Source organism: Enterococcus alishanensis (assembly GCF_019218635.1).
Taxonomy (GTDB): Bacteria; Bacillota; Bacilli; order Lactobacillales; family Enterococcaceae; genus Enterococcus_A; species Enterococcus_A alishanensis.
Window position 1 is genome coordinate 575,953 of the sequence record NZ_JAHUZB010000003.1, and the last position, 57,671, is coordinate 633,623.

A 57,671-nucleotide genomic window follows, 5' to 3' on the forward strand; every position below is an offset into this window, starting at 1 on the left:
TTCTGTATACATGATTGCTAATCGATTGATTAGGGGGACTTTAAAATAGCGAACCAAGGCAATCAAAAAACCGATAATAATAGATAGAACAATTCCCGCCAAACCCAACCCAAGCGTGATTTTCATAGCTGTCACATATTGGGGGATATTTTCTTTAATAATTGCAAAATCCATTTGTTCCTCCTTCCAATAAAAAAATCTCTTTGCCATCATTGACAAAGAGACGAATTTTCGCTAAACCACTCTTGTATAATATATACCTCGACCACTCCAAACGAAGTGCGGTCAGTTAACGGTGACTACCGTCTAAAAAGCGTCAACTATTTAGAAAACTCCGAGCTCATCTTCACTCAAAAAATCTCTATCCTCTTTCTCACCTGCCGAGGTCTCTGTTATGGGCTTTTTTAAGTTACTCTTCTCTTCAACATTTTTAATTATTTACTAATCATATTATAATCCTAAGAAAACTTTTGTCAAACTTAAAAATAACTCATCTATAAGTAAAATTAGCTTTTTTTAGCTGTTTTATCGAATTATAAAAAACACCTATGTCTATCTATAAGATAAATCAATAGATAGAATTTCTTTTATTTCTGAAATGAATTCAATCGCTGCAGAACTTTTCTTACGTTGCGAATTAGTCACTGCAATCAATTGATGAGTTAAACTATCGCCAAAAGGTTTTAAAATAATTTCTTTTTTGATGAAACCTGCTACTATTCCTAAACCAGACGCATATGCATCAGACTCTGCTAAAAGATTCATCAACGTTCCACGATCATTTGTATATAGACTAATCTGATTCTTATTGATTTCTAGCGGATCTTCATCAAAATGACTAAATCCTTGTTCTTCTTGAATAAAACGCACTTGTGGAAACTCTTTTAAATCATTAGACTGAATGGTTTTCTTAGTACTCAATGGATGGTCCCGGCGTAAAAAAATCTGGGTTTTAAATTCACCAAGGACTTCGTAAGAAAGCTTTTCTTGTTTAAAATATCTAGTTAAGGTTTGCTGGTTTTTCTGATCTAAGTAGATAATCCCTACCTCACTTTCAAAATCCCGTAAGCTTTCTAAAATTCTCTTAGTGGTCGTCTCGATTAATTGAAAACTTTGAATCTCTTGTTGAAACTTGTTGGTTACTTTCAAAAATGGTTGAGATAAAAAATCGTAATGCTGACTGGCCACAATAAAACTTTTCTGTTTCTCTCCTTGGTAATGATTTTCTAGCATTGAAACTTGCGCTAAAATACGATGGGCATAAACTAAAAAATCACTGCCTTCTTCAGTCAGCAATACCCCAGACTTAGAGCGAGTAAACAATGAAATCCCTAATTCACCTTCTAAATCTTTGACTGCACTGGATAAACTTGGTTGGGTCACAAATAAATCTTTGGCGGCTTGGCTAAAGCTACCAGCTTTAGCAATTTGAATCACGTATCGACAATGTTGTAAATTCATTTTATTTACTCCTATTCAAATACTTTTAAGGCTTCGATTAAATCAGCTATCAAATCATCACTATCTTCAATTCCTACTGATAAGCGCAATAAATCTGCAGTTAACCCGTAGGATTCTCGCAATTCTTGCGGAATGTCGGCGTGAGTTTGAGTGGTTGGATAAGTAATCAAGCTTTCTACACCGCCAAGACTTTCCGCGTAAGTAATTACTGCTAATTTTTGTAGAAATTGACTGATTTTATTCTCATCTGCCACTTTAAAACTGATCATCGCACCTTTATCAGGATAAATCAGCGCTTTTAAATGTTTGACTTTAGCTAGTGCTTGGGCAACTTTTTTTGCATTTTTTTCTTGTTCTTCAAAACGTAATTTAAAAGTTTTTAAACTGCGAATAAACAGCCAGGCATCGAAACTTGATAAAGTGGGGCCTGTCGTATTGGATAGCCAGGTCAATTTTTCTGCTAATTCACTAGATTTACTGATGATTACCCCCGCCAAAATATCATTGTGTCCAGTTAAAAATTTGGTTCCCGAGTGAAGAACGATATCAGCACCTAAATCCAATGGACGTTGCCCTAATGGTGTTAAAAATGTATTGTCCACAATCAATGGCGCATCATTTTCGTGAGCTAGAGCAGCAACTTTGGCAATCGATACTTCTTGCATTAATGGATTCGTCGGTGTTTCCAAAAAAACAGCCGTAATAGCCGGTGAAATTTGTTTTTCAAAACTTTCTAAATCATCAAAATAATGGAAAGAAGCAACTTTCCGCTCAGCCAGATCATCAAAATAACGGTAGCTACCACCATATAGATCCCGGGAAACTAAAAATTGACTACCATTTGGAAATAAATTAAATATTAATTGAACTGCCGCCATACCAGAGCTGGTGACAACTGCACCGGCACCGTTTTCTAATTCGGCTAGACCACTTTCTAAAATATCACGGGTAGGATTTTTCGTACGAGTATAATCAAATCCTGTACTTTCTCCAAGTTTTGGATGAGCAAAAGTAGTTGATAAATAGATGGGTGCACTAATAGCACCTGTTTGTTGATCTGATTTGTTGCCGATTTGGGCTAATTGAGTGGCTAATTTAAATTTTGTCATGATTGTCTACTCCTTTTTTTAGCTGATCTACCACGATTAATCTGTCGACAGCAATTTTGATATTTTTAGGTGAAGTAGCTAAATTAATTCGGATACAGCTTTTACAATCTTCAGAAAACCACTCTCCGTAATCAATCGCCAATTGTGCTTTATCTTGAATATAATATTTGACTTTTTCTTTAGGAATCCACTGACTTAAATCTAACCACAAAAGATAGGTTCCTTGTAACTCACCCACAAAAATTTCAGGAATTTCAGTTTGTAAACGGTCTTTAACATAATGATAATTTTCTTCAATCACACCTAAAAATGCTTGCAGCCACTCGTCTCCAGTTTGATAAGCGGTTTTGGCTGCCAATTGTCCTAACGAACTGTTTTCCGTTTGTTTATTTCTACTGGACCACTCTGCGAAAATTTCTCGATTATTTTTACTGGGAATCCAGATGTGGGCATTTAATAAAGTCGCCATGTTAAAAGTTTTCGATGGTGCATTGCAAACAATTAACGATTTTAAGTTGCTAGCTGCCGTAATAGCCGAGGTAAACTGTTGATTGGATAAAATTAAATCTGAATGAATCTCATCAGCAATGACTAACACTTGATATTTCTCGCAAATTGCCAAAACTTTTTCTAGTTCCTCTCTTTGCCAAACCCGTCCAACGGGATTATGAGGAGAACAGAGAATAAATAATTTTACTTTGTTGTCCCGAATTTTTGTTTCAAAATCAGCGAAATCAATTTGGTAAATCCCATCATTTAAAATCAAGGGATTTGTTACCAAGCTTCTTTTTTTGTCGCTAATCGCATGATAAAACGGATAATAGACTGGTGGCTGAACCAAAACAGCATCTCCCTCTTCAGTAAAGCAATCAATTAAATCATATAGCGCTTGAACAACACCCGTTGAAAAATGTAACCACTCAGCTTGAAATTGGGTTCCCGCGTGACGTTTTTGCCAACCATCATAAGCTTTAAAATAATCTACTGGTACGGTTGAATAACCAAAAATACCATGGGCAATACGCTCACTTAAAACATTTTTTACCGTTTCCGGTACTGAAAATTCAGTGTCTGCTACCCATAAAGGTAATAAACCAGCATCTCCGTAACGTTCTTGTAAAGCATCAACCTTCAACGAATTGGTATTATTTCGTTCTGTATAATAAGTCTCAATAAATTCTGCTGTGTTCATTTTTACTGCCACCTTTCAAATTTTAAATAAAAAAAACGCCCCTTTGTCATCATAGACAAAGGGACGAAATAATCCGTGTTACCACCCAAATTTGTATTATAAAAATACCTCAGCCGTTCCAAATGAAACGCGGTGAAATATCGGTCACAACCGTCTAACAAGCGTGAACTTGCTAAAAACTCAGAGCTCATCTTCACCGACTACTCACAATACCCTTTCTCACCAACCGGGCTCTCTTTGCTTGCCTTTCATCTGCTACTCTTCTCTTCAACGTTTATTATTTAATGAAATTATAATCTTATTCCCATCTTTGTCAAGAGAAATTATTGGAAGGATTCTTGCATTCTTTTAATAAATCCATCAACTACCGCCGAATTCACACGATGTTTTTTCCAAACAAAGACGCTATAGGTAGAGATTGGAGGATCCAATGGTATAAATTTTGTAGTTCCTGTACGATGATGTAATTCTACGCCACTAATCCCAAAAGCTGCACCAATATGATTTTCAACTAAAGAAAAAACATTAAAACTCAAATTAAAATTCCCGCGAATGTTCAGTTCATCAATCGTTGTCCCCGCCCAATCTGCTAATAATTTTTGCGGCTCCGGCCTTTGTGGCATAATTAAAGGCAAACCAATAATATCTTTAGGTTTTAAAACTTTATTTTGACTGATAAAGGCGGTCTGATCTACCCAAATACCCCAAACTTCTTTTCGCGGTAACGGCAAGCGGTGATATTTTTCTGTCGGTACTGGTTCAATTAAAATGGCGACATCTAACAAACCTGCATCTAATTTATCACTGATTTCATCACTGGTATTACTGAAAATATTAAAAGTGACTTGCGGATAATCAGATAAAAATTCCTCTAGTATCATTGCCAAAGTATCTGAATTATCTCCTTCGATACACCCAATACTAATATGTCCACTAAATAATTCTTGTCGTTGATGTAAAAATTCTTGTTCTGTTCGTTCAGTTAACTCGATGATTTCCTCTGCCCGCTGTTTTAAATAGCGACCTGCATCAGTTAATATTAAACGTTTATTTTCGCGGATAAATAAAGGCGTCGCTAATTCTTCTTCCATTTCTTTTAGCTGACGACTTAAAGTTGGTTGTGTAATATGTAAGGCTTGCGCCGCTTTGGTGATATTGCCATATTCGGCAATTGTCCAAAAATAACGATAACTTCTTAATTCCATTTTTTTCTCCCAAACAGTTTCTTTTTATTATAAAGAAAAAATCACTAGAAAGACAAGCTTTCTAGTGATTAATTGTTAAACTGTTTTTTTATTGCGACGATACAAACCATAGCCTGATACAAAAATCAGAACAATACCAATTCCAGCATAGGCTGCGACTTCTTCGTTGGTTTTTGGCAAAATACTATATGGTTTTTGTTGATTATTTTTTGGAGTTGTATCTAATAAAAGCAGATCGTTTTTCTTCTCTTCTTCTGGTTGCAACATTTTCCGATAATTCGCTTCAGAAATCGAGATAATGCGACTGTTCGCAAACTCTTTATCGTACGCTTCTAAATCTAATTCAGGTGTTTTCAAATAATTAGTTAAAATAGTAGTTAAAGTTGGGCCAACTTCTTTTTCACCATTTAAAGTTGTAAAGTCGGAAGTCAACGAATCATTGAAAGCCATTCTATATTCTTTATCTGCTTTTAATGCTTCGAATTTTTTACTATCTTGATTATACACCTCAATTGCTAACACACGATCCCCAACAATATTTTTTCCAGTTGTGTTATCTGGATTTGATGCCAATACTGTCGCCGTTTTATTTGTGTCATAATACATCCGAATCGAGTTAGAAATCTGTAGGAAATGATGATTAACACTTAGTTTTGGTTGTCCATAATCATCTAAAATAACTGATCCTGAAACATCCTTTTGCACATCTGCTGCTAGCGCTAACTCAAACATTTCTTGAACTTGTGCACCTCTTACTTTAATTTGTGAAATATTTTTTTCTTCCGGTAAAACGGCTTTGACATTATTGGCAGTTACCTGACCTTTTTCAATGCTTGCTTGAATATTGTCACTACTAATCACCGCAAAATCAGAAACTCCGCCAGTAAAGCCGGTCTGCCCATAACTAAGCATCGCATCACCGATTAGATTTCCTAGATTAGTTTCTCTGGTGCTAATATTTTCTCTTACACCATTGAACAAATAAGGATTACTTTTTAAGATAATTTCATCTACCACTGGTGTCACACCAGCATCAATCACATCTTGCTTAGTAATAGCTTTAACATTTGGTGTGCGGCCATCTTCTGAATTTTGGACGGTAATTTTACCACTATTGACTAATTCAATCGCTGCATTGCGCCAATCTGAATCAAAATTATAACCAATTACTTCCCAGTTTTTTTCAATTTCGGTTTCAGGTGAAATAACTTTTTTATTTTTGATATATTCGGTAATTAATCCTCGCAAAGTTTCGGGATCAGTCGATACTAATGGGGCTTCAGTTACGATTCCCGCAGCTAGTAAGCCTTCATAGCGATAATTATTCATGGCAATCGAATAATTCGCTGCAGGATCGATTGCTTTTCCTGCTATTGTTGGATTAATAATTCGGTTGCCTGTTCCTTTGGAAATATCTATTTTATAGTCAATTCCTGAAAAAATGTCATAATTATAGACGCGAATATCTTTATTAAAACTAATGGTTAAGTCATCTTCCTCAGGCGTATTGTAATAAGCAGCTTGATTTTCCATGTATTTCAATAAATTTGCACCAGTAATATTCACACTAACTAATGTATTAGGATATTTATAAATATCAAAAACATTGGAATAAGTCAAATCTCCTGCCGGCAAGGCACTATCACTTTTAAATAAAGCAGAAGCCGCCAATTGAGCGCCCGTCGCTTCTCTTTGTACATTATTAATCAAAGAAATCATGGCTGTTGGTTGTAGTTGTGCTTCAGGAATCCCCTTAATTGTTTGTGGCGGTAAGAAATCTCCTGAAGCTTTCCCAATCACAGCAGAGATATAAGCTTCTGTAGTCTCGTGATATTCTTTGGTTGCATCTTTTAATTTTTCGTCAGCAGGTTCTGTGGTTGTATCAACAATTTTTGCTTCACTATTTGAAACTTGCCAGTCATCTTGATTCTTTTCTACATTCAAATCAATTTGAATCATTTCTGTCCCAGTATCTTTCGGTCCTGCTACTGGCACTTCACCATTTGGTCCAGCAACTTTTAATGCATAAGAACTATGGTCATGGCCTAAGATATAAGCATCGATACCAGAAACATTTTTTATTACTTCATCTGCAGCCGCCGCCGGATCGGTATCTTGCCGACCAGCATGGATTGAAGCTACCACAATATCAGCACCTTGCTCTTCTAGTTCTTTAACTGATTTTTCAGCTTCGCTTTTTAAAGGTTTAAAATCTAAACTTTCAACTTTTGCGCCATCCCATTTCGGAATATGAGGAGTCACTAAACCTAAAATTCCCACTTTTAAATCTATTTGATTATCGCCATCAAAATCTATTTCTTTTATCGTTGTACCATTTACAAAGCGCGTGTTCGTCCCTTTTTGATAAATATTTCCTGCTAGAATAGGAAATTCTGCTTCTTTTTGAATTTTATCGATTAAACTTAAACCGAAATTAAACTCGTGATTTCCTAAAGTCATAGAATCATAACCGATATAATTCATGGCTTTAATCATCGGATTTGGTTCTGAAAATTTGTCTTTGTTGTAAATATCATCGGTCATAATCGTGCCCTGTGTCATATCCCCATTATCGATTAATACCACACCATTTGCATTTTCTTTACGAATTTTATTTACTGTGCTACTTACTTGAGATAAACCTACAGGTACTTCTTTATTGTCTTCGTAAGACCAATCCCATAATTGTCCATGAACGTCTGACGTACCTAAAATCGTCAACTTTCCATTACTTACTGCCGCTTCAGCTACCTGAGCCTCTTGACCTTGGTAAATAATTCCACCCACAAATAATAATATTCCTGTTGTAAGCGTCATTCCTAATTTAAAATTATTTTTCATTTTCTTCAAAAAAAATCCTCCTGACAATATTTTTTGTCTAAAATAAGAATACCAATTTCCTCCCTATTTTGAAAGGGTTTTCCAAATTATTATAACTTAAAATTTAGTTATTTTAATTTTTATATTTATGTCGACGAATCCATAATATATATACTAATTAAATAAATAAAAAGAGATTTATTCCAAAAAATATTGATCTAACTGTCTTTTTATAACTGAGTTGTGACAAGTATAAAATATCTCATTTCTACTAGAAAAAAATATCATATGTTTTTTATTGAGCGTTTGGAGACAAAAAAACACTTGAGAGCCAAGCTCTCAAGTGCACCAAAATTATTTAGCAAACTGGCTATTATATAGATCAGCATAGAAGCCGCCTTCAGCCATTAATTTTTCATGGTTCCCTTGTTCAATGATATCGCCATGATTCATAACTAAAATTTTATCCGCATTGCGAATTGTAGATAGTCGGTGAGCAATCACAAAAGAAGTTTTACCTTCCATTAATTTATCCATCGCTTTTTGAATGAGTTCTTCTGTTCGAGTATCAACTGAACTTGTTGCTTCATCCAAAATCAACATTGGTGCTTGCTTAATTAAAGCACGAGCAATTGTCATTAATTGCTTTTGTCCAACAGATAACTCAATGCTATCATCTAAAACAGTGTCGTATCCTTTTGGCAAAGTATTAATAAAATGATCAATCCCAACTGCTTTACATGCATCGATGACAGCTTCATCTGTCACGCCTTCTTGGTTGAAAATCAAATTTTCTTTTATTGTTCCTTCAAACAACCAAGTATCTTGTAAAACCATACAAAATTGGTCGTGGACTTCTTCACGTGTCATATCGCCAGTACTTTTTCCATCAATCAATATCTTTCCACGATTGACTTCATAGAATTTCATTAATAGATTTACAATTGTCGTTTTACCGGCGCCGGTTGGACCAACAATCGCAATTTTTTCACCAGCTTTGGCATCGACTGAAAAATCATGGATAATCGTTTGGTCTTGATTGTAACCGAATGATACATGATCAAAATGGACATTGCCAATCGTATCTTGTAATTGAACTTTTTTATAAGATTCATCAGCCATTTCTTCTTCATCTAAGAATTCAAACACGCGACTTAAAGCTGCGCTAGCTGATTGTAAAGTAGAAAATACTTGGGCTAATTGTGCCAATGGATTGGTAAAAATTCGCACATAAATCATAAAGGCTACAACCACACCAAAAGTAATTGTACCATTTAGAGCTAAGACTGAACCAACTACACAGACCATTACATAACCAAAGTTTCCGATAAAGCTCATCATTGGTTGCATAATACCTGATAAAAACTGGGCCCGCCATACACTACTATATAAATCTTGGTTTAATTTGCCAAATTCCTCATTAACCTCATTTTTGGCATTATAAGTCGTAATGACACTGTGACCTGAATAAACTTCTTCTGCAAAACTTGAGACTGCACCAAGTTTTCGTTGTTGGCCACTGAAATGCTTTTGTGATTTTGATAAAATTAAAACCACTGCCGCAAATCCTAAAAAGACAGAAATAATTGCAGTCAAACTTAACATCCAGTCATTATGGAACATCATAATGACTGAACCGATTAATAAAGTGACTGAAGGTGCCAATGAACCTAAACTTTGATTCAAACTTTGCCCAACTGTATCTAAGTCATTGGTTACCCGTGACAAAGTATCCCCTTGTTTATGAGAATCAAAATATTGTAAAGGTAAACGATCAATCTTTTCGGATACTTGCGTCCGTAATTTTTTAGAGAATTTTTGGGTAATCGTTGTCGTAATAAAACCTTGAACATAACTCATCACTGCGCCGATTCCATACAATGTTGCTAAGAAAATACAGATGCGAACGATTTTATCAGTATCAATATCTCCAGTTAACCCCGCAGTTATCGTGTTGGTAATTTCACTTAATTGATCAGGTCCTAAAATTGTCGTAATACTGCCAACTGTGGCAAAAATTACTGCAATGATAAAAGGAATTGTATACTGGCCGGCATATTTTTTAATATTTGCCCAGTTTAAATGGCTATTATTTTTTTTATTCATGGGCCAATTCCTCCTTAGATAGTTGTGAATAAGCAATTTCTTGATAGACTTGATTTTTCGCTAATAAATCTTTGTGAGTACCAGAGCCAACAACGTGACCTTCTTCTAAAACAATAATCAAATCGGCATCCATAATCGTACTGATTCTTTGTGCCACAATTAATTTTGTAGTCTCGGGCAATTCTTCTTTTAAAATACTCCGAAGTTTTTGGTCAGTTTGGTAATCCAAAGCAGAAAATGAATCATCGAAAATTAAAATCTCTGGCTCACGGGCAATTACTCGGGCAATCGCCAACCGTTGTTTTTGTCCACCTGAAAAATTGGTTCCGCCTTGGGCTACATTTGCATCTAAGCCCTCAGGTTCTTCATCAACAAAAGATTTCGCTTGAGCAATTTCTAAGGCACGATTGATTTTTTCATCATCTAATGGATAAGCTTTACTGGTTCCCATTTCCATATTTGACCGAATCGTTCCAGAAAACAGCACTGGTTTTTGTGGAATGTAACCGATAATATCGTTTAATTCATCCTGCGGATATTCTTTTACATCGTGATTATCGATTTTTAAACTACCTTTTGAAATTTCAAACAATCGTGGAATTAATTTCAAAATCGTACTTTTACCACTACCAGTTGAACCGATAAAGGCAACTGTTTGACCAGCTATGGCGCTAAAATTCACATCATGTAAAACTGGATTTTTGGCATCTGGGTACGCAAAAGTGACATTACGAAAATCAATCTTCCCTTTTACATCAGTTGTTTCAACTTCTTTATCAGTAAATTGAATCGATGGTTGTAAGTCTAACACTTCATTAATCCGTTGAGCAGAAACTAAAGCTCTTGGTAAAATGAAGAAAATCATCGTCATCAAAATAAAGCCCATCACTACTTGCATAGCATAAGAAGTAAAGACCACCATGTTAGAAAACACAGTCAATTTATCCATACCTACGGCATCTTGAATCAAGAATGTCCCAATCCAATATACGCCTAAAGTCAATCCGCTAGAAACCAGTGTCATGACCGGACTGAACATAGACATCATCCGACCGGCAAATAAGTTCACCGCCGTCAATTCATTATTGGCACCTTCAAATTTTGCATCTTGATATTTTTCGGCATTGTAAGCCCGAACTACCCGAATACCAATTAAGTTTTCTCGGGTAATACCGTTTAAATTATCGGTAATACTTTGCACCATCGCAAATTTAGGACGAACAAAGACCATAATCAATGTCAACATTACCAATAGGAAGAAAACGGCCACTCCAGTAACTGCTGTCCACTGCCAATTTTGTCCAGCAATTTTAGTAATTGCCCAAACTGCTGTAACTGGACCTTTGATAACGACTTGCAGACCCATCGCAATCAACATTTGAATTTGTGTTAAGTCATTCGTAGTTCTCGTGACTAAACTAGGCACAGAAAAATGTTGAATCTCGCTAGTTGAATAGTCGGTGACTTGTTGGAAAACTTCTCCTCGAATGCGCATCGTTAAACCCGCTGCAATCCGTGCCGCAAAATAACCAACAATAATTGATGCCGCGAAACTTGCTAATGACAATCCAATCATTTTAAATCCTGGTGTCAAAATATCTCCAGTCTTAGTCCCCGGCTCCTGTAGTAAGCGGGTAATATCTGACATGTAATCGGGAATTTTTAATTCTAATCCGACTTGCAGCAAAATAAATAAAAAGCTGATGATGACTAACAGCCGTTCCATTTTGCTTGTTTTATTAAATAATCTGAACATACACAATCTCCTTAAATCTTTAGTTATTTTCTAAATTCTTTTTGATTCTTCTAGTGATTTTTAAATAAGTTTGAACTTCTTCTTCAGTCAAACCATTTTTCAATCGTCCCTCAACCGTTTGGACTAAATCATCAATTTGGTTCATATTTTTTTCAGCTTTTTTAGTTAAGACAATCTGATTTAAGCGCTTATCTTCTATGGAAGGAATTCTTTTCACAAAACCATTCTTTTCCATTCGATCAATTAAACGACTGGCAGTTGGTTTTCTAATAGATAATTCTTCTTCGATATCTTTCTGATAGATCGCACGATGATCATTTTTTTTAATAAATCCCAGTGCCCAAGCTTGCGGACCCTTTAGTTTATCTACATTCCGCGCCGCAGCTTCCTGATCAATCACTCGACTCAATAGAATCATTAACTCCCGTAATTCAAAGCCAACTTCACTATGTTTGCCTATCATATGTCACCTCCAAAAATATTAGTTACCCCGCTAACTATATTAAGGAAATTTTCATGAAAGTCAAGAAAAAGTATTCAACTTCTTTATTTTTTTAGGCATAAAGAAATCCATACTAGTTATACTTATAAGCATAAAAAAACTACCACTTTTTCCTTAGAAAAAATGATAGCTTTCAAATACCTTGAAAGAAATTTCTTGCTTAAGCATTTCGCGATGGGCATTTTTAGCTGCTTCCAACGATATGCCAAAATCTTCAGTGGCAATTTGCATTTGAGTCTCTATTGATGAGAATTCCTCTAGTTGAGAGTCTGGATTGTTAAAAGGATTATATTGGATGGAATTGCTTTTTTGATAAAAATTTTTCAGCCAAATAGTTGCTTCTTGATTGGTCATAACTGTCATTCCTTTAATGATTTTCATCATAATAACATGGCTGACAAATAAGCAAAATTAGTTTGCTTAAGAGTTTTGTTCTATTAATAGAAAATAAATCTTCTGTTACAAAATCCAGACCTGTATACTAATGATAAATATCTCGGGAGGTACATTATGGAAAAATTTAAATTAGCTCGTTGGAAAAAAATGAAGGTGAACTTTTCTTTCATCAATCAAATGATATAGTTTTATACCAAAACATGAGTAATAATTTTCCTAAAAATCTAGCCGACTGTGAAAAAATGGTGGATTTTTTTGCAGAGAGTAACGATCAAAAAGAATATGTCAGAAGTATTCACATAAATCAGTAAATTGCTGGGTGTATCGGTGCTTTTTTTGATTCTGATATTTATCTAAATAATGCTGAAATTGCTTATTGGCTTGGAAAAGATTATCGTAATCAAGGCATTATGTCTAAAGTTATTATTGATTTTATTGATGAATTATTTTTAAAAACTACTGTTCATCGCATTTACGCTCGTCCCTTTGCTTATAACCAAGCTTCTTCAAAAGTTCTAGAAAATGCGGGAAAGTATCTTCAAAGACGGAAAATATTTTGACAACTTCCTTTATTCAAAAATTCGCTAAAAAAATAGACAGGGCACTATGCCTGTCTATCTTTCAACATTTCATACTTCAATAGATTTTTGATAATCACTGTGCAACAAACAATGGTCACCATTTTTTGCAGACGTTTCTCTGAAAATTCTAAGCTGTATTTAAAATCTTTATTTCGGACTTCAACTTTCATGGCTGCACCTCTTTTTTAGATAATTATACCATATTTTAGTGGGCCATCATTTCTTGCGCAATTGTGATACCAGACATTTTTTCTGGATAATAAGTCGGCCAGTGATCCATTTCAGCTAATAATGCTTCTTGACTATCAGCGCCAAAATAAATATGAAAGTGACCAGAATCACTTGAAGTAATACTATGATCACTAAATTGTACATAACGATAAGGTGAATTTTTATCGACTGCTTCAAATAAATAACGAACGCCACGATTACCAGCTTCATAATCTAATATTTGGTAACCTTTAGTTTGATATTTACTTTCTTCAGATGTACCATCTGCTTTAGTAAATTTCATAGTATCTTTAGTGATTTCAATTTTTTCAACATCGGTTTGATAGCCGGTAGTATAGTATTCTTTATACTCTTCAGCCGTTTTATCTTGTTTTAATTTGGCTTTGTAATCAAATATTTGATCTAACGTACCATCTTCTAAGTAAGGATAAACAGACTGCCATTTTCCTGACCAATTACTCAGTGGACGATTTTCTACATCTTCATCAGCAAAATAGCCATTATAAACAGATTTTTCAACTTGCTTTTCTGGTGCTTTAGAAGTGGTTTCTTGATTAATTGTTTTTGCTAAATTGTCTAGATTTTCAGTCATGATGGAAACATAGTCTTCACCAGCTTCAGTTTGTTCCTTTGTCAAACCTTCCAACGGATTCAAGATCAATAATTCTAGCCCAGTTTCATCGGCTAAAGTACGGGCGACATTATCTGAGGCATTTTTTTCAAAATAAATATATTTCAAATCGTTATCTTCTACGTAACTTTTTAGCTCGGCTAAACGACTTGTTGTTGGTTCTTGAGTCGATGAAATACCTGAAATAGAAACTTGGTTTAACCCATAGTCTAATGCTAAATAACTAAAAGCAGTATGTTGAGTGACAAAGTTTTTTTGCGTAGCAGTGGATAATTTTTCCGTATAAGCTTGATCTAAATCGGTAAGCTTGGCTAAATATTTTTCTGCGTTTTCATTAAATTGATTGGCTTGTTCAGGATACGCCTCACTTAATTGATCTCGAATAATTGCGACTTGTTTGGCTGCATATTTTGGTGAAAGCCAAACGTGAGGATCCAATTCGTGGCTATGACCGGCTTCGCTATGATCATGATCGTGACCCTCTTCTTCACTGCCAGGTAATAAAACCATATCTTTTGTGGCTTTAATGATTTTAACATCGCCTTCTTTTAAAGTTGTTTCAACATCCGGCACCCAAGTTTCCATATTTTCATTATTGTAAACAAAGACATCGGATTCTTGTAATTGCGCCATCTTTTTAGCTGAAGGCTCGTAATCATGAGCATCCGTGCCTGCAGGTACCAATAATTCTACTTCGCCAACATCTCCCACAATATTTTTAGTGAAATCATACATCGGATAAAAAGAAGTCATAACCTGCAACTTTTCAGTTTCCGTTTGATTACTGCCACAAGCAGTTAATAATATCCCCGTCAATAAAATAATTCCTGACAAAACTAATTTTTTCATTCTTATTCCCCATTACGCTTTATTTGAACAAAATGTAATGCTTACGATTTGTTCTCGAGGATTTTACTGAAAAAACTTTTGCTTGTCAATCTATTTTCGCAAATATCTTTAAAAATATTTGCATATATGAATGAACATTCATTTTAAGTCGCTCTAGAAATAATTTTTTGTTGCTCCAATTGGATTTTTAAACGATCTAATGAAACATCTTGAAATTGATTTTCTTTCATTCGTTTTCGATAATGACTAGCGGTTTCGCCGGTACTTTTTTTAAAGGCCCGAGAAAAAACTACTAAACTGTTAAATCCTACCGCTTCTGAAATTGTCTCAATCGAATCTTCTCCAAAGGATAATAAAAAAGCGGCTTGATTTATCCTGACACCTGTCAAATAATCTTTAATCGTCGTAGTTAAGTGATTACTAAAAACTCTAGATAAATGGCTGCGATTGACTGACAACGCCTCGGCAATTTCAGTCACCGTAATATCTTTTTGATAATTTTTTTGGATGTACTCCATTGCTTCTATAGTCAATGGCGAGTAAATTTTTTCCTCAGCGAAATAGATATGCCCTTGGTCCTGTAATAGTTCTGCTAAAAATTGATTGGTAATCGCATTTAACTGTAATTCACTTGATAAATCATTTTGTTGAAAACTGAGACAATTTAAAATGTATTGAACAAATTGTTGCATTTTACTGGTCTTCATCGTATAAGCATTCTTTTTTAGTAATGTTTCTTGAATAATTTTTTCCGCACTTTCCCCACTAAAAGCTATCCACGCATATAACCAAGGATTTTTACCATCGGCGCGATAAAAAGTTAATTCATTTGGACGAACCAAAAATAAATCGCCTTTTTCCAGTTGAAATTGCTGATCTTTGACTTGATAGATACCCTTTCCTTCCAAAACAACATGTAAAACGAAATTTTCGCGGATTGCTGGACCAAAAGAATGGAAAGGCATCGTTTGAGAAACACCACAAAAATCAAAGACCAAATCCCCGTTTATTTGCTTTTTATCTTTTCGTAAAAATATTGCTCGTTCCATATCGTCACCTCAATTTCAGCTTAGCAAAATTTTTGACTTTTGCAACAAAAAGTTAAATGATAGTCACACAAGTATCTACAATAGAAAACGATTTCTTGTTAGTTTATAATTAATCCGAAATGACTTTTGGGAGGAAAATAAAGCATGCAGATAAAAGAAACAGATTTTGGGCAAGATTACCATTTAATTACAATTGAAAACAAAAATGGGGTGGAATTATCCGTTTCTGATTTAGGGGCACGAATTGTTTCATTAAAAGCCTTAAATCGAGAATTGGTTTGGGGATTTGATTCGGCGCAAGAATATTTAGACAACGATTTGACTATCGGGGCGACAATTGGTCGGACAGCCGGAAGAATTGCCAATGGCCGTTTTAATATTGCCGAAAAAACTTATCAAGTCAGCCAAAACAGTGGTCCTCATAACTTGCACGGTGGAATGCCAGGATTTGAAAGTGCTAAATGGGAGTATACTATTTTAAATGGTGAGAATGAAGCATCGGTTTTATTTCGTTTAACTAGCCCAGATGGTACTCACGGTTTTCCGGGAAATTTAGAAGTGGAAGTTCGTCATACTTTGACTAGGGACAATCTTTGGCGAGTAACAACTCGTGGTGTGACAGATGAAGCGACTCTGTTTAATCCTACCAACCACGTTTACTTTAATTTATCTGGTGATTTAAGTGAGACTATCGATCAACACAGTCTCTATTTAAATAGCAATAGTTTCGCACCGATCATTAATAGCGGGATTACTGACGGAACAAAAGCCGACGTAAGAGGGACTCCGTTTGATTTTCAACAAGAAAAGAAAATCATCGACTTCTTTAACAGCCGTCAACCACAATCGGAAATCGTTGATGGCATTGATCATCCCTTCTTTTTCAAGCAAACGGGTTTACGTTTTATGCAAGCAAAATTAACTAGTCCAGATGAAAAGTTGGCCATCGAATTATTTACCGATCGTCCAACAGTTGTTCTATTTAGCGGTAATTTTGGTAAGGACTACTATTTAATGAGAGGAAAAAAAGTTGGCCGCCATCAAGGCTTGACTTTTGAAACCCAATTTGCTCCTGGAGCTGAACGTTTTTCAAGCTTTGGAAACATTGTTCTACCGGCAGATTTTCCTAAAGAAACCATTACTGAATACAAAATAAACTTTAAGGAGTAAGCATATGAAAATCAACACAGAATTAACAACTAAATTTAATGAAATATTTGGCGCAAAAAAAACTAATCAATATTTTTCTCCGGGTCGGATTAATTTAATCGGGGAACATACTGACTACAACGGTGGGCATGTCTTCCCTGCGTCCATCACGATTGGCACGACTGGAGTAGCAGCTAAAAGAACAGATGATCAAGTCAAAGTTTATTCGATAAACTTTCCTGACGCTGGTGTCATTTCTTTTTCAATCGATAATTTGAGCTTTGATAAAAAAGATAGTTGGGCAAATTATGTTAAAGGCATCGTATTGAAATTAATAGAGGCTGGTCACAAGATTGATACTGGCTTTGAATTATTAGTTTCTGGCACGATTCCAAACGGTGCTGGACTTTCTTCAAGTGCCTCATTGGAATTATTAGCAGCGGTAGCTTTAGAGGATTTATTTCACTTAGATACTACCCGTTTGGAATTAGTAAAATTAGGACAAAAAGTTGAAAATGAATTTATCGGTGTAAACTCTGGGATCATGGATCAATTTGCGATTGGTTTTGGTGAAATTGATGAAGCGATTCTGTTAGACACCAATACTTTAGCCTATGAAATGGTGCCAGTAAAATTAGATGATTATGCGATTGTCATTATGAATACCAATAAACGCCGAGAATTAGCTGATTCAAAATATAATGAGCGCCGCAGTGAATGTGAAGAAGCCCTACGCCGCTTACAAACAAAATTAGATATTCAGGCTCTAGGTGATTTGGACGAAACAACTTTTGAAGCCAACACGGATTTAATTGCTGATGAAACATTAATTAAACGAGCGCGCCACGCAGTAACAGAAAATCAAAGAACTTTAATCGCCAAAGATGAATTGGTTCAAGGTAATTTGAGTGCTTTTGGAAAATTATTGAACGCCTCACATCAATCTTTGAAAGAAGATTATGAAGTTACTGGCATTGAACTAGATACGCTAGCAGAAACAGCCCAAAAACAAGATGGTGTCTTAGGAGCTCGAATGACTGGTGCTGGTTTTGGCGGATGCGCCATCGCGCTCGTAAAAGAAAGTGAAATTCCAGCTTTCGAAGAAAATGTCGGGTCAAAATATCTGGATGTTATCGGTTATGAGGCAGATTTTTATGTTGCGCATATCGGAAATGGAACTACCAAAATCAATCAGCTAGCTTTATAAACTTTTTTGAACCAATCGCAAGGCTTGCGGTTGGTTCTTTTTGATTGCTTGTGCTAGTCTTAATTTGAAACTTGTTGGTAAATAATGGAGGGATAAAAATGAAGATTTTAATTATTTATAATCAAAGCTCCGGCAAAGACACCGGCAAACATTTAGCGGAAGATCTAAAAACAAGCTTAGAAAAAAATAACTCAGAAAACACCATCGACCTAGCAGAAACCGGGCCGAAAATTGATCCTAAAACTTTAACGAATAAAGCTGTATCTGAAAACTTCGATACAATTGTTATGACGGGCGGCGATGGAACCTTGCGACATATTGTCCAAGCCTTTGACCAATACATGGACAAATTTCAATTTGCGATTCTACCGGGAGGAACGGTAAATAATTTTGCGACTGCTTTAGATATTCCAAAAGATCCTGAAGAAGTGGCAGAAATCATTTTAGCTGGCCATCAAAAGAAAGTCGATTATGCCTTAGTCAATCAAAAAGAAGTCTTGCTTTCTAGTTTGACTGTCGGAATTTTAGCCGACACTGCAGCAAACATTTCCCAACAGGAAAAGCAAAAATATGGTAAATGGCCTTTTGTCAGAAATTTTGTCAAAATGCTAGCGAAAAAGAAGAAATATTTATTGAGTTTTTCTACTGGAAAGAAAGAATGGCAAGAAAGTTGCCAACTTCTAGCCATTACTATGTCGAATTCGGTTGGCGGCTTTCCTGATTTTGACCGAGAAGCTACAGCTGATGATGGTTTGATGCATATTACAATTTTACCTCGCATGCATTTTTTGATGTATTTAATGAATCTCCATAATGTTTTGCGGGGACAGATTGGTAAAATTCCAACTGTTCAATATTTCCATGAATCAGAACTAAAAATTCATGGGAAAAGTGATATCAAAGTTCGGATAGATGGTGATGATGCCGGTACTTTACCGATTGAAATTGACGTCCAAAAACATAAATTAACCATTCTAGTTCCTTAAACTCGAGCATGTCTCGAGTTTTTTTCATTAGACTTATTTTGAAATCGCTTTAATTTTTATGAGTGTTTAATTATTCTTCCCCCTTCACACTTTATTCAATTTTTCTTCACCTTCAAAGTGTTGAGGTTGCAAAGTTCTTTTATTATAATTCGATAATAATATACGATAAAAAAATCTTATTTTCTCAGAATTAAATTGTCGTTTTAGTGTAATCAACTAGTAAATTTTGGTAAAATAAAGAGTACTGAAATTTTTTAGCGGATTTGAAAGGAAGTCTTTAGTGAAAAAGAAATATTTATATGAAGTGGATTTCATGCGAAATTTCTTCATTAGTGGGGTTTTATTAAATCATATTACCGGTATTGTAAAAGGTTTATTTGATTCTGGGGCGATTATGTATACAGTTTTAGGCAGCTTACATGCCTCTTTACATTTTACTCGGATGGGTTTTATGTTTATGACTGGTTTGGTTTTATTTTTAGCCTATCGCAATAAGGATCTTCAAGTTTTTTCTTTTTGGAGAAAACGTTATGTGTCTGTTGGGATTCCTTACATTTTTTGGAATATGGTATACAGCCTATTCGCTTTACCGACTGAAACCTTACAAAAAGTAATTGGTGATTTCTGGGGTCACTTGATTCATGGCGATCAGGCATATCTTTACTACGTGCTAGTCACCATGCAACTTTATTTAATTTTCCCTTTCCTATTATTATTTTTAAAGAGATTCAGAAAACATTCCAAATTAATCTTTGCGATCAGCTATCTTTTACAATTAGCCATGACTTTCTTCATTAAATATAAAATTCGAGATTTTGATATGAGCAACTGGCCATATCTCCTTTCTCATTGGGGTATTTTTGTCGGAACGTACCAATTGTATTTCATCGCTGGCGGTATCGCATCATTAAACTATGACCGCTTCACTGCTTTTGTTGAACGCCATAAACGAAAGATTAATTGGCTGGCTTTATTATCTATCCCAGTCATTTGCGCTTATTATTTATGGAATTATCAAGTTCTTGGCTTATCCGAATCTAATGCAAAATCAGTCCATCAGCCATTATTTGTCATTTACGCAACAATTATCGTGCTGTTTGCCTTAAACTTAGGACGCCGTTGGGCTGCTTACCGTGAAAAATATCCAGAAAAGTTATTCAGCCGTTACATTTCATTAGCTGCTCAATTATCATTTGGTATTTATTTGACACAATATATTGGCATGACCCTGATGAGGACTTTCTTAATTCCCGTCTTACGTGACCATAAAGTTTTTGCTCTACCAGCAATCCCCTTATTATTTATTTTCGTATTTGGACTATCTTTTATTATTTCCTACTTATTATATAAATCGCCATTGTCCAGTTTAATCGGACGAAAGCATCAAAAAAAATTAACTGGAGGTCGTAGGTAATGACGATCCTAACAACCACTTTAAATAAAATTTTACATGAATCAGTAGACCAAAATTTCATCAAAGATTTAGCTGCTGATCAATGGTACACCAAAGAAGAAGTAACAGCTGAAGTCGAACGAATCGCTGAAGTCTTCAAAAAAAATGGCCTCAAACCAGATGATGCCTTGATTATTGCTGTGCCGAATTCTTATCGTTTTGTCTTGTTTTATTTAGCCGCTTTAACTAGTGGCATCACCATTACTTCAGTCAATCCAGAAATTCCCGCCCGTGAATTAGAGCGCATCTTGGTAAAACGTCCTTATCGCGGCGTACTTTTAGAAGAATTTCGGGAAGATTTACTGACTGATCAAGAAATTGTCGACAGCTTCAAATTAACCCAAAATCAAGATTTATTTGGCAATCAATTATTAATCACTGAAGAAAACTATGCCAATGGACGGACCTTATTGACTGAATCCAGTGTTGCAATCCAAATGTTCACCTCAGGAACTACTGGAGAACCTAAAACGGTCGGTATTTCCCATGAACAATTATTTGCGGCAACCAGAAATATTCGTGAGTCTCATCAATTAACAGATGAAGATATTACTTATGTTTGTCTTCCCTTATTTCATATTAACGCACAAGTGATTTCCTTATTATCAACGATTTTAAGTGACGGAAAAATTGTTATTGGTAAGAAATTCAGTGCCCGTTCATTCTGGTCAATCATTACTGATGAAAAAATTACATGGGTTTCAGTTGCGCCGGCAATTTTAACTATTTTGTTAAAACGTCAGCAACCTGACACAAAAATATCACATAACCTACGCTTTATTCGATCAGCATCAGCACCCTTAGCTCCATCAATAGCTGAAAGCTTCGAAAAAACTTTTAATGTACCAGTTATTGAATCTTATGGTATGACAGAAGCTGCCAGCCAAATCTGTATCAACCCACTGCCTCCTGAAAAACATATTTTTGGTTCAGTTGGCAAACCATATGGCTTAGAATTAAAAATTGTCAATGAAGAAAATCAATTATTAACACCAGAAATAGTTGGTGACATTGTCATTCGAGGAGCGAACGTAATCGATTATTATGTCGACCGACCAGACAATACTGATTTTAAAGATGGCTGGTTTTATACCGGTGATGTCGGATATCTAAATGATGAAGGTTATTTATTTATTGTCGGACGTAAAAAAGAGGTTATTAATCGCGGTGGTGAAAAAATTAGTCCTTATGAAGTTGAAGATGTCTTATTACAGCTACCAGAGATTGATAATGCTGCTGTGGTAGGCGTTCCCGATCCGATTATTGGACAAAAAGTAGCTGCCTTTATTGTATTAAAACCAGATATAACTGAAAGTCAGCAACTACTAAAAAAAATTCAACAGCATTGTGAAAATCAACTTTCAGCCTTTAAACGACCAGAATTTTATTACTTCGTGAAGGAGTTACCAGCAGGCCCTACCGGAAAGATCCAACGAAAAAAACTAATCGAACAATTTACTTAGAGGAGATTTAAGATGAAGAACAACGTATTTAAAAAAATCGCTGCTATAATTGTCGGTGTTTTATGGATTGCAGGAGTTTGGACAGGTTATCAGCATTTATATGGAACTGACAATGATTCTAATAATTCCTCAGGTTCGGCAGGAACCATTACGATTGGTTATCAACGAGGCGACATCTTTAACCTGGCTCAAATCGAAGGCGGTTTAAAAGAACGTTTAAATGAAGCAGGTTATAAAGTAAAATGGAAACAATTTACAGATGGTTCTGCCTTAATGGAAGCTTTAGTCGCTGGTAGTATTGATTATGGACGGACAGGCAATACCCCACCAGTCGTTTCACAAAGCACCGGCTCAGATGTTGTTTACGTGACCGCCAGCAGCTCAAAATATGAAGGTAGCGCGATCTTAACACCTGAGGGTAGCACAATTGCCGCTTTAACAGACTTAGCTGGAAAAAAAGTTGCAGTTTCGAAAGGATCGAGTGCTCACTATTTCTTGATTAAAGCTTTGGAAAGTGTTGACTTAGCCCCAGAAGACGTAGACATTCAATATTTAGATCCATCTGAAGGACGAATTGCTTTAGAAAATAATCAAGTCGATGCTTGGGTAGTTTGGGATCCTTATACTGCAGCGGCGCAAGAAGAAATGAATGCGCAGATTTTAACCACTGCTGAAGGTTTCTCTACTGACCGTGATTTTATTTTATCGTCTAAACAATTTGCCTCTGAAAATACAGATATCAATCAAATCGTGGTGGAAGAAATGGCTAATTCACTAGATTGGGTCAACAATCATAAAACCGAAATTGCCGAACAGTTAGCTGAAACATTAAAATTAGATGCTTCTGTTGCTGAGTTAATGGTGAATCGTCGAACCTATGGCATGGATGAAATTTCTGATGAAATTATGAGTGAGCAACAAGATATTGCCGATACTTTTTATCAATACGGTTTCATTGACAATCAAATTACAGTCACTGATGCCTGGTTGAAAACATCGGATTAAGGAGGATTGAGATGAAAAGAAATAGCGTAGCTTCGCAATTATTACCCTGGCTGATTCCATTAATTATTATTATTCTATGGCAAATCGCATCCAGCTTGACTTGGATTTCATCGAATGTTCTCCCCGCTCCTTTAGCAGTAGTCTCAGCCGGAGTCGAATTATTTGAGTCTGGCGAATTAATGACTAATTTAACCATCAGTTTATATCGAGCGACCGTTGGTTTTGTGATTGGTGGCGGAATTGGTTTTATCCTAGGTTTATTGACTGGATTATCAAAAACTTGTCGCTTACTTTTAGATTCAACAATCCAAATGATTCGAAATATCCCTCATTTGGCTTTGATTCCATTAGTTATCGCTTGGTTTGGGATTGATGAAGTCTCAAAAATCTTTTTGGTGGCAATTGGTGTAATGTTCCCTGTTTATGTAAATACTTTGCATGGCATTATCGGTGTCGATAGTGACTTGATTGAAATGGGTAAAATTTACCAACTTTCAAAATGGCAATTGTATACCAATATTATTTTTCCTTCCGCCTTACCTTCTATTTTAGTTGGGATTCGATACGCTTTAGGCGTGATGTGGACAACGTTGATTGTGGCCGAAACAATTGCATCTGATTCTGGGATTGGTTATATGGCGATGAATGCCCGCGAATTTATGCAGATGGACGTGATTGTTTTAAGTATTTTACTTTATGCAATTTTAGGAAAAATATCTGACTTGATTGCCAAATATTTTGAGGACATTACGCTTGCTTGGCGTGATCTATAAGAGGTGAAAAAATGAGCGAAGAAGTATTGAAAATCTCCCACGTCTCAAAAAAGTTTGGTGAAACTGACGTGTTAGCTGATATCAATTTTACTATTAATAAAGGAGAATTTATTTCAGTAATTGGAAAAAGCGGCTCTGGAAAAAGTACCATTTTGCGCATTGTCGCTGGCTTAGAAGAAGCCACCGAAGGAACGATGTTGTTAAACGGATCAGAACTACATGGCATCAGCCCTAAAATTCGCATGATGTTTCAAGATGGCCGCTTGCTTCCATGGAAAAATGTCAGAGATAATTTATTGTTAGGACTTGGTAAGAATCGCAAAGCAGACGCTGATGAGCTGTTAGCTCAAGTTGGTTTAGCAGATTATGGCGAACGCTACCCCAATCAACTTTCTGGTGGACAAAAACAACGGGTTGCTTTAGCGCGGGCTTTGTTACATAAGCCAACATTATTGTTACTTGATGAACCCCTTGGTGCCTTGGATGCTTTTACGCGTCAAGATATGCAAGATTTGATTTCTCAAATTTGCCACTTACATCAAATCACTGCCTTATTTGTCACTCATGATATTGAAGAAGCGATTTACATGGCAGACCGCGCCATTATTTTAGGTGATGGTGTCATTACTGAGAATATGGCTGTTGATTTGGCTTATCCGCGAGATAAAACCGATGAAAAGTTGCAAGAACATGTAAAACACTTGATGCAACTATTTTACGGGAATAAAGTATCATCTTAAAACGGGATTTTTTTATCTCGTTTTTTATTTACACAAATTTCACAGCAAAAAAATATTCTCTTAACACCTTTTCGTTATGCTATAAGTGTCTTAAGGACAATCCAATTTAGAAGGTGATGGCATGATCTACGGAAAATTTGTAAATGAATGCAGTGAAATTATCGAAGGAATAATTCTTTATGATTTACCTGAAAAAGATTTGATTATTGCACAAGATAAAAAAGGTTATCTGCATATCGTAAAATCTGCATTGTTTGTTTGCTGTCCTAATCGTCAAAAAGCTGATCCTGATGAGATAGTTTCTAACAGTTATCAATAACAAACTGGTCTGTCTTGAAGACAGGCTTTTTTTGTGCTTTTTTTTGGGAAAGTGTTTATACTTTAAAAAAAGAACGGAGTGAGAAAATGGATTATCCCTTTATTCAAGGTCAAACGCCTGAAATCTCTCGAAATGGCTGGATAAAAATCATAATAGTGAATATTATTTCTGTATTACTCCTTGCCAATGGTATCATTCATGGTATTTTAACGAGTATTTTGAATTGGATTCCTGGTTTTAGTCATGGTGGGCAAAACATGTTGTATCAGCCTTCTTTAGCAAATGTTTTTGCTGGGATTTTAACTGGTGTAATTTTTTTGTCGATTAATATTTGGGGATTTTCTTCAACAGTGGGCCCTCGATGGAAGGAATTATTTAAGCCTCTAAAGAAAAATGATTTTTGGCAAATTTTGAAGTACTTTATTTTGAGTATGGTGGTGGGAATAGTCACTGGTCTAATCGCCAATCGTTTATTCGGACATGAAGTGAATCCGGCTAATCGCATTCAGGCAAGTCATCCTGGGGCTTGGCTAGTCTTTTTAGAAGGACGAGTGGAAAATTTATTTCAGCTTTTAGGAGAGGAATTTATTGCAATCGCCCCTTTTCTAGCCTTGTTACAATTAGGTCGTTTAAAAAAATGGTCTTCGAAATTTAGTTTTTGGTTGGCGTTAATTGTTTCTTCGATTTTATTTGCTACTTACCACTTGTCTACTTACGGCTACAATTTGGGATACGCGTTAATGGGCTTAACTTTCACCCGAATGGTCTTAACCCTACCCTACGTCAAAACTAAAAACTTATGGGTTAGTTTTGCAGTTCATTATTTATACGATTTATTTAGTTTCTTACTTAGCTTTTTAGTTGTCGTATCATAAGAAATCTTAAGATACCTTGCGTTATTTTGAAAAACTGGTAATATGAATTTACACGAAAAATATTTTTATGCGACAAACTTAACTTATTTTGATGAAGTTTAATCAAACTGGCGCAACTTTAGGGTTGCAAGGATGTATTAGAGGTTTGGGAATATATCGTTTAAATGAGAAATAGTTATTTTTTAGTAATAGTAACACCCTCAACTTTAAATTATGAATATTGATTAGTTAGATAGCCCTCTTGCATGTTGCAAGAGGGCTATCGTTCATTTTACCGTAATTCTGCAATAATTTTTATTCCAGAGCTGGTACCAATCCGTTCTGCGCCTGCTTCAATCATATTTAACGCAGTTGCTAAATCGCGAATGCCTCCGGCTGCTTTCACTTTTACCTTCTCACCAACGACTTCCTTCATTAATTTCACATCTTGATAAGTCGCACCTGCCGTGCCAAATCCAGTTGATGTTTTAACAAAATCTGGTTGAATTTCTTTTGCAATCTGACAGACTTGGATCTTTTCTTCATCAGTTAGATAGCACGTTTCCAGAATAACTTTGCTTAAAATATTGCCATCTCTAGCTACTGAAACAATGGCATTCATTTCTTTACGAATATGAGCCAAATCGCCATCTTTTAATTTTCCAATATTTATGACATAGTCAATTTCATCAGCGCCGTTTTTTATGGCATCTTCCACTTCAAAAATTTTAGTTTCAATCGTCGTCTGACCTAAGGGAAAACCAATCGCAGCACCTACGTGGACTGAACTGTCTTTTAAAAATTCGTGGCATAATGCAACTGGAGCAGAATTAATCGCCACCATTTTAAATTGGTATTCTTTTGCTTCATGACATAGTTTTTTAAATTCTTCCTCTTGTGCATCGGCTCTCAATAAGGTGTGGTCAATCATATTTGCTAAGTCTTTGGCTGTGATCATTAAGATTCCTCCATTTCTTTTACTTTTTATGGTAACACAAGAAACCAACTCAAAATCGAGTTGGCTCAGTTCATTTAAAAAAACAAGCGGGAGATTCGTTCATCTCGTTTAAAGGCTTTTCTTTGAGGATTGCCTTCAGATCTCCAAATATTTAAGTGATTCATATCATAAATACATGACCATACTGTATCTTTTCCTGATTTACGATCATACTGACAAATAAAACCAAAATCGCCTGCTAATAATTTTTGAGCCTTTTCTATCGTCAGTTTTTGATAGTACTTTGTTAAATATTGAGACAAGGTTTGATAACGTTCCTCCGCGAACCAGTCATCGTCAAGTTGTACCCGATTATTTTTCATTTCAGACAAATGAAATGCATTAGTTGCCGCAAAAAAGCCCACTGTATCTTTTTTTTTGATTGCTACTTCTTCACAGGTAAATTCGACTAACGCAGCTTGTCCTTGTTGATCAGCTAAAACTAGTGTGCCATTTGAACAACGGGGAATATCATCAATCAGTTTAATGCCTTCGTCAATCGTCTGACATCTTTCTAAGATCAATCTTACTAGCATACCAAGATTGATTCCAGGTTGAATTTTTTTAGGAAAAACAGCCGTCAAGGCAACCGCTAATCCTTTTTGATTCATGCCATCCTCCATTTCAACAAATGCCGTCGTATTTCCGGTAAATGAATAATAGGATTCCTCCGTAAATTGATAAATGCAATTCATATAAAGTTTTTCAATTGAAGTTAAGAAATCACTATTGCGTCCTAAAATAAAATGCTGTTCATTTTTCACCACAAAACTAGAACAATGATTCGGGTTGACCATAGCATACATCGGAAAAAGGACTTGATAGAGTTGGCTTGCTTTAATTTCTTGACCATCCGCAATTCCTTGAATTTCCGCAATAATTTCTGGACAGTATTTCTGATAAAACGGTAAACTTTCAGCAGTAAATTTTTTCATCTCCGTTGTAATCTGATAAGGGATATGATCCAATAAGTTTTTCCCATTGACTTTGACTAAACTGCCCCATTTTTTACCAATTTGATAATGATTCCCTTTAAATCGTCCATGATACATATTTTTGCTCCTCAAATTTATTCGGAGTCGACTTCCTAACTAAAGAGTAAGCCAATAAAAATTTTAATGCAATTGAATAATATGAGAATCGTTTTCAATTTTTATTGGACCTTATTTCTTACACCCATTCCTCGAATTAAAAATTTGGAGGATTCACTTGTTGAACGCCTATCAAAAAAATGATAATTCGGCTGTTGCCAACGCTCGACCGCTGCAAAATAAATCGGTAATCCAGCTGCATTAAAAAAGCTTTTACCATTTTGCAGTTGAAAATGCAGATGTGGTTCTGAAGAATTACCCGTATTTCCACACAAAGCAATTAGCTGTTTGCGTTCTACCTTTTCGCCGACTGTCACCAAGATACTCTGTGGTTTTAAATGAGCCACACACGAATATTCATTTTCCGCATGTTGGATGACAATATAATTGCCGCGAATATCTTTTATTATTGGATCAGTTTGTCCTTCTCCTAAAATTCTACTATCACGGCAATCATTTTTTACAGCCACTACCATACCATCGGCAGGCGCTAAAATTTCTTGGTCATAACAAAAATAGTTGTGTTTGTTTTTAAAATTACCAGAATGGCTGTTGCCTTTTTGATCCATCATTACAAAATCATAGGCGTATCTTTGTGAATTAACAGCCCACGAATGAGAGAATTCTTTCGTTACACCACCATTTAATACTACCCACGAATTTTTGAAAGGTAGTGAATATTTCACTTTAGGAATAAAATTATCTTTGTCAGGCCTTGGTTTATTCTTATATTCACAAATAAAAATTCCTACTATTTGTCGTAAACTTTGCACCATAATCGGAAGCGCAAATATTAATTCGATTAATCCAAAAAGCCAAAATAACCATAAAAGTTTCCATAGATACCCTTCAGAAAAAAGGCTCGGTAAGCCTAGAAGACCGAGCCACTTCAATTTCGAACTCATCTGAACGATCTTTCTCATCAATGTCCTCCTGATTACTCTGCTTCGTCAGTAATAAACCAAGTGCTCAATGCAAAAACCGCAACAGCAATCGCCACTTTAAAAATATTTTTTTTCATATTATAAAGTCCTTTCACTAAAACTTATCTATCTTTCATTATACCAACTAATTTCCCGAAAAGAATTATTTCGATTTTAAACTCAAAAAAAAAACAGCAATCATTGATCGCTGTTTTCATCTACTAAATTTTTACTGGAGTCGCAGTTTTTTTCAATACTTCATTTAATTCTTCAACATTTTGTTTACCCACAGTTTGCAGCCATTCAATTGCAGCATCCGCACCATCTTTTATGAAGATTGGCACACCATCTGCCCAGGTTGCTCGTCCACAAAGAACACCATTAAAGGTTGAACCTGCTTCTTTGGCAAATACCAAAGTATCTCTAAATAATTGCGCTGAAACACCAGCACTTAAAAAGATAAATGGTAAATGAGTCGCTTCAGCTTGCTCTTTAAATAATTGACTAGCTTCAGCTTTTGAATACGCCACTTCACCTGTCGCAAAGCCTTCGACATAATTCATATTAACTGGTACTTCGACTTTTAGAACATCAACACCATATTTTTCTGCCGAAAATTCTTTCATCATCTCATTAACTTTACGTGGTTTTGCTTTTGCATATTCCAAACTAGCTGGATCTAACCCTTTTGCATCATAAGAAACCAACTCCAAAAAGAAAGGTAACTCTTCAGCACGACATTCTGAACCTAAACGTTCAATAAATGCCATTTTATGATCATTAATTTCTGGTTGCTCATCAACATCATAATAAAGTAAGAACTTGCAAGCGTCAGCACCTGCATCTTTTAAGCGGCGAACGGACCAATCGTCTAAAATATCTGGTAATCGGCCAGGAACAGTTGCATCGTAACCAGTTTTTTCGTATGCTAATAACAAGCCACTTTCTGGGTCTTTTTGCTTGGCGGCAGGAATCCCATATTCCGGATCTAGTAAAATTGAAGATGTGTAGGGTGTTAACTGGCTGGACACTAGTTTTTTAAATTCTACAATGTCTTCAGTGGTGGCTTCTCTTATTTTTCCAATCATTTTCTTCATTGCGCCTCGTTGGTCGATTGCTAAGGCAGCGATGATCCCATCTTGATTCAAAGTCTTCTTCAGACGTTCTTCTTTACTCAATGACATCTCTCCTCCAATTTCATACATTACTTTTACATCTTCACCATTTTTTTCAGTCATTTTCTCAAAAGGAATTGCTAGGTCTTCCAGCTGATAAAGTCCTGTGATCAAAGCTTCCGTATTGACTTCATTTGTTGCTAAATAGCGTAAAGCTGCGCGCCATTCAAATCCAGGAAACGGTGCTGAGTAGGACATCCATGAACCTTTAATCATTAATTCTCTTCGTAAAATGATTTCGAAATCCTCTGGCTCAAAAGTAACTGGCTTGGTACAAGTACCTACATAAACAACTTTTCCTTCATTTCCAGCATATTTAATCGCTTGGACTTGCGTTAAATGATTGCCGGCTGTTTCAAAAACAACTTCTGCTAACGGATGGTCTTTAAAATATTCTGCCAAGTCCGTGGTGAGTGAATTAATCAACGTATCTGCGCCAATCTCTTTGGCTTTCTCCAATTTGTGATCATTGATATCAATCACAATGATTTCTCCTACTCCTCGTGCCCGCAAGGCTAAGACAGTCATCAAACCAATCGTTCCTGCACCCAAAACCATCACTCTGGCACCAGCATTAATTTTAACCAGTTCAATTCCGTGAATCGCAACAGTTAATGGTTCGATTGTTGCAGCAATTTTCAAGCTCAAATTATCTGGTAAAACCAAACAATTTTTTGCTGGAACTGCTACATATTCTGCCATCGCTCCGGCTTGTCTAGAGCCGATAAAACTATAAAATTTACACAATTGCGGATGTCCTGATTGACAATCTTCACATTTCCCACATGGAACTAAGGGGGCGACTGCCACACGATCACCTTTTTTTAAATTTTTAACTTCTGAACCAAGTTCTTCTATCACACCAGAAAATTCATGACCTAAAACTTGAGGAAACTGATGAACACCACCATCAAAATAACGTGGCAAATCTGAACCACAAATTCCGACATAGGCTACTTTAATTAAAACTTCCTGTGCTTTTGGTTTTGGTGTCGCCATCTCAGTTAATTCAAATTTGGCAACATCTACCACAGTTAGTGCTTTCAAATAATCACCTCTTAAAATTCTTCTACGTATAATGTGCCTCTTTTATATTTGATGTAGCTATAGGCAAAACATGCCACATAGATCACTAAAATTACGAAAAATCCAATACCCATTTCTACAGTAACGCCTTTTGTTAATAAATAAGTCAAAGGTGAACCAGCCTGATCTAATGAAGAAATTTTTTCTCCTGGATTTGTTAAACCAACTGATTGACCTAATTGTTGTTGCAAAGTTGCCATTTGATTAGCTATCCAAATCGTCATAGTCATAATTGCAGTCCCTGAGAATAACGTCCGGAAAACATTTCCTTTATGAACACCCACCGCAATGGCTACGAAGAAACCGATTGTCGCTAAATCACCAAAAGGTAAAATTTGATTACCGGGTAATAAAACTGCGATTAATAATGATAATGGCACAAATAACATTGAGCTTGCTACTACAGCTGAATCACCTAGCATCAACGCACAATCCAAACCAATTCTAAAGTCAGCACCAGAAAAATGTTTTTCTAATAATTTACGAGCTGCTTCTGATATAGGAATTAAACCTTCCATAATCAATTTCACGACCATCGGCATCAAGACCATCACCCCAGCCATTTGAACGGCTAAAGTTAAGGAATCACCAATCGGATATTGTGCCAATATTCCGATAATAAAACCTAAAACAGCTCCGATAATAGTTGGTTGACCAAAAACGCCAAGTTTTTCTTCAATTTTCTCTGGTGTTAAAGTTATTTTGTTTAAACCAGGTATTTTTTCGATTAAATCATCGATTGGAACTGCCAAAACACCCATATAAGCCGAAGATCCATGAGGCATTGCGATGCCTTCTAAACCAAAATACTCATCTGTCACTGGTGTAAAGATATCTCCCAATTTAAAAGCAATCGCCGCGTGAATCACAATACCCACAATCGCCCAAACAAAACTGCCGGTTGCTACTTGCATAATTGCACCAGTAAAAGCAAAATGCCAAATGTTCCAAATATCTACGTTAACCACTTTCGTCATTTTTGTTACCAGCATAATAATATTCACTATAATTGCGACTGGAATAGCAATTAAGCCAACATCTGATGCCCAAGCCATCGGTGCTGTGCCTGGCCAGCCTAAATCAATCACATTCAAACCTAGATTATAGTTTTCCGCCATCGCTTTAGCTGCATCACCTAGATTTGTCGTCATTAAACTAATCACCAAGTTGATACCGACGAAACCAATCCCGACAGTTAATCCAGAACGTAATGACTTACCGATTCCTTCTCGTAATAGCAGACCGATGATGAAAATAATCATCGGCAGCATTACTGTAGGACCTAAATCAACAATGTACTTTATTACTCCCACAAAAAACACCCCTCTTTCTGTCTAGCTATCTTGTAAAATATCTAAAATTTGTTGCGCTGTTTTTTCTTGACCAATCCCGGAAATGAAAGCTACGCCATGAACCACTGGCACACCATAATCTTTTCGCACTTTAGCAGTTGTGACAATTAAATCGGCATTGTCTTTTTCCGAATCTAATTCGGTAATGCGTGTTTGTTTTACGTCGGCGTCAATGTTGTTTTCTGCTAGTAAATCTTTAATTTTATTTGCTGCGACTGTTGAAGTTGCGATTGCGCCGCCACATGCGACAATAACTCTTTTTTTCATAATAAATTTCTCCTTTTTTATAAATACTCTTCAACGCTTGCTTTGAATGCGTCGAGATTTTCCGCGTTTAAGATTTCTGATACCAATACACCATCTTGAATTTTTTCAATTAAGTTTTGTAATTGTTGTAAATGTGTCTCACCTTCACCTAGCACTAACATGAATACTACTTTCGGGTGAACGAAATCATCCTCATCGCCGCCCATTTCGTTAAATTCAAGTTCATTTTGGTTAACGATACAAACAATCGTATCTTTTTTTACATAAGTGCCATCCGTATGAGGAATTGCTACCGCCGGTGTTGTCGGCAAACCAGTCGCAAAGTTTTCTTCTCGCTCATTTAAAGCGGCTTCGAATTCTGGACCAACATATCCTTGATCGACTAAGTAATTACTCACCTCTTTGAATAATTCTTTGCGATCTTTAAAATTCGTTTGAAACAAAAATTCTTTTTCAAACATCTATCCTGCCTCCTTTGTTTCAACAATTTCTAAGTCTTCTTTTTTAAAATCTTGCTCCACTTTCTTATCTTTAAACTTAGTGGTAATTACAATATCTAAATCAGCTAATTCTGCTGTTTTATATAAGGCTGACTTGCCAAATTTCGTTGCATCTGCCAAGAGAATCACCGAACGGCTATGAGCAACCATCATTTTTGAAATTTCAATTTCCCCCATATGATAGTTGGTAACGCCTGATTTTAAATCAATACCAGCGCAACCGAAGAAACCAATATCTACAAAAATTTCTTTAGCATTGTTTAAACCAAAGCTTCCAAATAATGAATCCTCATTTTTACGAACGTTTCCACCTAAAATAATCAAATCAATCTCTGGTGAATGAATCAGTAAATTCACGATTGGAATACTATTAGTCACGACTGTTAAATTTTTAAAATTGACTAATTTCTCAGCTAAGGAATAAGTGCTCGTGCCATAATCTAAAAAAATGGTATCTCCTGGTTCAATATATTTCAACGCTCGTTGGGCGATTATCTCTTTTTCTTCTTCGTTTTCTGAACGTCGACGATCATAATCCGTTTCAATGTTTGCTTCATCTAAAATAGCACCACCGTATGTTTTCTTTAGCAAGCCTTCTTCTTCAAGCTCGGTCATATCTTTACGGATTGTCTCTCGGGATACCTTTAACTGTTTACTAACATCTAAAATACGAATTGACTTTTTCTCTCTCAAAAGATCTAGTATTTTTTGCTTACGATCATTCATCGTTTTCCCTCCTCTTGTAATCGTTACCATAATAATAGCATGTATTTTGCAAATTGCAAGTTAAATTTGGCAAAAGCCAATTATTTTTTTGCTGTTTGCAAATTATCATTGCTTTTATGCCAAAAAAATGCAAAAATAATCTTATAAATATATTAGGAGTGAGTAAGATGATTCATATTGTTTGTCCAAACCCTGCAGTTGATCGCACACTACTATTTGAAAAAATTCAAAAAAGTCTACCTAATCGACCTAAAGAAATTCGTGAATTTCCTGGTGGAAAAGGCTTTAATGTCGCTTATGCTCTTCAATACAAGCAACCTGAGGAAATGATAATTCACACAATGTTGGGAGGAAATTATGGTCAACAAGTTGCCGACTTAGCAAAAGATTTAGGCTATCAATTGAAAATTACCAAAATAGCAACCAATACGAGAATTTGCAATATCCTAATTGATCAGAGCCAACAGGATATTTTCCCCTTATATGAAAGAGGATTTGAATTAGATGAAGAAACCTTGAATGATTTTACTTGCCAATTAGTAAAAACTGTCAATGATGGAGATTATTTAGTTTTTTCAGGCTCGCTGATGCAAGGGATGCCAGCTGATTATACTTTTAGAGTAAAAAATCTTTTACAACTTCAAGGCAAACAAGTCAACCTATGTGTTGATACTAGTGGTCCAGCTTTATTGAACACTTATCAAGAAAGTTCGCCTTACTTAGTTAAAATCAACGATGAGGAAATTTTAGATATTTTCCCAAATGAAAAATTAGAAACTACGAACGATTATCTGAAATTACTGCAAAACAAAGTTGATCCTAAAATTCCCTATTTTATTATCACGCTAGGAAAAGATGGTGTGATTGCTCGAGCAAAAGGAACATTCTACTTTGCAAGTGCAAAAAAAGTGATAGCAAATAATCCAATTGCCTCTGGTGATTTCTTTTTAGGACGCTTAATGGCTGGTTTATCCCAGCATCAAACTTTTTCTAAAACCTTACAAGATGCAGTTACTTTTTCAACCACCAATGTTTTGAATTGGTATCCTGAAGTTTTTTCAGAACAATTACTCGAAGTTGCTCAAACAATTACAATAAAAGAATTATAATAATAACCTTCTCATCATTTGAGAAGGTTATTATTAACTTAAATTTATTGAAACCTAACTTATAATCATTATTAATGCGTATCTTTTTTAATTATTTTGATTATTATGTACACTGGAATTACAAGATGAATTGATTTATTCAGAAAAGAGGTGTATCAGATGATTTATCAGACTGTTACTTGGAAGGTTTTTGATGATCCTCAGCAAAGCATGAGCCATGATGAAATTATCCATTTTATTGATGTTGACAGCCAACAAGCCGCTGAAATGAATATCATCACGAAAAGCTCAGATTATAATGAGGTTTTAGAACATATTTTTTCTGATGAGAAAGCCAGTGATAATATCAAATTTTTTAACTCTGAAGGTGAATATTTCGCCGCACGATTATAAGAAAATCACCTAAAAAAGAAGCTTACTCGATTGATAGAGTAAGCTTCTTTTTTACTTAAGCTAATTGTTGAATAATCTCATTTGCAATTTCTTGCGGGCATCGATGGGAAGTTTCAACTGTTATTTTAGCAAGCTTTTCATATAAGTTTTTTCTACTATAAAATAATTCCTTGATTTCGCTATCAGCTTTATTTGTCGCATTAGGGCGGATATTTTCTTCGTCGTTTCGAATGCGATCGATTAAAACATCTGGGTTGGTTTTTAAATAAATGACCTTTTTATCTGCCAAAACATCTTGATTTTCTTCCTGCAAAATGACTCCACCACCGGTAGCAATCACCGATGATTGGTTAATGGCTTCTTTTAATAAATTCGTTTCATGCTTACGAAATGCCGCTTCACCATGATTCTTAAAAAATTCACTAATTGAACCAATTCTTTCAACTAAAACATCGTCCATATCAACCCGTTGGCAGTCCAATATTTTTGCTACCTCTTGGCTAATTGTTGTTTTCCCTGCTCCCATAAAACCAATTAAAATGATTGCTTCCATTGAACTTCCCCTTTTCTCTTATAAATATGATTGGAAATCACTTAATAAAATCTTGTGAATCTCTCCTTTGCCAATTTCCGGCACAATTACAATCTGGATATTTTTTCCGCGAACTTTTTTATCATGTAGGATTGCTTGGTAAATCTCTTTTGACTGCCAAGGTGTAAAGCTAGCTGGTAACTGATATTTTTTTACCATCTGGCTTATTTCTTCAGCTAAACCAGCTTGACTGAATCCCTTTTCTTCTGCTGCTTTAGTCATTTGAACCATGCCAATCGCAACTGCTTCTCCGTGAGTAATATTTTCATAATGCTGGCTCGCTTCCAACCCATGTCCAATCGTATGACCAAAATTTAGTAGTAGTCGCTCGCTTTCGTCAAATTCATCTGCTTCTACTAACTTTTTCTTCACTAATAGGGCCTTCTCAATGATACTAACGCTATTTGGTAATACCTCGTTAAGTCCACTTAATGATCGCAATTGTTGCCATAAGTTTTTATCTTGAATTAAAGCGCATTTGATTACTTCAGCCATTCCTTCAGCTAATCGATTTTGCGGTAGTGTTTTTAGTGTTGTTGGATCAATCAAGACACCATCGGGCTGTGCAAAAGTGCCAATAATATTCTTAGCCTTTTGACTATTCACACCAGTTTTTCCACCAATACTAGAATCTACTTGCGCCAGTAAAGAAGTTGGAACTTGAATAAAGTGCAATCCTCGCATATAGGTTGATGCAACAAAACCGGTTAAATCCCCAATTACGCCGCCACCTAATCCAATCAGTGCATCACTACGACTAAAATCATTTTCAGTTAAAAAGTCGTAAAGCTGATTGGCAGTTTCCAGTGACTTACTTTTTTCTCCAGCGGGAATAATGTAGTGAACCACTTCAAAGCCATGTTTTTTCAAATCAGCTAACACCGCTGCACCGTAAATCGGAAATACGTTACTGTCACTAATCAAGGCAATCTTTCTGGCAGACCATTTTTCAGCTACCCAAGCACCGAGTTTTTTTAAAGCATCTTCTTCCAGTAAAATATCATAACTCTTGCTGCCTAGTTCAATTTTTAGCAAGGCTAGTTGCCTCCTCTGAAAGTCCATTCACTTTTTTCATTGCTTCTGCTAAAATATCGACTTCTTTCATCATTTGCAAGTAATTTTTTTCATTTAATGACTGATCTCCATCTGACCAGGCATTGACTGGGTCAGGGTGAATCTCTACGATCATACCATCAGCACCACTAGCAACACCGGCACGAGCCATTGGTGCTACCAAATCCCAGACACCTGTTCCATGACTAGGATCAACGATCACTGGGAAATGGCTTAATTTTTTAATGATTGGCACCGCACTTAAGTCTAAAGTATTGCGGGTTGCTTTTTCATATGTCCGAATACCACGTTCAATAAATAAGATATTGAAATTATTCTGCACCGCAATGTATTCAGCCGCATTCAACCATTCCTCAATTGTTCCCGAAATACCGCGCTTTAAGCCAATCGGTTTTCCTGTTTTACCGACAGCCTCTAACAAACGGAAATTTTGCATGTTTCGGGCACCAATCTGAATAATGTCTGCGTATTTTGCTACTACATCAATGTGACCCTCATCCATTACTTCCGTGATTACTTTCAAATCATGGGCATCAGCGGCTTTTCGCATCATTTTCAAGCCATCTTCTCCCAGACCTTGGAAAGCGTAAGGTGAAGTTCTCGGCTTGTAGGCCCCACCACGTAAAATTTTAGCGCCGCCAGCTTTTGCCATGCGAGCTGCTTCCATAATCTGTTCTTCCCCTTCGACTGAACAAGGTCCTGCCATCGTGACAAAATCTCCAGCGCCGATTTTCACCCCATCAACATCTACGACAGTATCTTGTGGATGAAATTCTCGGGAAGTCAGCTTGTAACTGTTGGTAATCGGTACGACCCGCTCTACAGAATCATACCGCTGAAAAGAAACATTTTGTAAAATCTCCGGATCACCCAATAAACCTAAGACAATTCGATCTCTTCCGTGATTGATTTGTACGTCTAAACCTTTTTCTTTAATTGTGGTAATAATTGGCTGTAACTGACTTTCAGTTACTTCTTGCTTCATAATTAAAATCATATATCCTAAACCCCTTTATTTTTGAATTTCCGCTTCTAACAATGGTCGAATCACATCTAATGGCATTTTTTCACCCGTCCATAATTCAAATGCTGCAGCTCCTTGATGTAGCAACATTCCCAAACCATTAATTGCTACCGCACCCTTTTCCGCAGCTGCTTTTAATAATTTTGTTTCCGCTGGATGATAAATGACATCGAAAACAGGTAAATCAGCTCTTAATAAATCAACATCTCCAATTGGCATTTGATCAGGCTGCGGATCCATGCCAACATTGGTACCATTAATTAATAAATCACTCTCTGCTAAAGCATCAGCAACTACTTGCGGGTCCGCTAAATCGCCGAGTTTTATTTTACAGCCAGTTTCTTGTTCAATTTCTTTCAGTTTAGGAGCGATTGTTTGATAAAATTCATCTTTAATATTTAATACGTCAATTGCACTAGCTCCCTCAATTGCTGCTTGTGTAATAATTGCAGTTGCTGCACCACCAGCTCCTAAAACTGTAATTTTTTTATTCTTTACACTTAAATCATGCTCTGCCAAACTAGCTAAACATCCAGTCCCGTCTGTCGTGTGACCAACTAATTTGCCATCTTGATTGACAATCGTATTAATTGCTCCAATCAAACGAGCAGCTTGACTTAATTCATCGACATGTTCAATCGCTGCCATCTTATGGGGCATCGAAAGATTAATTCCTAAAAGTTCTAAATCGCGAATCGCTTGGATACTACGGCCCAACGTCTCAGGCTGAATATCAAAACTTAAGTAGACAGCGTCAATTCCTAATTCTCGAAATGCTGTCGTGTGCATCGTTGGCGAAAAGCTGTGCCTTGCTGGCAGTGCATATAAACCTGCCAATCTTGTTTTTCCCGAAATTTGTTTTTCCATACGTACCTCCTTCAAATAATAAAAGCAAAAAAGACTCATTGTAGATAAAAACCTACAATGAGTCTTCCACCAGAAAAAATGGTATTGAAAAAGCCACTATAGATTTTTCATCTACGTGGCGAACGTCATCTCAAAATCCTTCAGCCATCATAGACGCAAACTTGTTTGCCGTTTGCATCCATCATGTATGAATACAAACCTACCTAAAATAGCTAAAGTAATAATTATTCAGTTGTGGGGTCATATTTTTTATCATATCGATCGCTCCAAACTGTTTTTTTAAGATTGGCTTAATTCTAGACGGGTGTTCTATAATTGTCAAGCATTTTTTTAAAATAAATTCAATTAAATTTATTTATTTGGATATTCAAGGATTATTTCAGCTGCTTTTTTTGCGCCATTAAAGGATTTTTTCAGTAATTTTTGTTTTAGTATCTCCGCTTTTTTCTGAATGGTACTGTCTGTTAAAACTAGTTCCAGAATTTTCTCTAGCTTTTCTTGTGTTATATCATGTTTACTTAATTGATAACCATTGCCGTATTTTTGCGAAATTTTCAGATTGTAGCGCTGTTCCATTTGCAACCCAAGACCAATAAACGGTTTGCCTGACAAGCAGGCTGTCTGAATCGTTCCCTCACCACCATGAATGAAAGACAAATCAATCAAGGAATTGACTTTTTCAGTCGGCAACCAGTCAAAAATATAAACATTTTCAGCAAACTTTTTATTTTTATACTCTGGCAAATAATACGCCACCGGACAAATAAATGTATACGGCAATTGGGTTAAAATTTTTAACAGCTTTAAAATCAATGGTCGATTGGCAGAACTTCCCATCGCAAAATAAATCAAAGTTTGACTATTTCGTCGCAACTCTAGAATTTTTTCTGGTATTTCAGCTGACAATTTCCCATAAACAAAACCAACAAATTGATAATTAGCTGGTAGTTTTGTGACACCTGTTAGTTCGGGATAACTAGTAACCAAGTTTAAATCTGCTTCTAATAAATCAAGCGTACGATGAAAAACCTTTTGCTGATATTGTTTTTCAATTTGTCGAAAAGCTTTCGGGACATAACGAAATTTCAATATAGCTCGACTAATTAATATACCGATAAAAGACTCATTAAATATCTGCCCACTAGTAATTTGCGGTTCAGAATAAGCAAACGGCTTTACATAAATCAAAGGAACCTGACATATTCTTGCTGATAAGAACAGCGTCATCGATGTCCCGATAACGACTTTATCAATCTGATTATTTTTGATAAAATCAATCTCTGCTGCGACTCTCTTTTCAACCAATTCTTGTGAAAAAGGTATTTTTAGCGATTTCCCTTGGTCAAATTTCATCATATTTTCTGCCAATTTTTCACTTGTTAGCGGTTTTAAATAACTAACTTCAAATCCCGCCTCTTCAATTAAATAAGCAAATTTTTTACTGTACGCCACAAAAAAACAGGCCGCATTTAATTGTCGTAGCTCTTTGGCTACCTCAACCATTCGAGTAGTTTCAGCTAAATTAATTGTCTCAGGTACAAATAAAACTTTCTCCTGTGAATCCTTAATAATCTTTGACAGGTAAAATCATCCCTCTCCAAGGTTTAAAATAAACATCAACTTTTATTAATAACAATCATAACTTTTTTTGAACAATCCTGCATTCATTTAATTAAAAAACCATGGAATAACATTTATCCCATGGTTTAAAACTTTATTTAGGTGCCAAACTTTTAGTTTCGGTTAATATATAATCGCCGGTTCCAGTATAACCAGCCATACTGTATAAAGTATCTAAATCATTGAAATGCCACCATTCAGAGGCAAGTGGTGTTAAACCATTGTCAGTCATATATTTTTGAAGAGTGACGGTATATTGGTTCACACTCGGTGAATAGCTGGCACTTTGCCAAGCAGTTTTTGATAACACATCAACTGGTCCTGTAAAGAGGGCCGATTGATTACTTAATTCATGCATTGGTGTTTGCATTGCATATTCAGAATAACCCGTGACTTGTTTAATCTGATATTTCCCAACCGTTTTTTCAGCCGTTTCAGTCACTTGACCAATACTGACATCCATCGCGTAACCGACCTGGTGATTGGATATAGAAGTGACAATAAACCAATCAATACTCCATGGTGCTGTAGTAATTCCCGCTTTTACAGTCGGATTTTGCGCTGCTAATGCTTGAACCTTATTGGCCGCATTGACTTGTACACTCAATGGACGAAAAGCTTCATATAAAATAATTGTATTATTTTCGCTTAAAGCTTGCTGCTGAGCCGCCATGATTTTTTTGGTCATCGGATATAACACGGGCATAATGTATTGTTCTTGTTCTAAGCGATCATTATAATCTTTACTATTGTATAAAGAAACACCGGTAATATCAGGAATATCTACATTAGATGTTCGGAAGATCGAACCGCTGACATTTGTATCATTATAGACAATTGATGGAATTAAATCTGGTAAATTCACTAGGGCATATTGACTTTGAACCCACCCAGTTTGCGTATCGGTTTTAATTTGCAACCAGCCATTGTTTTCAGCTAAAACGGTAAATCCAGTCCCCGGCGCTAAAGTTTCTAATGTGGTACTTTCAGCAGTCACATCACTTTTGACATTTAACGAGATTGACGCATAGCCTGAAGCACCATCTAAGGGTAATTCAAACTCTCCTTGATAGACTTCTCCTTTTATCTTTTCTTGAGAAGTACTGGTTTCAGTTTTTTTCCGGCTTGTCTCTGTTGTCTTTTTACTAGAATGACTAGTTTCGCCAGAATTATTTTGATTGGATTGACAGCCGCCGACTAGAAATAATAGCGCTACTGCTAAAAATGCCAACTGTTTATGTTTCAATTTTATATACCATCCTTTTATTTTCTATTCCATAGTATAACAAATTATTCTGTTCTCGGCTGATTAAATCCTATTCAGTTAAATTCCTTTACATTGAAAACGGTTTTCTTCATAATAAAATTAAGAAATGATGAGGAGGATGAACATGAAAAAAAAGTTTAGTTTACTACTGGTTTTCTTAAGTAGCGTAGGATTATTTGCAGCTACTACTGAAGCTTCAGCCGCTGACATGCTGAGAGTATACAATCCGAATTCAGGGGAACATTTCTACACTGCTGTGACTAATGAACGGGATCACTTAATTCGTACAGGTTGGATGAATGAAGGAATCGGTTGGAATGCACCAAGTTCTGGAGATAACGTTTACCGACTTTATAATGCCAATGCCGGAGATCACCACTATACTTTAGATGCCGGCGAACGAGATTATTTAATTAGTGTGGGTTGGGAATATGAAGGAATCGGCTGGTTCTCCGACAAAAATCAAGGTGAACCACTTTATCGATTGTATAATCCTAATGCACAATCTGGTGCCCATCATTACACTCGCTCAGGCTATGAAAGAGACAGTTTGGTTAATCAAGGTTGGGTTGCTGAGGGAATTGGTTGGTATGGCATTGACTCTAATAATAGTAACCAATCACAAGATATTAATAGTCGCTTCCTAACATTAATCAATGACTATCGAACATCTCAAGGGGCAAATACTCTAACTAACGACAGTTTATTAAATCAAGCAGCTGATATTCGTTCAAAAGAAATCACTAACTCCTTCAGTCATACACGACCAGATGGTCAGAGTTTTTCTTCAGTTTTAGCAGATGTCAATTTTGACAATTATAGTGTTGCTGGTGAGAATTTAGTTCTATTCACAGCTGGTGGTTCTTCACAAGAAATCGCACAACGAGCTTTTGACTTATGGAAAAATAGTCCTGGGCATAATCGTAATATGTTAGATCCTGACTATACGATGATTGGCAGCTCGTTTAGAATTGTTGGCAATGAAGTCTACGGAGCCAATTTATTTGCCGGATAAATAATATAAACCTCCAATAAATATAGAATTTTTTTAACCGATTACTAACTTAAACAAAAAAGAAAGCCTTTCCAATATTTTTCTTTACTTATATTTCTTTTTTCTTCATAATATAATTGTAAATTGAAAAAAGGAGGAACAGAAATGAAGAGAAAATTTGGTTTAGCTTTGGTTGTTTTGGGTGCATTTGGTTTATTTACTGCTAGTTCAGAAGCTTCCGCGGATACAGACATGTTGCGGGTTTACAATCCAAATTCTGGAGAACACTTTTACACAGGTGTGCCAAATGAAAGGGATGGTTTAGTTAGAGCTGGTTGGGATAATGAAGGTCTCGGCTGGCGCGCACCAAGTTCAGGAGACAGAGTATATCGTTTATACAATCGCAATGAAGGCGACCACCATTACACCCTAGATGTTGGAGAACGTGATTGGTTGATTGGTTTAGGTTGGGAAGACGAAGGCACGGGTTGGTTCTCTGATAGAAATAAAGGCGAACCATTATTACGCCTGTACAATCCAAATGCTAAAACTGGTTCACACCATTATACACATTCGACTGGCGAAAGAGACAGCTTAGTCGCAGCTGGTTGGCGTTATGAGGGAGTCGGCTGGTACGGTGTTGAACAAGATACAGCTACTTCTCAAAGCATCGAAGCACAATTTTTAACTTTATTAAATGATTATCGAGCTCAACAAAATTTAGGCACACTCACTTCTTCTACTCTTTTAAAAGAAGCGGCTAGAATTCGGACAGTAGAATTGTTAGATGTTTACGGGGAAGAACGTCCCGATGGTCGTGACAGTGAATCAGCACTTGCCGAAGTTGGTTATACTGATTATACCGCATACGGTTACAATATAATCGGCATTGATAAAACGACTGTTACGAACACTCAACAAGTCGCACAGGCAACATTTGATGAATTAATAGCAGATCCAGTGACTCGAGAAGTAATCGTTTATCCCGTCTTCAATGAAGTAGGGATTTCATTTAAAATGAATGATAATCAACCTTATACATTTATCTTTTTTGCAACAAAATAAATGATCTACCTCCAATTAATTTTGGAGGTTTTTTTGTTACTTCTGAATTAATTATCTCGACCCCTTTTACAAAAAATATGTTTTTACTCTCAATACCAATAATAATTTCGAAACTAGAAACAATATAAGAATAAAGTTGGAATTTATACCATTATTTATTTGAGATTACTGAATAAGCTTTTACTTTATGACAAAATAGTGCCGGACATAATGTCAACATGCTGGGTAATTATATTCAGATTAGCAATGATTTCCAAGTAAACAGTTCAACTGTTTATGGAACAAATTTATATGCTAAAAGTTTCTATTAACATTTGCCGAAACTGTTATTAATAATAAATAGTTGTTAATTAATTTGTAGTTTTTTTTATTTTTTTGCTGAATTCTTTTATCTTCTGCGTATTTTGTTTTTGAAAGAGGAAAAAAGAAAGGAAGATTGAGATGCGAGAATACAAAACTTCAGAAGCTCAACGTCGCGCCAGTAAAAAATACCAAGAAAAAGCCAACAAAGATCCTGAAAAAAGGGTCCACCGCACCTACTTGGCCTCTCGACGTACGGCAAAGTCTTTTATTCGAACCAAAGCCACCCGAGAAGACCTCACTGAATTAGAAAAAATGATCGCCGAACGGTATGAATTGTTAAACAAGATAGACATTGCTGCCGAAAAAATGTAGTTACTCCTGCATCACTACCATAAAAAACATTCTCTCCCAAAAACCAATTGCCTTGCTTAAAAAAACATGGTAAAATTATTTCGTTATGGGAGTGGATGGGTTCTGGTGTGCCCTCTGGTCTTCAAAACCAGTATGAGGAGTTAGGAGCTTCTTGGGTAGGTTCGATTCCTACACATTCCCGCCAAATAGAATATGATGTCCGCTAAGCATTGATGTAGAGCCTTTTCTACTGATACTTAGCGGATTTTTTGTTTTTGAATGCCCTTTTGAATGCCCTCTGATATTTTTTGTTTTATCAGTTTTCATCTCCGCTGTTCATCATTAGTATAAAGATTTAATAATTTGTTCGCTTTACAATAACGAACGTAAGTTCGTATAATGTTGGTGAGGTGATTAATATGATGGAAGATTTCATTAGGAAATATTTAGGAGATGAATACGGAGACTTTTATAAAAACAGCAATATTACTACACAAAATGAAATAGATATAAGTATTATCAATATTCTTTCAAAAAGAAACTCAGTAAAAGAAATCAATATCGCAAAAGAGATAGTTCAATCTGACAACCAATTAAAGCTTAGTTATATTCTTGAAGCTGATTTAAAATCTAGATAATTTTGAGGTGCTTAATATGGTATATCCATTTGAAAACGAAAATATTCATGTCAGAGCGGAATTCCCATATCATTTTAAATCAACTGATCAATTAGAAATAGACTTAATGTCAGTGATAATGGAACCCATCCCCTTCTTTGCTTTTCACGACAGCTTACTATTGACTTTATTCCATAGTAAGAAAGATTATTTTTTGATTCCTGCTAAGAAAAATAAAAAGAGAAGAAACTTATATTTCCGTTTCGATGTCCAAATATTGAAACCAAAAGACTACAACTCTCCTTCTGGTTCCACAATCTTCCGATACAACTATAAAGGATATGATTTTGGTAAGGAACTTAGCTAGTTTATATTGATTTTTTAAAGACATATGGTACTATGTTATACTAATTCCGAGGTGATGGCATGGATAAGTTTACAGGATTGTTGACGAAGATTAGACTGCTGAAAGATAAACCGCTGTTGGTGAGGTTTACCTTGAAGTCAGATGATAAGAGTATCAACTGTATTACAGCTAAAGAAATATTAGGTCAACGTATCCTGATGCTACCAGATGATAAATACACAGCAGAAGTTGTAGGATTATTTAATGTGAAGGAACAATTAGTAATTAGACAATTAATTGTATTAAATCCAGATAATTTGATTAAAATGATTGATTTATGGTAATAAAATGATTTTATTGGAATTAAATCATTTCCGACTTTATAATACTATATGGGGTGTTTTTTATAATAAAACACGTTGGTATTATGACAAACATAAGGTTTAGTACGAGTCTTACGAGATTCACATTGATTACTGAAAGCTCTATCGTTAATTGTGTTATTGGAGATTTATTTTTAGGCGTAAAGCTTCTAGGTTTACATGATAATCAGTATATCATTTCAATTGGTGGGGTTAAGGATATTTACGATAGCTATGATGAGATAATAGTTAAGCAGTTTAAAATATTGAATAAAGACAGATTAACCGATGATTTAGGTTTGTAAAGTCCGATTTTTCGGGCTTTTTTTGCTGAAAAGTGTTGACACGTTATACTATGCATAGTATAACGTAAATATAGTTAAGGAGGAGGTGAACAGATGAATTTAGATGAACTAAAAAAAGCAGTCGACATTGTTGTAGGAATCTTAACAGCCACCACGCTACTAAAGAAACTCCTTAACAAAAAAGACGACTAGCTTTTGGGGGAGGATTCCTCCCCTGTTCATTTTAAATTTATCATATTATGACGAAAAAGAAAATCATTTTATTGTTGCTTCTAATTTTTAATGTTGTGTCTGTAGCTTTAATTATTGGTGACTGGGTATCTCCATCCTATGGCTCTTTTATGGTTATGGTAGATGCTATTTATGTCATTTTTGATTCTAGGAGGAAAAACAATGACAGAAAAAAATAGTCAGACTGAAGCCAACAAACGTTGGCAAGAAAAAAATAAGAAACATGCTTCTTATTTAAGTGATCGTTCACGTTCAAGGTCATTCATAAAAAATAAAGCCACTCTTGAAGACCTTGATGAACTCAAATCTCTAATCATTGAACGTGAGCGTGTTTTAATGGATGAAAAAAGACCACTTGATTAGTGGTCTTTCATTCAGGAGTTCCAATTATTGCGATATAGCTATCTATATTGAGAATGCTCATATTCTGTACTTCAAATTGATTTCTTAAATTATATTGACCTGTAATTTTTACTACATATTTATTTAATGTCAATGAAAGTACATAACTTGTAAAAACTTTATTCTTTATAATACAATTAATACACTTATCATTTTCCCATATTAACATTCCCGTTATAGCATATGGCTTTTCTTTGAAAACTTGTGTATGAGTAAGTAATCCTATGTGAGTTTCCATGCAATAATTTTATATTTCACAAAAAGCTTTGTCAACTTCTATCCGGCATTTTTCCAAAAAGCACAACTATGTGACGGTGTTACTTCTTTATGAGCATCAGGACTTTCATTATTTCCGCATTCAGCAACTTCATTCGGGTTAATTAAGGACATTCCTGAAACTTTATCCATTAATCGCATACCTTCCCAGTATGCACAGTTTGCACAAGTTCTTTCTGCAACGTTATGTTTGATTTCAGCCATTATAACCACTCCTTTTTCTTTATAACTGTATATTGCTACTAGTAAATCTGTAAATCAACAAGAAACACTTAAATAGAAATGAGAATCATTCACAGGTAATAATCGAAAAAATAATCTTTCATTAGAATCTTCCACATTGTTCTTTATAACTTCTTCGCACCTTGTAGGACTTGAACCTACGGCCTGACGGTTCTGTAATCAACTAGACAGACTAAGGGTACAATCGACATTTGACTTATATCCAAATTTTGATAAACTTATCTTGTAAGGTTAAAAATAAGGAGGTATATTAATTGGATATAATTTCAAAGGATATATTTAGAGAGAAAAAATTTGTAGCATTCGCTGGTCTTGTCGTCATCAGTTTCAGCATCATATCTTTCTTCTTTCCTAATGAAAGTCATGCCGCTCAAAATATGGCTAGATTGTACAATGAGAATACAGGTGAACATTTTTACACGTCCAATGACGGTGAACGAACAAACTTAATTACTCAAGGGTGGAAGTATGAAGGACTAGGCTGGACGGCCCCAGATTCAGGAGACGCCGTCTACCGTCTATACAATTCAGTAGCTGGTGATCATCATTATACTTTAAGTCTATCCGAAAAAAATTGGTTAGTTAGTCTTGGTTGGTCAGATGAAGGCATTTCATGGTATTCGTCACAATCTAAAGAAGTTCCATTATACAGAGTCTACAATCCTAACACTCAAACAGCTACTCATCACTACACTATGAATACTAGTGAAAGAGATTCCTTAGTTAAGATAGGATGGCATAACGAAGGTATCGGATGGTTCGGTATTTCATCATCTGACAATTTAGTAAAAGAAAAAGAGGATGCGTTAAAACAATTAGAAACTATGAATCTTAAAGAGCAAACTATTTCATTTCAGCAGCGAATTAAAAACGCAAACTCTGTGGTTGGTATAAACAATATTTTAGCAGCTGCTCAAAGAGTTTCTGATGCAAATGATGCAATAGATACATCGAAGTAATATAGATAACAATATTTCATTTTGATCCGTCATCTCGTTTGAGGTGACGGTATTTTGCATCTTTTTTTAGTCAATAACACATGTTACAATAAAAAAGCGAGAGCAACAGAATTCCCCCAGATCTACTTCCCCAAGTTATCTGATTCTGTTGCTCTCTTTTTAAGAGTGTTACTTTTTTTTATGACACAACAATTATATCAATATTCAAAATATTTTACTAGCAATATGCTGATTTAGTGAGTTACTTTAAATTCTTTTTGATATTTTCAATACAATCAGTAACTGAATTTCTGAATGCTTCGTCTTCGTGGTATCCTAAAGTCCGAAAAAATACATCTGCTGTGGAATTATTGTCCATTCAGTCAAATACTTTAATCTATTTTCCATCGTGTGTTTGAGGGTAGATTGCTTAATCAGCCTCGCTGTGTAACACACTCACTTTCGGTCCTTGCACATAAAAGGTTACGTTTTTGTTTGCAAATACGTAAACCATATCTTCATCAATGTATGATCGCATCTGTCCAGTTTGCCCTCACATCAGCCATCCTAAAAGCCCTCGAAGAATTCTAATCTCTGATGGTGAGCATGTTTTAATGGATGAAAAAAGACCACTAAATTAGTAGTGGTCTTTTAATTAATATCCTGGATAATTATTTACAAATGTTGTCAAAGCTGCTGCGATAAAAACAAAATATAGTACGATAAAAATAATTGCAATAATAAATTGTACCAAGCCTGCTCGGCTCCATGTTTTTTGAACCGCTAAAAATGTTTCAACATCGTTATAATCACCTTTTTGCCAAGCCCATTCGTTACCTTTAAAGCCACAAATAAAGATCCATACAAGATTAAATAGTGGTATTAGGCATAATAATGGTAAATAAGTTTTGTTACCAATCCCCCACATAATATTGTACATAAATGCTCCCCAGTTCCATCCTTTTACTTCTTGTGGTACTACTTTGTTTGATAACTCGTCCATCAAAAATCCTCCTTTATTCAATTAGAACTTTTTAATCATAACAAAATGAGAAATAAATGTGAATAGAAAAAAGACCTTAGCTTTCGCTAGGTCTGTCTATGTACCCTGTAGGACTCGAACCTACGACCGGACGGTTATGAGCCGTCTGCTCTAACCAACTGAGCTAAGGGTACGGCTTGTATTAGTATACATTATTTGGTAAAGTTTTGTTAGAGGTTCGGGCCTCTCCTTGATATTCTTACTAATCCGTCGTCTCGTTTGAGGTGGCGGTATTTTTTTGTTAATAAACTAAAAAAGAGAGTAACAGAATTTGTACCAGATTCACTTTGTTCAAAGTGATCTGATTTCCGTTGCTCTCTTTTAAGCGATAAAAACTATTTGGACATTAGAATAATATCAACTTTTTTCTAATATTGCCAATTATACGATTACTTACTTATCTCAGTAATGAAATTTTAAGTAGATTTTATTGATGATCTCAGTAAAAGCTAGGTCACGCTACCAAGTCTTCTTAGCAACTGTTACTGGATACATTGATTGCCATACTTTATATTCATTTTGATCAAGCTGACGAACTGAAGCAGGTTTTTTACCATGCACTTGTTCATAATTACCATTAATCATATTCAATTGTGCCTCATCTGATAACATAAAAGTTTTATGGCCATCATGCCAGAATGTTGCACCTTCGCCTTTAACTGTAAATAAAAATTCCATTTTTCCCAACTCCTTAAGTTTAATCTCTTCTTTTTCTACTGTTATACCTTTAAGTTCTGCCATCGCTAAAACAATCTGAGCAATATAGTAATCTTTAACTACATTTGTCGATTGACCATGTAACGCCCAAGAACGGTGAGGGCAGGCAGTTGCTGAAAACTCTCTGTGTAGCTTTACTGTCGATCGGTTCGGTGTCATATTTTCATCAATAAACCATCTTGCTACGACCTTAAATCCATCTTGTTCATTTTGACGGAAAGTATTTTCGTTACCCATCGATTGGCAAAACTCTATACCTAAATACCACATATTACCTTCAGAATTAGCAGTGTGGTAGGCCATATAATCATAGTCTTCAGCAAAATGTGTACCATCACTCGCTGTATATGCGTGGGCAAAACCTAAATAGGCATCATGTGTAGGTAGCCATGCGCGATAGTATGCTGAAGTTGCTGCTTGACTACCGGCGTCATTGTGAAGTACCCACCCTTTAGCCTTCCCTGGTCTCTTACCAGCTATTCCAGAATAAAAAAGAGCCATCTATTCCACCTCCGCAATCTTGTGATTAGGGACTGAAATAATGGTTCCATCAATTACTTTTAATTTAGTAAATAATTCATTACTACGAACTACTTCTAGTTCTCCATTAAATTTAAAGAAGTCCCCTTCAGTAAATCCATCGAAGTTCTTCTCTTTTCCTTCAGCATCATATTCCTGATAACCTTTTTCATTATACTTTTCAGTTAAATCAATAGTTCCTTTTTCAAAAGAGTCGAAAATAATATAATCATCTTGCTTTTCTCTTACTTTAAAAGCACCTATCAAAGTCACTTTTTGACCTTCCTTAAACATCAACATCACCCTTCCGATCAATCAAACTGCCAAACACTTGATGCAATCCAGTAGAAGCCAAACCACTGATAGCACCGTATACTACTGATTCAAGTGTCAATCCAGTGGCAAGCACCCCCAGAATCGCTCCCAAGATTGTGACTATGACTGGAATATACTCATTAGCCACTTTATCTAAAGCTGGTGTATGTTTGATTACATATCCCACTACCAAGCAAGCTAAGAGCGGCAATACTAAAATGTACTCTTTCAAACTAGTTAAATCCATTTGGTTCACTCCTTCTTAATTAAGAATCCAACACGAGTATTAATCTCTCGCATTGAACTATCAATTCCTTCTAAACGATCATTTAAAATATCCTGCATACCATTAATTGTTTTAAAGTATTCTTCACGTTCTTTTCGGCTTCCTTCACGTTCCTTTTCTAAATCAACCTTAGTGTCGTCTAAAAGTTTCATTAACTTTTTAAACATAAAGTAAGCGGCTATTAAGATTACCCCAGTAAGAATACAAAAAAGGACTACAAAAAGTCGGTCACTTCTCGTAATCCAATCAATGATATTTCTGCTTTTTTCTGCATCACTTATGGTCATACTCCACCAACTCTCTAACGATTATTCACCAGCCAATTCCGGCAGATCCATATCAACTAAGATTTCTTTTACTTGTTCACGAATTTTTTCAGGTACTTCTGCGATTACTCGTTTACCCTTAATGACTAAGGTTGCATATACTACAGCCATGGTGTTCACCTCTTTTATAAGCATCAAAAAAGCCATCCTAATTTTCATTCTCTGAATCAAGGATAGCTTGGACTTCGTCTTTAATTTTTTCTGGTACTTGTTCAATTGTTTTCAATCCTTTCTGGATTAACCTGGCATAGATTTTAGCCATTTGCTTCACCTCCAGCGACTATCTCAAAAACTTCTGCAATGGCAATCTGTGCATCTGTTAATTGTGCATCTAAATTTATTTGTTTTTCTTTCAATTCTGCATTTTCTTTTTGAATGCCTGTAGAAAGACTCTCCAATAGTTTTAATTGTTTTGAAACATCCTGAGTTGTAGCTTCTTCCCATTTGCTAGATGGAAAATCGAAAAATTGTGACTGTTCATTTTTTAAAACAAGAGGTGCAACTTCCGTGTAAGGTACCTGTGCTTCATAAGTGTCTCCAACTTCCACAGTTTCAAAACCGATGGGATATAATACTTTGTAAATTGTTTTCAATTTTTATTCCCTCCTTTATCTTTTACCAAATAAACTACTACTGTCTTTAATTGGCGTTTCTCCTTTACCAACTTGATAAGAACCCCATATATTTATCCAAGTATTGGTGATGGGTTGATCTGCCGCGAACCATGATCTACCATATCTCGTAAATATACTTCTTATTTCAGTCGCTGTAGAAGATCCATTACCTCCCCACGAACACATAAAAACTCCTTGATAAATATCTTGTGTTGGGACAAGTTCATCTGGAACAAAATTTCCAAAAACATCTCCATCTTTACCTACAGCTTTATTTAAAGAACATAATCCAGTTACAATTACCAAATCACCAAATCTAATTATATCTACTCCACCAGAAGCAATGTTTGTTGAATTACTTGCACTCATTTTATATCTAACAACACCTTTTGAATCCAAAGGCATCAATAAGGCACCATTAAAAGATGGTTGCGATGAAAAATTCTTCGTTCCAGCAACTGTCTGATTCCCGGTCAATTCCATAAACTTGCCAGAGGTCCACTTGGCAATAGCGTCAAAAACTCGCAAAGGTGACATCCATTTTGTAGTAGAAGTTCCTGCTGTTGCTTCTCCATTTGTTGCTCTATCTTCAGAATATCTTATAAATTTATTATCAGCTTCAGTTTTTGTATAAAAATCCCCATTATTAAATTGCTGTAGTGCTGCACTGATTTCTGTGATAGCAGTATTTTTTGCTGAATTTACGGAAGTTGTTGCATTATTAGCTGTACTAGCTACGCTAGTTTCATATCGGTCAATTTTATCTTGTAAATCAGTTATTTTATTTTGAATAGTCGCAAATTCAGTATTAGCCTGTTGCCCAAACACTGCTAACCTATTTTCAAGCTCTAATATATTTTCTGTTTGTAGTTTTCTGAGTTCTTCAATCAGTTTGTTATATTCAGTAATGATTGTCTGTGCCTCTGCAGCGTCTATATCCGCATTACCAGATACATCAATTTTAAAGTCCCCTGTAGAATTCCTAACACCAGACTTAGCTACTGAAAAATAGGCTCGTTCGTAAACTCCTGGAGTGCCAAATGCAGTACTTGGAAATGTATATTCAAAAGTTCCTGTAGAAGCATTAATTACTTTTACATTGTCTGAGTCAAAGACTTTCGTCTTCCCTCCATTTGTCACACCTTCAAAGGTAACAGTATATCCTACAAGAGAGAATTGCTGATCATTATTGGTGATATTTACGGTAATAGTCTGTAATTTCTCATCACCTACTCTGCCATAAATGAATGGCGGTAAAATAGGATCTTTAGATAAGTCTAAATTCAATATCTTATTGGCCATTTTCTACCTCCTCATCCATGTTTAATGCTTGCTCAATTTTCTTTAGACGTTCTTCTTGGTTTTCAATTATTTCAATCAATTGTTTATTTGTTAAAGTGTTTAACATTATTTGTTTGCCAGTATCTATTCTTAGATAATGATCATTTTTTGACTCCGTCACTAAAAATTCAGAATATTGAGCAATAATACCCAGTTCTTTTTCTCTAGGTGGTTGAAGAGATTTTTCTTTATATAAATAATTTTGTTTTCTATTAAAATCATAGAATGCTAACTTTTTAGTCTCAGCAATCCCATCAACTTGAGATGGTACAATATTTTCTTTTAGTCGTATGTCTGATTGATTCGTAATTTTATTACCGTTCATATCAATATTGCTAAATACAACAATTCCATTTGTTGAAACTAAGCGAAGATTACTGCCTTCTATAAAAACTTCCTCTCCTGTAACTTGTAACCCTGAGAAATCACTATCTCTTTTTCTATAATTGCCAACATAGGCATGTCCATTTCTGGATGTTCCAGTTCCACCTCCAAGACCAAGCTCCGAATTATAGTTGCCATCATAAGATTTAATTTCCAGATTTGCAAAATAACTAGCAAAACTAAACTGACCCTTATACTGATCATTGTCTTTACTGGCACCAATAGTGAGAATAGAATTACTACCATTTGAGGAAGTATCTAACGTGGCAGCTATTCTCCCGTTATTCTTATCAATAAAAGTGAGTTTACCATCATTTAACATTATGTCAGTACTACTACTAGATGAAACAATCGTACTAGCTTCCATTGTCACGCCTATCATTTTGATTGCTCTTAAAATACCTGTGGTCATTCTGTCTGCAACAATTGCCCCGTTATTCGTCATCGCAAGTCCATAAGTCCCATTGTAACCAGTAGAACTGAACCCTAGCCCACCAGCATTCCACCGCCATACATTTTTTGCAGTATTCACATTCGTTGTGTCCATAATTAAAATTTCTTGTGGATCTGCTATTGACGGATAAATAACTACATGACCTTCACCAGGATTTCTTAAAATATCACTGGCTTCTTTTTGTGCCTTCTCCAGCCAATCAACTTTATTCAAAATTTGATTCGTATTTTTTTCAGATTCAGCCATTACTTTCCCAAAGTCAGTCTGGGCCTCTCCTAATTCAATTGAATCGTACTTATCAAGTGCGACATTCCAAGAAGTTTTTATGATTTTTGAAGTCGTATTAATTCCTAATTCTTTAAATGCAATAGTTACAGTATCACAGAGATCCAATGTTTCAATCGTCTTTAATTCATCTGCTAAAACGGAGCTTGCTAAATCTTCAAAACTTGTTTTGATAGAGACTTTGGGGATTCCTATATTATTATTCTTGATATAGGCTTTTACTAGATTTCTTAAAGTCTCTACAGATTTTGGTTCATCTTCACTAAAATCGACCATTAAAACTCGTCTTTGCGTGTAATTACCAACATAGTCGCTATCAATAATACTCTCTGGAAGAACCATTATTTCCTCTGTCTCTTGATTTTTGGCCCATCCGTAAACTGATGTATAAGTATTACCAATATTCTCTTCTTGAGTAATATCCGTTAAATTTTTACCATAGGCAATAATTACGTTTGTTTCTGAACCTGCTGAAGCTAATAACCGGACTTGGTTATTATCAAATACATATTCCCCACCAAAATTATCTAAGATAGAACCTTGTACGCCTCCCAAGACTTCTTGCGCATTTTTAAATTTCGAAGGGTCTGATAAATCAAGAGTTGTTTTTGATCCAACATCACTGTAAAAATTAAAATCTCCTTGTGGTAACATATTATTCCCCAGTTGATTTAGTGCTGCTTGAGCAGAGATATTTTGTAATACACTGTCAAACTTTTTAACAATTGAACGGATTAACTGATATCGATAATGTTCACAATATACTGTAATAATTCCGTCAATAGGCTTTGTGATAGTTTCTATTTCAAACCTTTGGCTCTTTGCCTGTTTTGTTGGCCCAGCATCTGCAACTATCCATCTTCCTATCTTTAACTCTTTAAACAAAGGGCTAAATACAGGATATTGAAAAGAGAGCGTATATATCCCATTTCGCTCTCTATCAACTATTGGATTTTTAGCATCTGTCAATGGACCCAAGCCAAGAGATGACCAATTATTATTCGTTTTATCAAATAGAATGAGTGTACTCATACAGCAATCGTCCTCCATCTAGGCTTAATTTTAAATTTTGTTATATTTGTAAAATTAAACGTACTAAATCCCGGTTCCAATGTAATAGGATTGTATCCATCAGTATTTAAGAAACAATACTTTGATACATTGACGCCACCCTCTTTATAAGCAATTCCATTTTCACAATCCAGTGTAATTGTTCCAATACCAGCTTCTTTTGCAATTCTGAATTGCTTATTAGTTGAACCATTAGAAATGTATATATTACTGTCACTTACGGCAGTTGTTTTATAAAAAGTGATTAACGGTTGGCTTGGGAATAACTCAGGATTATTTATTCTTTGACCTGAAGGAATATCTCTTTCACTTTCACCATCTAGTCGAAAAATAAAAGGCTGACACTTGAATGTAAATTCAATGTCTAGCCACTCTCGTTTTTTATCTTCTGCGGTCACTGTTGCATAACAAACTGCCTTATAAAAGTATTCGGCGTATTCGCTAAATGCTAAAGGGGAATAGTCATGTCCAACATATAACCACTTCACAACATCTCTTAATTGTGCTGCAATCGTTCGGTCTGCTTCTTTAAACATCCGAACAGGAAATTTTTTTTCGAAATCCAGAAACTTTCCGTTGTCATGAATAATATCTGAACTTCTCCCCATTACGTCGCTCTGAAAATCAAGCGACGCTTCTGGAATAGTAAACTGCATTTCGTTTAATATGATCATATTAAACTCGTTTGATTTTCTATTTCTATATTGGAAATAAGGATAGTTAGTTAAATTTATTGTAATCTCCCCCTCAGTTGTCTTTCAACTGTTGTAGCCAAATAGTTAGACATTGAATCCATCAAGTCCTTATTTGATAAGTCTGCACGTTCAATAGTTATATTGACTCCAGAATTCATCTTAGTTAATCCCTTTTGAATATCTTTCAATATGGCTAAAATTTGCGGATTATCATTTGAAAAACTGATATTTTTAAGGCTATTACCATTTTGTAATTTACTCATATTACTCATTAGAATTGAGTCATTAGATACACCAACCCCATCAGCGTAATGCGGCACCATGCGTCTTGTTTCTGCTGCAGGATACACTTTTGTTCCTTTCGGAGCATTTGGAATATAGACATTCCTACCTTCTGGTATGATTCTTGATCCATTTGGAAACTCTACTAACTCTTTGTACAAAGCCCCCTTTTGATCATTTACAATCATGTCTCCACCAGAGTGAAAATTAGTCCCATTTTTGAATCCAAAAGCTTCGCCTATAGACTCAAATACACGCTTAATTCTAGTAGTAAGTGTGACCTCTTTATCTCTTTGTTTTGAAAATTCATTGACTTCATTAGTTGCATTTCTAGCCGGCCCAGATGCGTTATCATTAGCATTAAGGTTTTTAGGAGGTGGATTAATGCCATCATATGTTCTCAAAGAGCTTCCACCTTGATTTGAGGCGTTTTGGACGTTAGATGAGTCACCTTTTAGATTCTTGTCTGGTGCATTTGTACTCTTATAATTATTAATTGCATTCTCGCCTTGATTAGCAGCAGTTTGTACATTGTAGGAATCTCCTAACAAAGTTTTCAAAGATGGATTATTAGCATCATACTCACTTAACTTGATTGTTCCGTCATTAAGTTTTGTAATAATATCAGTGTTATCCCCCATCATTTTTTTCAAATTATCTGGTAGTGTGACCCATGCATTATAGCTTTGTTCAGAAGCAAATATTTTATTAGACAAGTCAGTATTATCGGCTAACATCTTTTTCTGATCAATTGGCAATTGATTCCAACGGTTTAATGTTGTTTCTGAGGTGGTTAATTTACTAAGCAAATCAGTATTTTCTGCCAAGATTTTTTTCTCGTCATCTGGCAGACTATTCCAACGATTAAGGGAAGTTTCTGAACTATATATTTTCTCTAAGAGATCATAGTTATCTGCATAAAGTTCTTTTGTCTCAACTGGTATTGCTGACCAACTTTTTATTTTCTCCTCAGATTGACTAATAGATTGCAGAAATTCATAATTATC

Annotated in this window: 62 protein-coding genes, 2 tRNA genes, 2 pseudogenes and 1 other annotated feature (2 of these 67 only partly in view); of the genes and pseudogenes, 23 read left to right on the plus strand and 43 right to left on the minus strand. The window is 35.5% G+C overall.

The features are described from left to right. From KUA55_RS09875 to KUA55_RS09920, 11 genes and pseudogenes are all read right to left on the minus strand, one after another. A protein-coding gene (locus KUA55_RS09875; protein ID WP_218326022.1) for an amino acid ABC transporter permease crosses the window boundary here: on the minus strand, positions 1 to 174 show its 5' end (the start). It extends 486 nt beyond the left edge of the window; only the first 174 of its 660 coding nucleotides appear in the window; the start codon lies at positions 172 to 174; its stop codon lies beyond the left edge, outside the window. A gap of 378 nt (positions 175 to 552) precedes the next feature. After that, a complete protein-coding gene (locus KUA55_RS09880; RefSeq protein ID WP_218326023.1) occupies positions 553 to 1,461 on the minus strand; it encodes a LysR family transcriptional regulator in 909 nt (302 codons plus the stop codon). Between the two features lie 11 nt (positions 1,462 to 1,472). Next, the gene (locus KUA55_RS09885) at positions 1,473 to 2,570 is read right to left on the minus strand and encodes an aminotransferase class I/II-fold pyridoxal phosphate-dependent enzyme (protein WP_218326024.1); all 1,098 of its coding nucleotides are present in this window, start codon (positions 2,568 to 2,570) and stop codon (positions 1,473 to 1,475) included. Then, a complete protein-coding gene (locus KUA55_RS09890) occupies positions 2,557 to 3,762 on the minus strand; it encodes a MalY/PatB family protein (protein WP_218326025.1) in 1,206 nt (401 codons plus the stop codon). Before KUA55_RS09890 ends, KUA55_RS09885 begins: the two co-directional genes overlap by 14 nt. A gap of 56 nt (positions 3,763 to 3,818) precedes the next feature. Then, positions 3,819 to 4,042, minus strand: a binding site (T-box leader). Positions 4,043 to 4,085: 43 nt separating this feature from the next. Beyond that, a complete protein-coding gene (locus KUA55_RS09895; RefSeq protein ID WP_218326026.1) occupies positions 4,086 to 4,967 on the minus strand; it encodes a LysR family transcriptional regulator in 882 nt (293 codons plus the stop codon). Positions 4,968 to 5,042: 75 nt separating this feature from the next. Continuing rightward, a complete protein-coding gene (locus KUA55_RS18715; protein ID WP_425514610.1) occupies positions 5,043 to 6,008 on the minus strand; it encodes a 5'-nucleotidase C-terminal domain-containing protein in 966 nt (321 codons plus the stop codon). Beyond that, positions 5,994 to 7,691 (minus strand): annotated as a pseudogene (locus KUA55_RS18720) (bifunctional metallophosphatase/5'-nucleotidase); the annotation flags it as partial. The gene KUA55_RS18715 and the pseudogene KUA55_RS18720, both read right to left, overlap by 15 nt. A gap of 450 nt (positions 7,692 to 8,141) precedes the next feature. Continuing rightward, complete coding sequence (locus KUA55_RS09905) at positions 8,142 to 9,893, minus strand: ABC transporter ATP-binding protein (protein ID WP_218326027.1); 1,752 nt, start codon at positions 9,891 to 9,893, stop codon at positions 8,142 to 8,144. Continuing rightward, complete coding sequence (locus KUA55_RS09910) at positions 9,886 to 11,649, minus strand: ABC transporter ATP-binding protein (RefSeq protein ID WP_218326028.1); 1,764 nt, start codon at positions 11,647 to 11,649, stop codon at positions 9,886 to 9,888. Before KUA55_RS09910 ends, KUA55_RS09905 begins: the two co-directional genes overlap by 8 nt. A gap of 19 nt (positions 11,650 to 11,668) precedes the next feature. Continuing rightward, positions 11,669 to 12,112, minus strand: a complete 444-nt coding sequence (locus KUA55_RS09915) for a MarR family winged helix-turn-helix transcriptional regulator (protein ID WP_218326029.1) — start codon at positions 12,110 to 12,112, stop codon at positions 11,669 to 11,671. A gap of 153 nt (positions 12,113 to 12,265) precedes the next feature. After that, positions 12,266 to 12,505, minus strand: coding sequence for a hypothetical protein (locus KUA55_RS09920; protein WP_218326030.1), 240 nt, complete (start codon positions 12,503 to 12,505; stop codon positions 12,266 to 12,268). 365 nt (positions 12,506 to 12,870) lie between these two features. On the opposite strand from KUA55_RS09920, the gene KUA55_RS18725 reads away from it, so the two are divergent. Continuing rightward, positions 12,871 to 13,107: a GNAT family N-acetyltransferase gene (locus tag KUA55_RS18725; RefSeq protein ID WP_425514611.1), complete on the plus strand. Its 237-nt coding sequence runs from the start codon at positions 12,871 to 12,873 to the stop codon at positions 13,105 to 13,107. Positions 13,108 to 13,151: 44 nt separating this feature from the next. Here the strand turns inward: KUA55_RS18725 and KUA55_RS09930 are convergent, their stop codons facing one another. The 3 genes from KUA55_RS09930 to KUA55_RS09940 all read right to left on the minus strand — a co-directional run bounded on the left by KUA55_RS09930 (position 13,152) and on the right by KUA55_RS09940 (position 15,888). Next, complete coding sequence (locus tag KUA55_RS09930) at positions 13,152 to 13,298, minus strand: hypothetical protein (RefSeq protein WP_218326031.1); 147 nt, start codon at positions 13,296 to 13,298, stop codon at positions 13,152 to 13,154. Positions 13,299 to 13,333: 35 nt separating this feature from the next. Continuing rightward, positions 13,334 to 14,839 (minus strand): zinc ABC transporter substrate-binding protein AdcA, encoded by a 1,506-nt coding sequence (locus KUA55_RS09935; protein WP_218326032.1) that lies wholly within the window; start codon positions 14,837 to 14,839, stop codon positions 13,334 to 13,336. 143 nt (positions 14,840 to 14,982) lie between these two features. Continuing rightward, on the minus strand, positions 14,983 to 15,888 hold the full coding sequence (locus tag KUA55_RS09940; protein ID WP_218326033.1) for an AraC family transcriptional regulator: 906 nt from the start codon (positions 15,886 to 15,888) through the stop codon (positions 14,983 to 14,985). A 144-nt stretch (positions 15,889 to 16,032) separates the two neighbouring features. On the opposite strand from KUA55_RS09940, the gene KUA55_RS09945 reads away from it, so the two are divergent. The 10 genes from KUA55_RS09945 (at position 16,033) to KUA55_RS09990 (ending at position 25,858) form a co-directional block, all read left to right on the plus strand. Beyond that, positions 16,033 to 17,058, plus strand: coding sequence for a galactose-1-epimerase (locus KUA55_RS09945; RefSeq protein WP_218326034.1), 1,026 nt, complete (start codon positions 16,033 to 16,035; stop codon positions 17,056 to 17,058). A gap of 4 nt (positions 17,059 to 17,062) precedes the next feature. Further along, positions 17,063 to 18,244, plus strand: a complete 1,182-nt coding sequence (locus tag KUA55_RS09950; RefSeq protein WP_218326035.1) for a galactokinase — start codon at positions 17,063 to 17,065, stop codon at positions 18,242 to 18,244. A gap of 98 nt (positions 18,245 to 18,342) precedes the next feature. Then, the gene (locus tag KUA55_RS09955; RefSeq protein ID WP_218326036.1) at positions 18,343 to 19,230 is read left to right on the plus strand and encodes a diacylglycerol/lipid kinase family protein; all 888 of its coding nucleotides are present in this window, start codon (positions 18,343 to 18,345) and stop codon (positions 19,228 to 19,230) included. A 280-nt stretch (positions 19,231 to 19,510) separates the two neighbouring features. After that, positions 19,511 to 20,644, plus strand: a complete 1,134-nt coding sequence (locus tag KUA55_RS09960; RefSeq protein ID WP_218326037.1) for an acyltransferase family protein — start codon at positions 19,511 to 19,513, stop codon at positions 20,642 to 20,644. Further along, entirely contained in the window at positions 20,644 to 22,146 is a 1,503-nt protein-coding gene (locus tag KUA55_RS09965; RefSeq protein ID WP_218326038.1) for an AMP-binding protein, read from the plus strand. The genes KUA55_RS09960 and KUA55_RS09965 overlap by 1 nt, the downstream gene beginning before the upstream one ends. Positions 22,147 to 22,158: 12 nt before the next feature. After that, the gene (locus KUA55_RS09970; protein WP_218326039.1) at positions 22,159 to 23,151 is read left to right on the plus strand and encodes an aliphatic sulfonate ABC transporter substrate-binding protein; all 993 of its coding nucleotides are present in this window, start codon (positions 22,159 to 22,161) and stop codon (positions 23,149 to 23,151) included. Between the two features lie 11 nt (positions 23,152 to 23,162). Next, a complete protein-coding gene (locus KUA55_RS09975) occupies positions 23,163 to 23,924 on the plus strand; it encodes an ABC transporter permease subunit (protein ID WP_218326040.1) in 762 nt (253 codons plus the stop codon). An 11-nt stretch (positions 23,925 to 23,935) separates the two neighbouring features. Continuing rightward, entirely contained in the window at positions 23,936 to 24,664 is a 729-nt protein-coding gene (locus tag KUA55_RS09980; protein ID WP_218326041.1) for an ABC transporter ATP-binding protein, read from the plus strand. A gap of 121 nt (positions 24,665 to 24,785) precedes the next feature. Next, the gene (locus KUA55_RS09985; RefSeq protein WP_218326042.1) at positions 24,786 to 24,983 is read left to right on the plus strand and encodes a hypothetical protein; all 198 of its coding nucleotides are present in this window, start codon (positions 24,786 to 24,788) and stop codon (positions 24,981 to 24,983) included. Positions 24,984 to 25,069: 86 nt separating this feature from the next. Next, positions 25,070 to 25,858, plus strand: a complete 789-nt coding sequence (locus KUA55_RS09990; RefSeq protein ID WP_218326043.1) for a CPBP family intramembrane glutamic endopeptidase — start codon at positions 25,070 to 25,072, stop codon at positions 25,856 to 25,858. Positions 25,859 to 26,129: 271 nt separating this feature from the next. On the opposite strand, the gene deoC is transcribed toward KUA55_RS09990, so the two are convergent. From deoC to KUA55_RS10035, 9 genes and pseudogenes are all read right to left on the minus strand, one after another. Beyond that, entirely contained in the window at positions 26,130 to 26,795 is a 666-nt protein-coding gene (deoC, locus tag KUA55_RS09995) for a deoxyribose-phosphate aldolase (RefSeq protein WP_218326044.1), read from the minus strand. 74 nt (positions 26,796 to 26,869) lie between these two features. Further along, positions 26,870 to 27,886, minus strand: coding sequence for a C45 family autoproteolytic acyltransferase/hydrolase (locus tag KUA55_RS10000; RefSeq protein WP_218326045.1), 1,017 nt, complete (start codon positions 27,884 to 27,886; stop codon positions 26,870 to 26,872). A 101-nt stretch (positions 27,887 to 27,987) separates the two neighbouring features. Continuing rightward, the gene (locus KUA55_RS10005; protein WP_218326046.1) at positions 27,988 to 28,848 is read right to left on the minus strand and encodes a M23 family metallopeptidase; all 861 of its coding nucleotides are present in this window, start codon (positions 28,846 to 28,848) and stop codon (positions 27,988 to 27,990) included. Between the two features lie 221 nt (positions 28,849 to 29,069). Further along, positions 29,070 to 30,032: a tagatose-bisphosphate aldolase gene (gene lacD, locus KUA55_RS10010; protein ID WP_218326185.1), complete on the minus strand. Its 963-nt coding sequence runs from the start codon at positions 30,030 to 30,032 to the stop codon at positions 29,070 to 29,072. A 27-nt stretch (positions 30,033 to 30,059) separates the two neighbouring features. Next, positions 30,060 to 31,022: pseudogene (locus KUA55_RS10015) on the minus strand (galactitol-1-phosphate 5-dehydrogenase); the annotation flags it as partial. A gap of 59 nt (positions 31,023 to 31,081) precedes the next feature. Continuing rightward, complete coding sequence (locus tag KUA55_RS10020; RefSeq protein WP_218326047.1) at positions 31,082 to 32,422, minus strand: PTS galactitol transporter subunit IIC; 1,341 nt, start codon at positions 32,420 to 32,422, stop codon at positions 31,082 to 31,084. 21 nt (positions 32,423 to 32,443) lie between these two features. Beyond that, complete coding sequence (gene gatB, locus KUA55_RS10025) at positions 32,444 to 32,728, minus strand: PTS galactitol transporter subunit IIB (RefSeq protein ID WP_218326048.1); 285 nt, start codon at positions 32,726 to 32,728, stop codon at positions 32,444 to 32,446. Positions 32,729 to 32,745: 17 nt separating this feature from the next. Next, positions 32,746 to 33,189: a PTS sugar transporter subunit IIA gene (locus tag KUA55_RS10030; RefSeq protein ID WP_218326049.1), complete on the minus strand. Its 444-nt coding sequence runs from the start codon at positions 33,187 to 33,189 to the stop codon at positions 32,746 to 32,748. Next, entirely contained in the window at positions 33,190 to 33,954 is a 765-nt protein-coding gene (locus KUA55_RS10035) for a DeoR/GlpR family DNA-binding transcription regulator (protein ID WP_218326050.1), read from the minus strand. 167 nt (positions 33,955 to 34,121) lie between these two features. Here KUA55_RS10035 and KUA55_RS10040 point away from each other — a divergent pair, with 167 nt between their 5' ends. After that, on the plus strand, positions 34,122 to 35,063 hold the full coding sequence (locus KUA55_RS10040; RefSeq protein WP_218326051.1) for a 1-phosphofructokinase family hexose kinase: 942 nt from the start codon (positions 34,122 to 34,124) through the stop codon (positions 35,061 to 35,063). A 159-nt stretch (positions 35,064 to 35,222) separates the two neighbouring features. Next, positions 35,223 to 35,456 (plus strand): hypothetical protein, encoded by a 234-nt coding sequence (locus KUA55_RS10045; RefSeq protein WP_218326052.1) that lies wholly within the window; start codon positions 35,223 to 35,225, stop codon positions 35,454 to 35,456. 55 nt (positions 35,457 to 35,511) lie between these two features. Here the strand turns inward: KUA55_RS10045 and KUA55_RS10050 are convergent, their stop codons facing one another. The 6 genes from KUA55_RS10050 to KUA55_RS10075 form a co-directional block, all read right to left on the minus strand. Further along, entirely contained in the window at positions 35,512 to 36,009 is a 498-nt protein-coding gene (locus KUA55_RS10050; RefSeq protein WP_218326053.1) for a shikimate kinase, read from the minus strand. A gap of 18 nt (positions 36,010 to 36,027) precedes the next feature. Beyond that, positions 36,028 to 37,083: a 3-dehydroquinate synthase gene (gene aroB, locus KUA55_RS10055; RefSeq protein WP_218326054.1), complete on the minus strand. Its 1,056-nt coding sequence runs from the start codon at positions 37,081 to 37,083 to the stop codon at positions 36,028 to 36,030. Beyond that, positions 37,070 to 38,119 (minus strand): 3-deoxy-7-phosphoheptulonate synthase, encoded by a 1,050-nt coding sequence (gene aroF, locus KUA55_RS10060; RefSeq protein WP_218326055.1) that lies wholly within the window; start codon positions 38,117 to 38,119, stop codon positions 37,070 to 37,072. The genes aroB and aroF overlap by 14 nt, the downstream gene beginning before the upstream one ends. Before the next feature lie 15 nt (positions 38,120 to 38,134). Beyond that, positions 38,135 to 39,013, minus strand: a complete 879-nt coding sequence (aroE, locus tag KUA55_RS10065) for a shikimate dehydrogenase (RefSeq protein ID WP_218326056.1) — start codon at positions 39,011 to 39,013, stop codon at positions 38,135 to 38,137. 351 nt (positions 39,014 to 39,364) lie between these two features. Then, positions 39,365 to 40,516, minus strand: coding sequence for a glycosyltransferase family protein (locus tag KUA55_RS10070; RefSeq protein ID WP_218326057.1), 1,152 nt, complete (start codon positions 40,514 to 40,516; stop codon positions 39,365 to 39,367). Positions 40,517 to 40,727: 211 nt separating this feature from the next. After that, positions 40,728 to 41,879, minus strand: coding sequence for an SH3 domain-containing protein (locus KUA55_RS10075; protein ID WP_218326058.1), 1,152 nt, complete (start codon positions 41,877 to 41,879; stop codon positions 40,728 to 40,730). A gap of 145 nt (positions 41,880 to 42,024) precedes the next feature. Here KUA55_RS10075 and KUA55_RS10080 point away from each other — a divergent pair, with 145 nt between their 5' ends. From KUA55_RS10080 to KUA55_RS10120, 9 genes are all read left to right on the plus strand, one after another. After that, positions 42,025 to 42,915 (plus strand): CAP domain-containing protein, encoded by an 891-nt coding sequence (locus tag KUA55_RS10080; protein ID WP_218326059.1) that lies wholly within the window; start codon positions 42,025 to 42,027, stop codon positions 42,913 to 42,915. A 144-nt stretch (positions 42,916 to 43,059) separates the two neighbouring features. Continuing rightward, complete coding sequence (locus KUA55_RS10085; RefSeq protein ID WP_218326060.1) at positions 43,060 to 43,959, plus strand: CAP domain-containing protein; 900 nt, start codon at positions 43,060 to 43,062, stop codon at positions 43,957 to 43,959. Positions 43,960 to 44,400: 441 nt separating this feature from the next. After that, positions 44,401 to 44,634 (plus strand): hypothetical protein, encoded by a 234-nt coding sequence (locus KUA55_RS10090; RefSeq protein WP_218326061.1) that lies wholly within the window; start codon positions 44,401 to 44,403, stop codon positions 44,632 to 44,634. A gap of 87 nt (positions 44,635 to 44,721) precedes the next feature. Further along, positions 44,722 to 44,818, plus strand: a tRNA-Sec gene (locus KUA55_RS10095). Positions 44,819 to 45,032: 214 nt separating this feature from the next. Further along, positions 45,033 to 45,251 carry a hypothetical protein gene (locus KUA55_RS10100; RefSeq protein WP_218326062.1) on the plus strand — a complete coding sequence of 73 codons (219 nt, stop codon included), beginning with the start codon at positions 45,033 to 45,035 and terminating at the stop codon, positions 45,249 to 45,251. Positions 45,252 to 45,267: 16 nt separating this feature from the next. Further along, a complete protein-coding gene (locus tag KUA55_RS10105; protein ID WP_218326063.1) occupies positions 45,268 to 45,597 on the plus strand; it encodes a DUF5960 family protein in 330 nt (109 codons plus the stop codon). A gap of 131 nt (positions 45,598 to 45,728) precedes the next feature. Continuing rightward, positions 45,729 to 45,920, plus strand: coding sequence for a hypothetical protein (locus tag KUA55_RS10110; RefSeq protein WP_246601463.1), 192 nt, complete (start codon positions 45,729 to 45,731; stop codon positions 45,918 to 45,920). Positions 45,921 to 46,045: 125 nt separating this feature from the next. Further along, a complete protein-coding gene (locus KUA55_RS10115) occupies positions 46,046 to 46,243 on the plus strand; it encodes a hypothetical protein (protein WP_218326065.1) in 198 nt (65 codons plus the stop codon). A gap of 393 nt (positions 46,244 to 46,636) precedes the next feature. Then, the gene (locus KUA55_RS10120; RefSeq protein ID WP_218326066.1) at positions 46,637 to 46,837 is read left to right on the plus strand and encodes a hypothetical protein; all 201 of its coding nucleotides are present in this window, start codon (positions 46,637 to 46,639) and stop codon (positions 46,835 to 46,837) included. Positions 46,838 to 47,152: 315 nt separating this feature from the next. Here the strand turns inward: KUA55_RS10120 and KUA55_RS10125 are convergent, their stop codons facing one another. After that, positions 47,153 to 47,356, minus strand: a complete 204-nt coding sequence (locus tag KUA55_RS10125) for a hypothetical protein (RefSeq protein WP_218326067.1) — start codon at positions 47,354 to 47,356, stop codon at positions 47,153 to 47,155. Positions 47,357 to 47,649: 293 nt separating this feature from the next. Between KUA55_RS10125 and KUA55_RS10130 the strand changes: the two genes are divergently transcribed. Beyond that, entirely contained in the window at positions 47,650 to 48,354 is a 705-nt protein-coding gene (locus KUA55_RS10130; RefSeq protein ID WP_218326068.1) for a hypothetical protein, read from the plus strand. A gap of 634 nt (positions 48,355 to 48,988) precedes the next feature. On the opposite strand, the gene KUA55_RS10135 is transcribed toward KUA55_RS10130, so the two are convergent. The 13 genes from KUA55_RS10135 to KUA55_RS10185 form a co-directional block, all read right to left on the minus strand. Further along, a complete protein-coding gene (locus KUA55_RS10135) occupies positions 48,989 to 49,336 on the minus strand; it encodes a ribonuclease G (RefSeq protein ID WP_218326069.1) in 348 nt (115 codons plus the stop codon). Positions 49,337 to 49,435: 99 nt separating this feature from the next. Next, positions 49,436 to 49,509, minus strand: a tRNA-Ile gene (locus KUA55_RS10140). Between the two features lie 325 nt (positions 49,510 to 49,834). Further along, complete coding sequence (locus KUA55_RS10145; RefSeq protein ID WP_218326070.1) at positions 49,835 to 50,593, minus strand: N-acetylmuramoyl-L-alanine amidase; 759 nt, start codon at positions 50,591 to 50,593, stop codon at positions 49,835 to 49,837. Beyond that, positions 50,594 to 50,905 carry a hypothetical protein gene (locus KUA55_RS10150; RefSeq protein WP_218326071.1) on the minus strand — a complete coding sequence of 104 codons (312 nt, stop codon included), beginning with the start codon at positions 50,903 to 50,905 and terminating at the stop codon, positions 50,594 to 50,596. Further along, positions 50,898 to 51,173, minus strand: coding sequence for a phage holin family protein (locus KUA55_RS10155; RefSeq protein ID WP_218326072.1), 276 nt, complete (start codon positions 51,171 to 51,173; stop codon positions 50,898 to 50,900). The genes KUA55_RS10150 and KUA55_RS10155 overlap by 8 nt, the downstream gene beginning before the upstream one ends. Positions 51,174 to 51,178: 5 nt before the next feature. Then, positions 51,179 to 51,499: a hypothetical protein gene (locus KUA55_RS10160; protein ID WP_218326073.1), complete on the minus strand. Its 321-nt coding sequence runs from the start codon at positions 51,497 to 51,499 to the stop codon at positions 51,179 to 51,181. 21 nt (positions 51,500 to 51,520) lie between these two features. Then, positions 51,521 to 51,649 carry a CD1375 family protein gene (locus tag KUA55_RS18525; RefSeq protein ID WP_281419021.1) on the minus strand — a complete coding sequence of 43 codons (129 nt, stop codon included), beginning with the start codon at positions 51,647 to 51,649 and terminating at the stop codon, positions 51,521 to 51,523. A 37-nt stretch (positions 51,650 to 51,686) separates the two neighbouring features. Then, the gene (locus tag KUA55_RS18530; RefSeq protein WP_281419022.1) at positions 51,687 to 51,800 is read right to left on the minus strand and encodes a CD1375 family protein; all 114 of its coding nucleotides are present in this window, start codon (positions 51,798 to 51,800) and stop codon (positions 51,687 to 51,689) included. After that, positions 51,793 to 52,131, minus strand: a complete 339-nt coding sequence (locus tag KUA55_RS10165; protein ID WP_218326074.1) for a hypothetical protein — start codon at positions 52,129 to 52,131, stop codon at positions 51,793 to 51,795. The genes KUA55_RS18530 and KUA55_RS10165 overlap by 8 nt, the downstream gene beginning before the upstream one ends. A gap of 15 nt (positions 52,132 to 52,146) precedes the next feature. Next, complete coding sequence (locus tag KUA55_RS10170) at positions 52,147 to 53,454, minus strand: BppU family phage baseplate upper protein (protein ID WP_218326075.1); 1,308 nt, start codon at positions 53,452 to 53,454, stop codon at positions 52,147 to 52,149. Continuing rightward, entirely contained in the window at positions 53,444 to 55,648 is a 2,205-nt protein-coding gene (locus tag KUA55_RS10175) for a phage tail spike protein (protein WP_218326076.1), read from the minus strand. Before KUA55_RS10175 ends, KUA55_RS10170 begins: the two co-directional genes overlap by 11 nt. Further along, on the minus strand, positions 55,645 to 56,295 hold the full coding sequence (locus KUA55_RS10180; protein ID WP_246601464.1) for a phage tail protein: 651 nt from the start codon (positions 56,293 to 56,295) through the stop codon (positions 55,645 to 55,647). Before KUA55_RS10180 ends, KUA55_RS10175 begins: the two co-directional genes overlap by 4 nt. A 122-nt stretch (positions 56,296 to 56,417) precedes the next feature. Beyond that, a protein-coding gene (locus KUA55_RS10185; protein ID WP_246601465.1) for a phage tail tape measure protein crosses the window boundary here: on the minus strand, positions 56,418 to 57,671 show its end. The gene runs 3,456 nt beyond the window's last position; 1,254 of the gene's 4,710 nt are visible here — the last part of the coding sequence; its start codon lies off the right edge, out of view; its stop codon occupies positions 56,418 to 56,420.

Bases quoted from the DNA above. Each gene is read 5' to 3' on its own strand.
- KUA55_RS09880 (WP_218326023.1), bottom strand. From the start codon at position 1,461: ATGAATTTACAACATTGTCGATACGTGATTCAAATTGCTAAAGCTGGT.
- KUA55_RS09885 (WP_218326024.1), bottom strand. From the start codon at position 2,570: ATGACAAAATTTAAATTAGCCACTCAATTAGCCCAAATCGGCAACAAA.
- KUA55_RS09890 (WP_218326025.1), bottom strand. From the start codon at position 3,762: ATGAACACAGCAGAATTTATTGAGACTTATTATACAGAACGAAATAAT.
- KUA55_RS09895 (WP_218326026.1), bottom strand. From the start codon at position 4,967: ATGGAATTAAGAAGTTATCGTTATTTTTGGACAATTGCCGAATATGGC.
- KUA55_RS09905 (WP_218326027.1), bottom strand. From the start codon at position 9,893: ATGAATAAAAAAAATAATAGCCATTTAAACTGGGCAAATATTAAAAAA.
- KUA55_RS09910 (WP_218326028.1), bottom strand. From the start codon at position 11,649: ATGTTCAGATTATTTAATAAAACAAGCAAAATGGAACGGCTGTTAGTC.
- KUA55_RS09915 (WP_218326029.1), bottom strand. From the start codon at position 12,112: ATGATAGGCAAACATAGTGAAGTTGGCTTTGAATTACGGGAGTTAATG.
- KUA55_RS09920 (WP_218326030.1), bottom strand. From the start codon at position 12,505: ATGACCAATCAAGAAGCAACTATTTGGCTGAAAAATTTTTATCAAAAA.
- KUA55_RS09930 (WP_218326031.1), bottom strand. From the start codon at position 13,298: ATGAAAGTTGAAGTCCGAAATAAAGATTTTAAATACAGCTTAGAATTT.
- KUA55_RS09935 (WP_218326032.1), bottom strand. From the start codon at position 14,839: ATGAAAAAATTAGTTTTGTCAGGAATTATTTTATTGACGGGGATATTA.
- KUA55_RS09940 (WP_218326033.1), bottom strand. From the start codon at position 15,888: ATGGAACGAGCAATATTTTTACGAAAAGATAAAAAGCAAATAAACGGG.
- KUA55_RS09945 (WP_218326034.1), top strand. From the start codon at position 16,033: ATGCAGATAAAAGAAACAGATTTTGGGCAAGATTACCATTTAATTACA.
- KUA55_RS09950 (WP_218326035.1), top strand. From the start codon at position 17,063: ATGAAAATCAACACAGAATTAACAACTAAATTTAATGAAATATTTGGC.
- KUA55_RS09955 (WP_218326036.1), top strand. From the start codon at position 18,343: ATGAAGATTTTAATTATTTATAATCAAAGCTCCGGCAAAGACACCGGC.
- KUA55_RS09965 (WP_218326038.1), top strand. From the start codon at position 20,644: ATGACGATCCTAACAACCACTTTAAATAAAATTTTACATGAATCAGTA.
- KUA55_RS09970 (WP_218326039.1), top strand. From the start codon at position 22,159: ATGAAGAACAACGTATTTAAAAAAATCGCTGCTATAATTGTCGGTGTT.
- KUA55_RS09975 (WP_218326040.1), top strand. From the start codon at position 23,163: ATGAAAAGAAATAGCGTAGCTTCGCAATTATTACCCTGGCTGATTCCA.
- KUA55_RS09980 (WP_218326041.1), top strand. From the start codon at position 23,936: ATGAGCGAAGAAGTATTGAAAATCTCCCACGTCTCAAAAAAGTTTGGT.
- KUA55_RS09985 (WP_218326042.1), top strand. From the start codon at position 24,786: ATGATCTACGGAAAATTTGTAAATGAATGCAGTGAAATTATCGAAGGA.
- KUA55_RS09990 (WP_218326043.1), top strand. From the start codon at position 25,070: ATGGATTATCCCTTTATTCAAGGTCAAACGCCTGAAATCTCTCGAAAT.
- deoC (WP_218326044.1), bottom strand. From the start codon at position 26,795: ATGATCACAGCCAAAGACTTAGCAAATATGATTGACCACACCTTATTG.
- KUA55_RS10000 (WP_218326045.1), bottom strand. From the start codon at position 27,886: ATGTATCATGGACGATTTAAAGGGAATCATTATCAAATTGGTAAAAAA.
- KUA55_RS10005 (WP_218326046.1), bottom strand. From the start codon at position 28,848: ATGAGAAAGATCGTTCAGATGAGTTCGAAATTGAAGTGGCTCGGTCTT.
- lacD (WP_218326185.1), bottom strand. From the start codon at position 30,032: ATGTCATTGAGTAAAGAAGAACGTCTGAAGAAGACTTTGAATCAAGAT.
- gatB (WP_218326048.1), bottom strand. From the start codon at position 32,728: ATGAAAAAAAGAGTTATTGTCGCATGTGGCGGCGCAATCGCAACTTCA.
- KUA55_RS10030 (WP_218326049.1), bottom strand. From the start codon at position 33,189: ATGTTTGAAAAAGAATTTTTGTTTCAAACGAATTTTAAAGATCGCAAA.
- KUA55_RS10035 (WP_218326050.1), bottom strand. From the start codon at position 33,954: ATGAATGATCGTAAGCAAAAAATACTAGATCTTTTGAGAGAGAAAAAG.
- KUA55_RS10040 (WP_218326051.1), top strand. From the start codon at position 34,122: ATGATTCATATTGTTTGTCCAAACCCTGCAGTTGATCGCACACTACTA.
- KUA55_RS10045 (WP_218326052.1), top strand. From the start codon at position 35,223: ATGATTTATCAGACTGTTACTTGGAAGGTTTTTGATGATCCTCAGCAA.
- KUA55_RS10050 (WP_218326053.1), bottom strand. From the start codon at position 36,009: ATGGAAGCAATCATTTTAATTGGTTTTATGGGAGCAGGGAAAACAACA.
- aroF (WP_218326055.1), bottom strand. From the start codon at position 38,119: ATGATTTTAATTATGAAGCAAGAAGTAACTGAAAGTCAGTTACAGCCA.
- aroE (WP_218326056.1), bottom strand. From the start codon at position 39,013: ATGGAAAAACAAATTTCGGGAAAAACAAGATTGGCAGGTTTATATGCA.
- KUA55_RS10070 (WP_218326057.1), bottom strand. From the start codon at position 40,516: ATGGTTGAGGTAGCCAAAGAGCTACGACAATTAAATGCGGCCTGTTTT.
- KUA55_RS10080 (WP_218326059.1), top strand. From the start codon at position 42,025: ATGAAAAAAAAGTTTAGTTTACTACTGGTTTTCTTAAGTAGCGTAGGA.
- KUA55_RS10085 (WP_218326060.1), top strand. From the start codon at position 43,060: ATGAAGAGAAAATTTGGTTTAGCTTTGGTTGTTTTGGGTGCATTTGGT.
- KUA55_RS10090 (WP_218326061.1), top strand. From the start codon at position 44,401: ATGCGAGAATACAAAACTTCAGAAGCTCAACGTCGCGCCAGTAAAAAA.
- KUA55_RS10100 (WP_218326062.1), top strand. From the start codon at position 45,033: ATGATGGAAGATTTCATTAGGAAATATTTAGGAGATGAATACGGAGAC.
- KUA55_RS10105 (WP_218326063.1), top strand. From the start codon at position 45,268: ATGGTATATCCATTTGAAAACGAAAATATTCATGTCAGAGCGGAATTC.
- KUA55_RS10120 (WP_218326066.1), top strand. From the start codon at position 46,637: ATGACAGAAAAAAATAGTCAGACTGAAGCCAACAAACGTTGGCAAGAA.
- KUA55_RS10125 (WP_218326067.1), bottom strand. From the start codon at position 47,356: ATGGCTGAAATCAAACATAACGTTGCAGAAAGAACTTGTGCAAACTGT.
- KUA55_RS10135 (WP_218326069.1), bottom strand. From the start codon at position 49,336: ATGGACGAGTTATCAAACAAAGTAGTACCACAAGAAGTAAAAGGATGG.
- KUA55_RS10145 (WP_218326070.1), bottom strand. From the start codon at position 50,593: ATGGCTCTTTTTTATTCTGGAATAGCTGGTAAGAGACCAGGGAAGGCT.
- KUA55_RS10150 (WP_218326071.1), bottom strand. From the start codon at position 50,905: ATGTTTAAGGAAGGTCAAAAAGTGACTTTGATAGGTGCTTTTAAAGTA.
- KUA55_RS10155 (WP_218326072.1), bottom strand. From the start codon at position 51,173: ATGGATTTAACTAGTTTGAAAGAGTACATTTTAGTATTGCCGCTCTTA.
- KUA55_RS10160 (WP_218326073.1), bottom strand. From the start codon at position 51,499: ATGACCATAAGTGATGCAGAAAAAAGCAGAAATATCATTGATTGGATT.
- KUA55_RS18525 (WP_281419021.1), bottom strand. From the start codon at position 51,649: ATGGCTGTAGTATATGCAACCTTAGTCATTAAGGGTAAACGAGTAATC.
- KUA55_RS18530 (WP_281419022.1), bottom strand. From the start codon at position 51,800: ATGGCTAAAATCTATGCCAGGTTAATCCAGAAAGGATTGAAAACAATT.
- KUA55_RS10170 (WP_218326075.1), bottom strand. From the start codon at position 53,454: ATGGCCAATAAGATATTGAATTTAGACTTATCTAAAGATCCTATTTTA.
- KUA55_RS10175 (WP_218326076.1), bottom strand. From the start codon at position 55,648: ATGAGTACACTCATTCTATTTGATAAAACGAATAATAATTGGTCATCT.
- KUA55_RS10180 (WP_246601464.1), bottom strand. From the start codon at position 56,295: ATGGGGAGAAGTTCAGATATTATTCATGACAACGGAAAGTTTCTGGAT.